Source organism: Actinobacillus pleuropneumoniae, from assembly GCF_003290385.1.
In the GTDB taxonomy this organism is placed as follows: domain Bacteria; phylum Pseudomonadota; class Gammaproteobacteria; order Enterobacterales; family Pasteurellaceae; genus Actinobacillus; species Actinobacillus lignieresii.
On the sequence record NZ_CP030753.1, the window covers coordinates 865,071 to 922,741 of the forward strand.

Annotated in this window: 47 protein-coding genes, 3 tRNA genes and 1 pseudogene (2 of these 51 cut by a window edge); 22 read left to right on the forward strand and 29 right to left on the reverse strand. The window is 41.1% G+C overall.

The window, feature by feature from the left end; genetic code table 11:
* The 6 genes from mepA to seqA form a co-directional block, all read right to left on the reverse strand.
* Positions 1–404: the beginning of a penicillin-insensitive murein endopeptidase gene (gene mepA, locus DRF63_RS03970; RefSeq protein WP_043991807.1), read on the reverse strand. It extends 427 nt beyond the left edge of the window; 404 of the gene's 831 nt are visible here — the first part of the coding sequence; the start codon lies at positions 402–404; the stop codon falls past the left edge of the window.
* A 94-nt stretch (positions 405–498) separates the two neighbouring features.
* A complete protein-coding gene (aroC, locus tag DRF63_RS03975; protein ID WP_005597166.1) occupies positions 499–1,581 on the reverse strand; it encodes a chorismate synthase in 1,083 nt (360 codons plus the stop codon).
* Between the two features lie 21 nt (positions 1,582–1,602).
* On the reverse strand, positions 1,603–4,911 hold the full coding sequence (gene mscK, locus DRF63_RS03980) for a mechanosensitive channel MscK (RefSeq protein ID WP_005597169.1): 3,309 nt from the start codon (positions 4,909–4,911) through the stop codon (positions 1,603–1,605).
* Positions 4,912–4,928: 17 nt separating this feature from the next.
* Complete coding sequence (mscK, locus tag DRF63_RS03985) at positions 4,929–8,273, reverse strand: mechanosensitive channel MscK (protein WP_005597172.1); 3,345 nt, start codon at positions 8,271–8,273, stop codon at positions 4,929–4,931.
* Positions 8,254–9,684 (reverse strand): o-succinylbenzoate--CoA ligase, encoded by a 1,431-nt coding sequence (gene menE / locus DRF63_RS03990; RefSeq protein ID WP_005597173.1) that lies wholly within the window; start codon positions 9,682–9,684, stop codon positions 8,254–8,256. Before menE ends, mscK (DRF63_RS03985) begins: the two co-directional genes overlap by 20 nt.
* Positions 9,685–9,701: 17 nt before the next feature.
* A complete protein-coding gene (gene seqA, locus DRF63_RS03995; RefSeq protein ID WP_005597175.1) occupies positions 9,702–10,262 on the reverse strand; it encodes a replication initiation negative regulator SeqA in 561 nt (186 codons plus the stop codon).
* A 123-nt stretch (positions 10,263–10,385) separates the two neighbouring features.
* Between seqA and DRF63_RS04000 the strand changes: the two genes are divergently transcribed.
* From DRF63_RS04000 to DRF63_RS04045, 10 genes are all read left to right on the forward strand, one after another.
* Positions 10,386–11,171 carry an alpha/beta fold hydrolase gene (locus DRF63_RS04000; RefSeq protein WP_005597176.1) on the forward strand — a complete coding sequence of 262 codons (786 nt, stop codon included), beginning with the start codon at positions 10,386–10,388 and terminating at the stop codon, positions 11,169–11,171.
* A gap of 7 nt (positions 11,172–11,178) precedes the next feature.
* Positions 11,179–11,904 (forward strand): carboxy-S-adenosyl-L-methionine synthase CmoA, encoded by a 726-nt coding sequence (cmoA, locus tag DRF63_RS04005; protein WP_005597177.1) that lies wholly within the window; start codon positions 11,179–11,181, stop codon positions 11,902–11,904.
* 202 nt (positions 11,905–12,106) lie between these two features.
* Positions 12,107–12,895 (forward strand): enoyl-ACP reductase FabI, encoded by a 789-nt coding sequence (locus DRF63_RS04010; RefSeq protein ID WP_005597178.1) that lies wholly within the window; start codon positions 12,107–12,109, stop codon positions 12,893–12,895.
* A gap of 194 nt (positions 12,896–13,089) precedes the next feature.
* Positions 13,090–13,368: a BrnT family toxin gene (locus DRF63_RS04015; RefSeq protein WP_005597179.1), complete on the forward strand. Its 279-nt coding sequence runs from the start codon at positions 13,090–13,092 to the stop codon at positions 13,366–13,368.
* Complete coding sequence (locus DRF63_RS04020; protein ID WP_005597182.1) at positions 13,343–13,621, forward strand: BrnA antitoxin family protein; 279 nt, start codon at positions 13,343–13,345, stop codon at positions 13,619–13,621. Before DRF63_RS04015 ends, DRF63_RS04020 begins: the two co-directional genes overlap by 26 nt.
* Positions 13,622–13,752: 131 nt before the next feature.
* Positions 13,753–15,729 (forward strand): exoribonuclease II, encoded by a 1,977-nt coding sequence (locus tag DRF63_RS04025; RefSeq protein WP_005597184.1) that lies wholly within the window; start codon positions 13,753–13,755, stop codon positions 15,727–15,729.
* Between the two features lie 74 nt (positions 15,730–15,803).
* The gene (locus DRF63_RS04030; RefSeq protein WP_005597186.1) at positions 15,804–16,175 is read left to right on the forward strand and encodes a CidA/LrgA family protein; all 372 of its coding nucleotides are present in this window, start codon (positions 15,804–15,806) and stop codon (positions 16,173–16,175) included.
* The gene (locus tag DRF63_RS04035; RefSeq protein ID WP_005613876.1) at positions 16,172–16,858 is read left to right on the forward strand and encodes an LrgB family protein; all 687 of its coding nucleotides are present in this window, start codon (positions 16,172–16,174) and stop codon (positions 16,856–16,858) included. The genes DRF63_RS04030 and DRF63_RS04035 overlap by 4 nt, the downstream gene beginning before the upstream one ends.
* A 24-nt stretch (positions 16,859–16,882) precedes the next feature.
* Complete coding sequence (gene apaH / locus DRF63_RS04040) at positions 16,883–17,695, forward strand: bis(5'-nucleosyl)-tetraphosphatase (symmetrical) ApaH (protein WP_011848461.1); 813 nt, start codon at positions 16,883–16,885, stop codon at positions 17,693–17,695.
* Positions 17,696–17,758: 63 nt separating this feature from the next.
* Positions 17,759–17,835 (forward strand) — tRNA-Val (locus tag DRF63_RS04045).
* 48 nt (positions 17,836–17,883) lie between these two features.
* Here the strand turns inward: DRF63_RS04045 and DRF63_RS04050 are convergent.
* On the reverse strand, positions 17,884–18,126 hold the full coding sequence (locus DRF63_RS04050; RefSeq protein WP_005597192.1) for an alternative ribosome-rescue factor A: 243 nt from the start codon (positions 18,124–18,126) through the stop codon (positions 17,884–17,886).
* Positions 18,127–18,293: 167 nt separating this feature from the next.
* Between DRF63_RS04050 and DRF63_RS04055 the strand changes: the two genes are divergently transcribed.
* From DRF63_RS04055 to queA, 4 genes are read left to right on the forward strand one after another with little or no spacing between them, the layout of a single operon-like run.
* A complete protein-coding gene (locus DRF63_RS04055) occupies positions 18,294–19,049 on the forward strand; it encodes a class I SAM-dependent methyltransferase (protein WP_005597193.1) in 756 nt (251 codons plus the stop codon).
* Positions 19,050–19,107: 58 nt separating this feature from the next.
* Positions 19,108–20,169, forward strand: coding sequence for an AI-2E family transporter (locus DRF63_RS04060; protein ID WP_005617286.1), 1,062 nt, complete (start codon positions 19,108–19,110; stop codon positions 20,167–20,169).
* A gap of 29 nt (positions 20,170–20,198) precedes the next feature.
* The gene (locus tag DRF63_RS04065) at positions 20,199–21,128 is read left to right on the forward strand and encodes a gluconeogenesis factor YvcK family protein (protein WP_005601007.1); all 930 of its coding nucleotides are present in this window, start codon (positions 20,199–20,201) and stop codon (positions 21,126–21,128) included.
* Between the two features lie 46 nt (positions 21,129–21,174).
* Positions 21,175–22,260 (forward strand): tRNA preQ1(34) S-adenosylmethionine ribosyltransferase-isomerase QueA, encoded by a 1,086-nt coding sequence (gene queA / locus DRF63_RS04070; protein ID WP_005597196.1) that lies wholly within the window; start codon positions 21,175–21,177, stop codon positions 22,258–22,260.
* A 34-nt stretch (positions 22,261–22,294) separates the two neighbouring features.
* On the opposite strand, the gene DRF63_RS04075 is transcribed toward queA, so the two are convergent.
* Complete coding sequence (locus DRF63_RS04075) at positions 22,295–24,589, reverse strand: DNA internalization-related competence protein ComEC/Rec2 (protein ID WP_043991808.1); 2,295 nt, start codon at positions 24,587–24,589, stop codon at positions 22,295–22,297.
* A gap of 99 nt (positions 24,590–24,688) precedes the next feature.
* A complete protein-coding gene (sstT, locus tag DRF63_RS04080) occupies positions 24,689–25,903 on the reverse strand; it encodes a serine/threonine transporter SstT (RefSeq protein ID WP_005597199.1) in 1,215 nt (404 codons plus the stop codon).
* A gap of 248 nt (positions 25,904–26,151) precedes the next feature.
* Between sstT and DRF63_RS04090 the strand changes: the two genes are divergently transcribed.
* The 4 genes from DRF63_RS04090 to DRF63_RS04105 all read left to right on the forward strand — a co-directional run bounded on the left by DRF63_RS04090 (position 26,152) and on the right by DRF63_RS04105 (position 29,116).
* Positions 26,152–26,514, forward strand: a complete 363-nt coding sequence (locus DRF63_RS04090; RefSeq protein ID WP_005597201.1) for a diacylglycerol kinase — start codon at positions 26,152–26,154, stop codon at positions 26,512–26,514.
* Positions 26,515–26,594: 80 nt separating this feature from the next.
* Positions 26,595–28,238, forward strand: a complete 1,644-nt coding sequence (gene ushA / locus DRF63_RS04095) for a bifunctional UDP-sugar hydrolase/5'-nucleotidase UshA (RefSeq protein WP_005597203.1) — start codon at positions 26,595–26,597, stop codon at positions 28,236–28,238.
* A gap of 78 nt (positions 28,239–28,316) precedes the next feature.
* On the forward strand, positions 28,317–28,616 hold the full coding sequence (locus tag DRF63_RS04100; protein ID WP_005597207.1) for a DUF4298 domain-containing protein: 300 nt from the start codon (positions 28,317–28,319) through the stop codon (positions 28,614–28,616).
* 128 nt (positions 28,617–28,744) lie between these two features.
* Positions 28,745–29,116, forward strand: coding sequence for a hypothetical protein (locus DRF63_RS04105; RefSeq protein WP_039709094.1), 372 nt, complete (start codon positions 28,745–28,747; stop codon positions 29,114–29,116).
* Between the two features lie 282 nt (positions 29,117–29,398).
* On the opposite strand, the gene DRF63_RS04110 is transcribed toward DRF63_RS04105, so the two are convergent.
* From DRF63_RS04110 to DRF63_RS04170, 13 genes are all read right to left on the reverse strand, one after another.
* Positions 29,399–29,472, reverse strand: a tRNA-Cys gene (locus tag DRF63_RS04110).
* Between the two features lie 17 nt (positions 29,473–29,489).
* Positions 29,490–29,565: transfer RNA gene (locus DRF63_RS04115), tRNA-Gly, on the reverse strand.
* 259 nt (positions 29,566–29,824) lie between these two features.
* On the reverse strand, positions 29,825–31,249 hold the full coding sequence (gene lpdA / locus DRF63_RS04120; RefSeq protein WP_005597208.1) for a dihydrolipoyl dehydrogenase: 1,425 nt from the start codon (positions 31,247–31,249) through the stop codon (positions 29,825–29,827).
* A 95-nt stretch (positions 31,250–31,344) separates the two neighbouring features.
* Positions 31,345–33,243, reverse strand: coding sequence for a pyruvate dehydrogenase complex dihydrolipoyllysine-residue acetyltransferase (gene aceF / locus DRF63_RS04125; protein ID WP_005597209.1), 1,899 nt, complete (start codon positions 33,241–33,243; stop codon positions 31,345–31,347).
* A gap of 59 nt (positions 33,244–33,302) precedes the next feature.
* Positions 33,303–35,957 carry a pyruvate dehydrogenase (acetyl-transferring), homodimeric type gene (gene aceE / locus DRF63_RS04130; RefSeq protein ID WP_005597210.1) on the reverse strand — a complete coding sequence of 885 codons (2,655 nt, stop codon included), beginning with the start codon at positions 35,955–35,957 and terminating at the stop codon, positions 33,303–33,305.
* A 354-nt stretch (positions 35,958–36,311) separates the two neighbouring features.
* Positions 36,312–37,319 (reverse strand): quinone-dependent dihydroorotate dehydrogenase, encoded by a 1,008-nt coding sequence (pyrD, locus tag DRF63_RS04135; protein WP_043991811.1) that lies wholly within the window; start codon positions 37,317–37,319, stop codon positions 36,312–36,314.
* A gap of 73 nt (positions 37,320–37,392) precedes the next feature.
* Positions 37,393–38,343, reverse strand: coding sequence for a ribose-phosphate pyrophosphokinase (locus tag DRF63_RS04140; protein WP_005597212.1), 951 nt, complete (start codon positions 38,341–38,343; stop codon positions 37,393–37,395).
* A gap of 11 nt (positions 38,344–38,354) precedes the next feature.
* Positions 38,355–39,212 carry a 4-(cytidine 5'-diphospho)-2-C-methyl-D-erythritol kinase gene (gene ispE / locus DRF63_RS04145; protein WP_005597213.1) on the reverse strand — a complete coding sequence of 286 codons (858 nt, stop codon included), beginning with the start codon at positions 39,210–39,212 and terminating at the stop codon, positions 38,355–38,357.
* Positions 39,213–39,221: 9 nt separating this feature from the next.
* On the reverse strand, positions 39,222–39,854 hold the full coding sequence (gene lolB / locus DRF63_RS04150; RefSeq protein ID WP_005597216.1) for a lipoprotein insertase outer membrane protein LolB: 633 nt from the start codon (positions 39,852–39,854) through the stop codon (positions 39,222–39,224).
* Positions 39,855–39,982: 128 nt separating this feature from the next.
* A complete protein-coding gene (gene msbA / locus DRF63_RS04155; RefSeq protein WP_005597217.1) occupies positions 39,983–41,731 on the reverse strand; it encodes a lipid A ABC transporter ATP-binding protein/permease MsbA in 1,749 nt (582 codons plus the stop codon).
* Between the two features lie 104 nt (positions 41,732–41,835).
* Positions 41,836–42,522 (reverse strand): CidB/LrgB family autolysis modulator, encoded by a 687-nt coding sequence (locus DRF63_RS04160; RefSeq protein ID WP_005597218.1) that lies wholly within the window; start codon positions 42,520–42,522, stop codon positions 41,836–41,838.
* A gap of 9 nt (positions 42,523–42,531) precedes the next feature.
* The gene (locus tag DRF63_RS04165) at positions 42,532–42,891 is read right to left on the reverse strand and encodes a CidA/LrgA family protein (protein WP_005601040.1); all 360 of its coding nucleotides are present in this window, start codon (positions 42,889–42,891) and stop codon (positions 42,532–42,534) included.
* A gap of 66 nt (positions 42,892–42,957) precedes the next feature.
* A complete protein-coding gene (locus DRF63_RS04170; protein ID WP_005597220.1) occupies positions 42,958–44,880 on the reverse strand; it encodes a DNA repair helicase YoaA in 1,923 nt (640 codons plus the stop codon).
* A 121-nt stretch (positions 44,881–45,001) separates the two neighbouring features.
* On the opposite strand from DRF63_RS04170, the gene DRF63_RS04175 reads away from it, so the two are divergent.
* On the forward strand, positions 45,002–45,214 hold the full coding sequence (locus DRF63_RS04175; RefSeq protein WP_005597221.1) for a hypothetical protein: 213 nt from the start codon (positions 45,002–45,004) through the stop codon (positions 45,212–45,214).
* A gap of 138 nt (positions 45,215–45,352) precedes the next feature.
* On the opposite strand, the gene uvrA is transcribed toward DRF63_RS04175, so the two are convergent.
* Positions 45,353–48,181 carry an excinuclease ABC subunit UvrA gene (gene uvrA / locus DRF63_RS04180; protein ID WP_005597222.1) on the reverse strand — a complete coding sequence of 943 codons (2,829 nt, stop codon included), beginning with the start codon at positions 48,179–48,181 and terminating at the stop codon, positions 45,353–45,355.
* A 150-nt stretch (positions 48,182–48,331) separates the two neighbouring features.
* On the opposite strand from uvrA, the gene DRF63_RS04185 reads away from it, so the two are divergent.
* Positions 48,332–48,856, forward strand: a complete 525-nt coding sequence (locus DRF63_RS04185; protein ID WP_005597224.1) for a single-stranded DNA-binding protein — start codon at positions 48,332–48,334, stop codon at positions 48,854–48,856.
* A gap of 165 nt (positions 48,857–49,021) precedes the next feature.
* Here DRF63_RS04185 and DRF63_RS04190 read toward each other — a convergent pair whose 3' ends face one another.
* The 4 genes from DRF63_RS04190 to DRF63_RS04210 all read right to left on the reverse strand — a co-directional run bounded on the left by DRF63_RS04190 (position 49,022) and on the right by DRF63_RS04210 (position 53,338).
* Positions 49,022–49,840 carry a GIY-YIG nuclease family protein gene (locus DRF63_RS04190; RefSeq protein ID WP_005597225.1) on the reverse strand — a complete coding sequence of 273 codons (819 nt, stop codon included), beginning with the start codon at positions 49,838–49,840 and terminating at the stop codon, positions 49,022–49,024.
* Positions 49,841–50,097: 257 nt separating this feature from the next.
* Positions 50,098–50,826: a hypothetical protein gene (locus DRF63_RS04200; RefSeq protein WP_005597226.1), complete on the reverse strand. Its 729-nt coding sequence runs from the start codon at positions 50,824–50,826 to the stop codon at positions 50,098–50,100.
* A gap of 10 nt (positions 50,827–50,836) precedes the next feature.
* Complete coding sequence (locus tag DRF63_RS04205) at positions 50,837–52,138, reverse strand: ATP-binding protein (RefSeq protein WP_005597227.1); 1,302 nt, start codon at positions 52,136–52,138, stop codon at positions 50,837–50,839.
* A 312-nt stretch (positions 52,139–52,450) separates the two neighbouring features.
* On the reverse strand, positions 52,451–53,338 hold the full coding sequence (locus DRF63_RS04210; RefSeq protein ID WP_005597228.1) for a LysR family transcriptional regulator: 888 nt from the start codon (positions 53,336–53,338) through the stop codon (positions 52,451–52,453).
* A 97-nt stretch (positions 53,339–53,435) separates the two neighbouring features.
* On the opposite strand from DRF63_RS04210, the gene DRF63_RS04215 reads away from it, so the two are divergent.
* A complete protein-coding gene (locus tag DRF63_RS04215) occupies positions 53,436–54,410 on the forward strand; it encodes an NAD(P)H-dependent flavin oxidoreductase (protein WP_043991812.1) in 975 nt (324 codons plus the stop codon).
* A 537-nt stretch (positions 54,411–54,947) separates the two neighbouring features.
* Positions 54,948–56,312: pseudogene (locus DRF63_RS04220) on the forward strand (MFS transporter).
* A gap of 42 nt (positions 56,313–56,354) precedes the next feature.
* Here the strand turns inward: DRF63_RS04220 and DRF63_RS04225 are convergent.
* Both DRF63_RS04225 and DRF63_RS04230 read right to left on the reverse strand, forming a co-directional pair.
* The gene (locus DRF63_RS04225) at positions 56,355–57,122 is read right to left on the reverse strand and encodes an MmcQ/YjbR family DNA-binding protein (RefSeq protein WP_005597234.1); all 768 of its coding nucleotides are present in this window, start codon (positions 57,120–57,122) and stop codon (positions 56,355–56,357) included.
* 83 nt (positions 57,123–57,205) lie between these two features.
* Positions 57,206–57,671, reverse strand: partial view of a peptide ABC transporter ATP-binding protein gene (locus DRF63_RS04230; protein WP_005597236.1) — the end only. The gene runs 572 nt beyond the window's last position; the window shows 466 of its 1,038 coding nt (coding positions 573–1,038); its start codon lies off the right edge, out of view; its stop codon occupies positions 57,206–57,208.

Here is a 57,671-nt window from a genome sequence, read left to right on the forward strand (position 1 = left end):
TTCGCCGTTTGCTCGTCCATCGGACCGAACCTAAACCAAATATCCGCATCCAAGCCGGTTTGATGACTCGCATGACCTGAAGAAAAACGCCCGCCCGCCGGCATCCCCATATCACCGATTAAGATTGGCGGTAAGCCTGCCGCTTTGGTATTTTTGGCTAATCGTTGTAAAAAGGATAGTAAGTCCGGATGCCCATAAAAACGATTGCGAGCGGAACGAATCACTTGATAGCCGTCTCCTTTTAACGCTAACGGCTGCGCACCGATAATACAACCGTTACTATAACCGCCGATAGGTTGTGCTTGTCCGGCAACCGGAGTACGAATTTGTTCCCAAACTGTCGCATGAGCAGAAGTGACCAACCCCAGAAAACTTGATAGCAAAAGCATTTTAAATCTTTTCATTATTACACCTAGAAAAGTCAATGAATAAAAAAACAAGCGGTCTTTTTTGCAGCATTTTTAGCAAAAAAGACCGCTTGTTCGGATTATACCCGACTTAACGGCATTGTGCTTTAAATCTAAGTAAATGGTCCAATAAAATAATTGCTGTCATCGCTTCTGCTATCGGTACTGCACGGATACCAACACAAGGATCGTGGCGTCCTTTGGTGATCAATTCGACTTGTTCGTTATTTAAATTCACCGAACGTCCCGGTACCATAATACTGGAAGTCGGTTTCAATGCGATATGCGCAATGATCGGCTGACCGGAACTGATCCCGCCTAAAATTCCGCCGGCGTGATTTGACACAAAACCTTGCGGCGTCATTTCATCACGATGTTGGCTGCCTCGTTGCTCAACCACGTCAAAACCGTCACCGATTTCGACCGCCTTTACCGCATTGATTGACATCAACGCATGCGCCAAATCCGCATCTAAACGGTCAAACACCGGCTCGCCAAGTCCGACCGGTACGTTCTCGGCAACTACCGTTAATTTCGCCCCGATAGAATCACCGTCTTTTTTCAATTCACGAATCAACTCGTCAAAGCCTTCTACCGCCACCGGATCCGGGCAAAAAAACGGATTGCTCGCCACTTGTTGCCAATCGATTTTGCTGATGTCCGCTACCGTTTCAGGATTAATTTTCACATTACCGATTTGTGATAAATAACCACGTACTTCAATACCGAATTGCTCGCGTAAATATTTTTTGGCAATCGCACCGGCAGCAACTCGCATTGCCGTTTCACGAGCGGAAGAACGCCCACCTCCACGATAATCACGAATACCGTATTTTTGCTGATAGGTATAATCCGCATGCCCCGGACGGAATTTATCCGCAATATCGCCGTAATCTTTCGAACGCTGATCAGCATTTTTAATGATTAATCCGATACTGGTGCCGGTTGTTTTACCTTCAAATACGCCGGAAAGAATTTGTACTTCGTCATCTTCTCTACGAGGCGTGGTATAACGTGAAGTTCCCGGTTTACGGCGGTCTAAATCAGGCTGAATATCCGCTTCCGAGAGCGCCATATTCGGCGGAACACCGTCCACGATACAACCTAACGCAATACCGTGCGATTCGCCGAATGTGGTTACTTTAAATAATTGTCCAATGCTGTTGCCTGCCATAATGCTTCCTTCTTATTTTGATTATTTTGCTAAATTTTCACTCAATGTGACCGCTTGCCGAACCTCTGCCGTATGCATATTGACATCCAACTGTTTGAAAGCGAATCGAATGTGATGTTGTTTTAATAATTCGGTAATCCGATAATGCAAGAAAGTTAAAGTTTCCGAACGATCGCCCAACTCCCCGACAAACACTTCGATTTCATGTTCCAACGCATTATCGTTAAAACGTAAAATATTGATCGCCGGTTTCGGCTCGGCAACCACCTTCGGCGCCTCGCTGATCGCTTGTAAAATCAATTCTCTCGCTTTTTGCAAATCATCTTCCAAGTGAACGTTTAAGAAAAATTGCAAACGAGTAATCGTATTATTTAACGTCCAGTTAATAAAACGATCCGTGACGAACGCCTGATTCGGTAACACCACTTCCATATTATCCGAATTGAGTAAAGTGGTTGAACGTAAGCGAATTTTGGTAATAAGGCCGGTATGTTGCCCAACCGTTACTTTGTCGCCAACTCGAATCGGACGCTCGAATAATAAAATCGAACCCGATACCACGCTACCGAAAATTTCGCGTACCCCGAAACCCAAACCGACCGATAATGCGGTAAAGATCCATTGAATCTTGGTCCAAGAAATCCCTAATGCCGAAAATGCCGATACGCCACCGATCGCAACAATCGTATAAATAAACATGGTGATAATGGTTTGCGGCGTTCCTTTTGAAAGCCTTACGCGAGAAAAGAGTACGACTTCTAAAATACCGGCGATATTTTTCACCAATACGTAAGTGATCACTACGTACAAGAACGCTCGCATCAGATTGAGTAAGGTAATCGACTCGACTTTCGTGCCGTCGTTACTTTCAAATAGAATCACTCCGTCCAAATAATAAGCGATACTAATCAGATCGGACCATACGATATAGAGCAAACCGAATAATACGACCCAGCCGAGTAAATCCGTCACACGAAGAATCTGCTGATTGACTACCGAGAGTTTAATCGATTCTTCTTCCTTAATATCGTCTTTATGCGTATGATCCGCCGCCTGTTCTCTGATTTTCTGGCGTTTTTCCTGTAAACGTCGGTAAGCTAAACGGCGCGCCGAAATCGTGACCGCACGATAAGCGAAATAACGCCCGAATACCCAAATTAACACCACAAAATAGCTGTTCAATAAATGAGTAATCAGATAAATCGCCGTATAGTAGTAACCTAACACGATGAGCACAATCAATAAAATCGGCGCAATAATAAGCACTAAACGCAGTAACTTAAACAGGCTGACATTTCGAATCGTACCGTCTTCCGTTTTTGCGTTTTGATATTCGGTAATTCCTCGATCCAACAAAGGACGAACGACAAAAAGGCACAGAGCAAGCGCAACAATCGACATCACTTGTCCGATAACATCGTTCGGATAACCGATCGCCTCAATTTGTGACGGAATAGAAGAAATTAACAATAAACCGATAATCCAAATCGATTGTTTAATAATACGTTGGAAAATGCGGTTACTTTGCTGCGGCATACCAAAATGACGATAGGCCAAACCGTTCGGGCGCAATAGCGATAAAACCGTTGCGAAAAACCACCAATATAAGGTTAAACGTAAGCCCCAACGCCACGCCGCAATCGGATCATTAAAAAATAAGAATGCAATCAGATTGTAAGCGGTAAAAAACATTAACGTACTTGGTAAAGCCAGTAGCAATGTCCAAAACATAGCTTCCGGCGTGTACCAATGGCTGTCGTTTTTTAAAGTATTGACATAACCGGCAATTTTAAACAAGCGGTCTTTTATCGCTTTCTTTTTCCAATTCAACAAAAATGAAATCAATAAGAAAAAAGCGGTAAATAATACCGTAGGTAACAGATTCTTACCGACATTGCTGAAACTCACGTATTTGGTCAGTTCCGCGATTTCCGAGAACGCTAATTTTGGGAAAGCTTTAATCCAATCCAAACCCATCGGGTTATTACTGTTTACCCAAAAACTTTGTTGCTGTAATTTACGCTGTAACGCCCCGCTAATTGCGCCGATTTGTTTCTGATTGTTTTCAATATTAATCGAAACATTCAATTGGCTATTGAGCGATTTAATAATGTCGTCCAATAATTTCTGGCGTTCTTTGAGCAATTTATTCAACGCTTGATTTTCTTCATCGGTCAAAGGCTCTTCAAGCGATTGCGTCAGCGTTCGGATATATTCTTCAAGCGTATAAATTTGATCTCGTTGCTGAGAATATTCAAAAATATGCACGCGCACATTCGCAATAGACGTCGCCAACTCATTATTCAGTTTTGCCGTCGGCAACGCTTGCATTTGTTGGTTAATCACTTTAGAAAGTACAAGCGTACCTTGCAATGCGCTGATCTGTTCTTCGATATTGCGTTGAGTTTGAGTTAAACCCTCCAAAATATTTTTAGTACGCAGGTCGTCTTGAGAAAGCGTATTAAGTAATTGCGTTTGCTTGACTAAAAACTGACTTAGCTCGCGATTATGCTCCAATTCGTCTTGAATCAAGAAATTTTGGATTTCGTTTTTTACTTGTTGGTTTTCTACCTGTTGCGCTTTCTGCTCCGAAGCTTTAAGACGCTTGGCATTTAATACTTCTTGCAAAATAGCTAACTGTTTTTGCAGGAGTTGCTGTTTTGCTGCCGCTTCACTGCGTTTTTCTTCATCCAGTTCGATTAATTTTTCCGCATTGGTCGTTAATAACGTATTGAATCTATTGTTAGCGTCAAGGTAATCCAACTCAGCATTCCATCTGTCTATCGCCGATTTGTTCGCTTGGTTACTCACTTTTAAACGGGTAATTTCTTGCGTTCTGGCAAGATTTTCATCGGTAATTTTCGGATTATTAATCAATAAATTACGGTTATTCGAGACGCGACCGTCCAACTCCCCCAACGTAACTTGCACCGTTTGGAGCTGTGATTGTATTTCCGCTTGTTTTCGGCTTAATTCATCAAGCGAGAGCGTATCAAATGCGCTATTTTTTAACGAATCCGTCGCATCCTTATAATCTTTAATGCGCGCTTCGATTTCCAACAGTTCTTGCGGTAATTTTTGCAACTGTTTTTCTAAAGCATCGATATCGCTTTTTTGCTTTTTAGTTCGCTCAATAAATTGCAGAGTCGTATTTAACGTTTGCGAATCGACATTAGCAACCGTTTCAGTTTCAAGCGTACCCGACTTAAACGCACTGATTTGATTTCTGACGCTTTCTTCGACAACCTGTTCTTGAGCGGTTTCCGCCCGAATTGAAGCGGAGCAAAAAACAAAAAATAATATTAACCACCACGCTTTGTTAAACATCATGGATAAAGCCCTGTTCCTTAATTTTTATCGTTAAATTTTTCCGTCGCCCATTTAACCTCTTCGTTAGTCGCTTGATTTTTAATAAAGACATCCAACTGGTTAAAGGAAATTTCAATATTATGCTCGGCGAATAATTGATTGATTCGTCGATTCAACTCATCCATCGTACGCATTCTATCTGAGATTTGTCCTACATGAACACGTAACTCATGATCTAAAGTACTCGCTCCGAACGTTAAGAAATATACGACCGGCGGCGGATCTTTCAATACGCTCGGGTTTTCTTCCGCCGCTTGTAGCAGCAAACGTTTCACCAATTCTAGATCCGAACCGTAAGCCACGCCGACGCTAATCACTAAACGTGTCATGGAAGAGGTCAATGCCCAGTTTACTATACGTTCGGTAATAAACGCCTTATTCGGTACGATGACCTCTTTACTATCGTTATCAATCAGTGTCGTGGCGCGAATACGAATTTTTGAAACCGTACCGTTAAACGTGCCGATAGTAATCATATCGCCGATACGTACCGGACGTTCAAATAAAATAATGATACCCGATACAAAGTTTGCAAAGATTTCCTGCATACCGAAACCTAAACCGACCGATAATGCGGTAAACAACCATTGCAATTTAGACCATGACATTCCTAAAGTAGCAAAAGCAAAGGTTGCTCCTAATACCACTAACAGATAAGTTAATAATGTCGTGACCGTATAAGGCGTACCTTGTGACAGTTTAAGATTGGAGAAAACTAAGGCTTCCAATAAACCGCTTAGGTTACGAATTAGCACATAAGTTACGAATAGAATCCCGAATGCGACCAATAAATTCAATAAAGTAATGGATTCCATTACCACGCCTTGTGCGGTTTCGGTCGCTTGCTGCCAGAGCGTTACGCCGTTTAAATAATAAGCGACGGTAATTAAATCGGACCATACCCAATACAGCAGCGCAAATAACGCCGCCCAAAGGATCATATCGGTCAATTTCAACATTTGGTTTTTAATTTCACTAACGGCAAGCGTATCTTCCCGTAAGTCGAACGGAATATCATCTTCCGATTGAACGATTTGTTGTTCCGTATTCGTTACTTTAGCTAACGCCTGTTCTCGTTTTTCTTGCAAACGGCGAAACGCCAAACGACGCGACGCAACATTGAAGGTACGATAGAACACATTACGTAAAATAATCCAAGTAATCACCGCAAAATAGGTTGAAACCAAATGCTCAATGATGACCAACGACGTATAGTAATAGCCTAAAACGATTAAAATAACCAAAGTAATCGGAGCTAAAAACAATACCGCCCGTGCAATATTCAGCAATACGTTACGCGGACTTTCCTCATCTTTCGCTACATTTTGGTAAATAGCAATCGCTTGTCTGAATCCGGGCGCAACAATAAAAATAATACTGATCAGTACGATGACGGTAAATACTTGCCCGATAACATCGTAGGCAATCCCTATTTCCGTTACGTGACTGAATACCGCCGTATTTAACATTAAGCCGATAACCCATACCGAGCGTTTCAAAATGTCTCGGAAAACCGCATTACTTTTTTGCGGCATATTAAAGTGACGGAATCCGATACCGTTCGGGCGCAACATCGCCACCATAAAGGCGAAATACAGCCAATAACCGGACATTTTTAACCCCCAAGGCCAAACCTCCGTCGGGTCTTGGAAACAAATATAGGTCACTAAAATAAATACCATCAAGAAAATGAAAGTACTCGGCAAACAAAGTATCACCGTCCAAAAAATCGCCGCCGGCGTATTCCATTGACTGTCCGTGGCTACGGTACGCATACTGTTGTTGATTTTAGTCAGACGTTGCTTAATTCGCTCTTTTTGGCGAGAAATCAGTAATACGCCTAATGCAAGTAACAGCTCCAGAACAGCCGCCGGCACAAGATTGTCTTTCCAATTGGAAAAATCAAACTTTTTGGCCAAGTCTTTTAATTGAAAACTCGCTAACGGTAGAAAATTTTCAAACCAGTCCAAATCAATCGGGCTATTACTTTTTACCCAGAAACTTTGTTGTTCCAGTTTTTTCTGCAGGGAATCACTGATTGTTTGTACTTGTTGCTGATTTAATTCGATATTGATAGACAAATTCAACTGATTATTCAATGACTTAATCAGTTCGGCTAAAATTTTGGCCCGCTCGGTCAGAATACTTTTTAACTGTTCTTTTTCTTTGTCCGTAAATGTAGTTTTTTCGTCTTTCTCTAATTTAGCGATATATATCGCCGGTTCGGATACGCTATCTTTAAATTCGGTAATATCAAATACTCGTACGCGTAAATCGGCAATTTGTTTCGATAACCCTTTGATCATTTGATCTTGCGGCAAAGATTGTTTCTGTTTATTAATAATACGAGATAGCACCAGCGTACCTTGTAAGGCACTAATCTGTTCTTCGATATTACGCTGCGTTTGCTGAAGATTATCCAGTACGCTTTTAATTCGTAAATTATCTTGCGAGAGTTGTGTTAATTGCGTTGTCTGTTTTAATAACTCTTCACTGATACGCGTATTAAAATTCAATTCTTTTACAATTAACGGATTTGTGTCCGAGTTTGCATTTTTCTGTTGAGATTCCGCCGCTTGTTCAACTTTATTTTTAGACTCTTCGACCAATTTGGTATTAATCGCATTCTGCAGATTGCTTAATTCGGATTGTAAATTTTGCTGCGCTAATTTTTTCTCATCCAATTGGCTGTTATAAAGCGCAGTAAGGTTGTCACTACCGCGTAATAGCGATTGGCTATAGCTATTTTGTAGATCCAACAGTACAAGTTCTGTTTCCAGCTTGATTTTTTCCGCGCCTGAAATATTGACGTTACCCAGCAATGTCGCAATTTCTTGTTTACGTGTCGCATTGCTCGTCAATGTGGTTTGCGCTTTATCCGGTGCGGAGTTTTGTGTCACTAACTTCGCATTGATTGTCGTTAGTTCTTGCTGAACGGATTCACCGGCAACTTGAACGTCCGCCAGTTCTTTTTGTAATTCAGCCATCGAACGCTTAGCCAACGTTTCCAATGTCGACAGGTTCGTATTTTTTAGTTTGTTTACATTCGCTTGACTCGCTTTTAACGAGGCTTGCGCTTGTTCGATTTCTTTATCTAACGCTTCATTATCCGCTTTCTGTTTGGTAATTTGAGTTAATAGAGCTTGCGTGTTCTCAAGATGCTGAATAAGCGCCTTATTACCTTCATTTTGTTCGCCTTTTTTAGCGGCATCAATTTGTGCTTTCAAATCTTTTTCGGTCGGCAGTTCTGCCGCCCAAAGATGATTACCGCTTAATACGAACATTAAGCCGAGTAAGAACGGGTTAAACAGACGCTTTATCATTATGATTTCCTAGTAATTGATGTAATACGGATTGTAAGTTTGCACGAGAGATTTTTATACCGCCTTGCGGCTGAGATTGCACAAGTTCAAGCGGATAATAGGCGATCGGTTGTTTAAATTTTTCCAGCTTATCGCTAAGCCAAGCGGTTAAATTTTCACGGTTTTTTGCAAAATCGGGCTGAATAAATTGTAAAACCGCAACCGGTCTTTGTCCGAATTCCGCATCTTCTACCGGTAAGACGAATACCTGACTGACCAAACCGGATTGATAGATCACTTTTTCGACGTCTTCCGGCTGAATATTTTCTCCGCCGGAAATAAACATATTATCCAAGCGACCTTTAACCACTAATTTACCGGCGGCATTCCATTCGCCTCGGTCTTTAGTTTGCAACCAACCTTCTTGGTTCACAAGCGGTCGAATTTCACCGTTTTTTTGCAATGCGCCTAAGGCTAAACCGCTACCTTTGACCCAAATTTCATTTTCAACCAGTTTAACTTCTCGCCCTTTAAGGGGATAGCCGACATTATCCAATTCGTTTTCAACCGCACAAATGGTTGATGCCATTTCCGTCATACCGTAACCGCAATAACTCACGATGCCTTGTTGTCGGGCTTCCGCCACCAACTCCGCCGGAATCGCACTTCCGCCAAGTAAAAAACGTTTCGTCCCCATCACGCGCTTTTGTGATTTTTGCTGCAAATAACGGCGTAACTGTGTCGGAACAAGTGAGGCGTGCGAAACTTTATCGACACAAGCAAAAAAATGCTCTTTCTGCTCATTTACCGCCAAAGTTGCACCTTTCGCCAACCAGCGCCAAACGATTCCCTGCCCCGAAACATGAAAAAGCGGCAAGCTTAATAGCCAAGAATCTTGCTGCGTAAATCGCATTAACTCACACACGCCTTCGGCATTATCCAAATGATTTTGCACACTATGCACAATCGCTTTAGGTAAACCCGATGATCCCGAAGTAAGCGTGAGCGTCGCCGGTGCCGAAAAAGCGATTTGAGGTAAAACCGAAGCGGTCGTTTTTAATGAAAAATTTGCAAAATGATGATCGGTAATAAGTATCTTGATACCGTATTCCGCCAAAACGGTTTGTCGCTGCGACTCCGTTAATGACGGATTAAGCATTAAAATGCGCGCGCCTACTGCGATAGCGGCTAAATAACATAATAATCCGACTAAACGGTGCGACCCCGAATAAGCGACTAATGCGTTTTGCCGTACGCCTTGTTGTTGCAGGAAAGTGACAAGTTGTGCAATGAGTAACTGTAACTGTTGCCAGTTTAGCCGAGCGGGAAGTTCAGGAAATAATAAACTATTCCCTTTTTCCCAGATAATAGCCGGTTGTTGTGCAAAATGTTGCGCCCAATAGGCGGTCGGAAAAAGGGAAAAATTTACCATAAGCAGATAGAAATTAATTAAGCAAAAATAGTGCGAACACGCTCAATGATATGTTGAGGAAGTTCCATTGATTCCATTACGCCGGTAAGAATCAAGCCCTTACGAGCGGTATTATTATTGGTGACCACCCAAAACGGCGAATCCGGAATTTGTTTCGCTTTCACGCTACTACCGTGACTTAATAAAGCTTCCTCACTTTTAGAAAAATAGGTGCGCTCCGTGCCGGTCACCACTTCCGTCGCCTGTTCAAAACCCTGAGCATTTGCATGGTGCAATGCAGAAAGCAACATTAAAAAACGTGCGACATTTTTGCTTTCGTTTATAAAGACATCGGATTTCAATACCTTTTCAACTTTTTGTACCGCTTTTTCAATCAGATCTTCTTTTTTAGCTTTTGCTTTCGGCTTTGCCAGTTCTTTCAGTTCATCAATCGTATTTTGCTGAACCAATACAAAAGGCTGTGGCGATGAAGGTAAACGTAACAAACGACGTAAAATATCCGACGCACTTTCACCAATTGCTTGGGTTCTGCTGGCAATGTAATGATATAATTCATCATCGACTTCGATCGTTTTCATCTTAACCTCTTGATATTTTTGTTTTGATTTACTTGATTAGAAAAAAATTCTAGGCATTATAATACAGATTCAAGATCTTTTTACAGGATCTTAACCAAACATTTGAATAAAAAATAACAACTTATGACAGAAAATACTTATCTTAATTATCAATTCCAACCGGCAACCGAAAAAGCCGACGCACAAACCATGGTTTTCCTACACGGATTATTCGGCGATATGAATAATTTGGGCATTATTGCCCGCCAATTTAGTGAGCAATTTAATATCTTACGCGTGGATCTACGCAACCACGGGCAATCTTTCCATTCGGATGAGATGAATTACCACTTAATGGCGCAGGATCTACAAGCTTTATTACAGCATCTACATTTAACGGATAATATTGTGATCGGTCATTCAATGGGCGGCAAAACCGCAATGACATTGGCAAATATCGCTCCCGATCTCATCGAAAAATTAGTCGTAATTGATATTGCGCCGACCGCCAACCCAACCCATCGACATAACGATAATTTTGCAGGCTTATTCGCCGTTAAAGCCGCTCGACCGGCAACACGCCAACAAGCGAAAACCGTGCTAGCGCAATATGTGAAAGACGAAGGCGAACAACAATTTATGTTAAAAGCGTTCGATCCGCAAAAACCGGATTATTTCCGTTTCAATTTAACAGCGATCAAAGCAAACTATGGAAATCTGATGGGCTGGAACGAGGTCTTTTTTGATAAACCGACTTTATTTATTAAAGGCGGTGCATCCGACTATATTCAAGCGAAAGACACGGAAACGATTCTGAAGCAATTTCCACAGGCGAAATCGTTTGTCGTCGCCAATGCGCAACACTGGGTACACGCGGAAAAACCGGAAACGGTCGCTCGCGCCATTCAAAAATTTTTAGACAAGGAATAATAACATTATGAATAAAGATACGATTTTTTCCGCACCGATTGAGAAACTCGGTGACTTTACCTTTGACGAATCGGTTGCCGAAGTGTTTCCCGATATGATCCAACGCTCCGTGCCGGGCTACTCGAATATCATTACCGCAATCGGTATGTTGGCACAACGTTTCGTTACCGAAGGATCGCAAGTTTATGATTTAGGTTGTTCTCGTGGTGCCGGCATTTTATCAATACGCCGCAACCTACAAACCAATCAAGTAAAAATTATCGGTGTAGATAATTCTCAACCGATGGTGGAACGCTGCCGCTCGCATATTAATGCTTATCACTCTGAAGTACCGGTAGAGATCCTTTGTGACGATATTCGCCATATCGAAATCAAAAACGCTTCAATGGTCGTGTTGAATTTTACCTTGCAATTTTTGCCTCGTGCGGATCGTCTTGAATTGCTGACTAAAATTTATCAGGGCTTAAACCCGAACGGTATTTTGGTGCTATCTGAAAAGTTCACTTTTGAAAACCAAGTCATGAATGAATTACTCATTGACTTACATCATACCTTTAAACGTGCTAACGGTTACAGCGAACTTGAAGTCAGCCAAAAACGTACCGCTCTCGAAAACGTGATGCTGACCGATAGCATTGAAACCCATAAAGATCGCTTAAAACAAGCCGGTTTTTCACAAATTGAACTTTGGTTCCAATGTTTTAATTTCGGCTCGATGATTGCAGTTAAATAAATAAGCGGTCAAATTTGCGAAAAACTTTGCAAAAACTGCTCGGATCAGACTGCTTACTCAACCTGAAACCTTAGGAAATTTGCGCAAGCGGTCATTTTTTCGGTATAATCGATAAAATCTCGTAGGGGCGTATCGAATACGTCCTTTATTTTATATGAAGTACGCGTGTTACACGCTTCAACAATATTCAAAGGAATCCAGCATGAGCTTTTTAACAGGTAAACGCATTTTAGTAACGGGTCTTGCAAGCAACCGTTCTATCGCATACGGCATTGCAAAAGCAATGAAAGCACAAGGCGCAGAACTCGCATTCACTTATTTAAACGATAAATTACAACCGCGTGTTGAAGAGTTTGCTAAAGAATTCGGTTCGGACATCGTATTACCATTAGATGTAGCGACAGACGAATCAATCCAAAACTGCTTTGCAGAATTAAGCAAAAAATGGGAAAAATTCGACGGTTTCGTACACGCCATCGCATTCGCACCGGGCGATCAATTAGACGGTGATTATGTAAACGCGGCAACACGCGAAGGCTACCGTATCGCACACGACATCAGCGCATACAGCTTCGTTGCAATGGCACAAGCGGCTCGTCCGTACTTAAACGAAAATGCGGCACTTTTAACCTTAAGCTACTTAGGTGCGGAACGTGCGATTCCTAACTACAACGTAATGTGTTTAGCAAAAGCGTCATTAGAAGCGGCGACGCGTGTAATGGCGGCGGATTTAGGTAAAGACGGTATTCGTGTAAATGCAATCTCTGCAGGTCCAATCCGTACACTTGCGGCATCAGGCATCAAAAACTTCAAAAAAATGCTTTCTGCATTCGAGAAAACCGCAGCATTACGTCGTACCGTTACCATTGACGATGTAGGTAACTCGGCGGCATTCTTATGTTCGGACTTAGCTTCAGGTGTAACCGGTGAAGTATTACACGTTGATGCAGGTTTCAGCATTACTGCAATGGGTGAATTAGGCGAAGAATAATTCGGCTTGAATATATAAGTATGTAAAACGGACGCAATTTAGCGTCCGTTTTTTATTTCTGCGATCTTGATCGAAGAATCAGAATTTTCGCCAGTCCTAATCTGCTGTATTTTGCTATGCTCTTTAATAAATTAATGTAGTTACAAAAAATCATTTGAACGTCTGATTTCGACGTGATAATGTAGAGGCAAAGCATGAAGCTAGAATACGATGAACAAAAAAGCCGACGAAACGAAAATGAAAGAGGTTTACCGTTTTCAGTTGCAAAAAATTTTGAATTTGATACCGCTTTCATTGAACAAGATATTCGCTTTGAATACTCGGAACCTCGTTTTAAAGCAATCGGATTTATCCAAAATCGACTTTTTGTGATCGTTTTTTGTTTAAGAAACGAAAATTACCGCATTATTAGCTTGCGCAAAGCCAATCCAAGAGAGGTTAAAAAATATGAAATATACCGAAAATTTTATTGATGACGAAAATCCGGAATGGACAGATGAAGATTTCAAAAACGCTCTCACTTTCGAACAAATGCCTCCTGCATTACAGGCATTAGTGATTGAAAGCCGTGAGCGAAAACGTGGTCGTCCAGTTACACAAAAAAAGAAAGTGAGTGTGACAATTCGCTACTCGCAATCCGTGATTGATGCTTTTAAGTCCACCGGCAAAGGTTGGCAAAGCCGAATGAATCAAGTGCTGGAAGATTATGTTTCGAAAGCATTATAAAATGATAAGCGGTTGGATTTAGTTGATTTTTTACAAAAAATTCAGCAAATCTAACCGCTTTCCGTTATAATCCCTATCAAATTTCATGGTGCAACGATACTGCACCTTTTTTATTTTTATAGAGAGAATTTATGTTTCAAAACAATCCGTTACTTGCCCAATTAAAACAACAAATTGAGGCAAATAAAGAATATGTAGAAGGTACGGTTAAAGCCTCAGATAAGGCATTCGGTTTTTTAGAATGTGACAAGAAAAGTTATTTCATTCCGCCAATGGAAATGAAAAAAGTGATGCACGGCGATAAAGTAAAAGCGGTAGTAAAGCGTGAAGGCGATAAAGAACAGGTAGAAATCGACAGTTTACTTGAACCGATGCTTGATCGCTTTATTGCACAAGTACGTTTTAACAAAGACAATAAATTACAACTGATTGTCGATCATCCAAGCATTAAAAATATCATTCCGGCAAATACGCATAAAAAAGTCACTGAAACATTGGAAAGTGGTGACTGGGTTGTGGCACAGCTTAAAACTCACCCATTACGTGACGATCGTTTCTTATTTGCTCAAATTACTCAATTTATCTGTAAAGCAGACGATAATTTCGCACCGTGGTGGGTGACTTTAGCACGTCACGAGCAACCTCGTGAGCCGGTAGCGAATGAGAAAAGCTATGAATTACACGATGAATTAGATCGTGAAGATCTGACTTCTCTCTACTTTACTACTATCGATAGCCCTAGCACGCAAGATATGGACGATGCGTTATACATTGAGCCAATCAAACAAGGCGAAGTACAAACCGGTTGGCGTTTAGTGGTGGCGATTGCCGATCCGACCGCCTATATTCCGGAAAACTCAAATCTTGAAAAAGCCGCTCGCCAACGTTGTTTTACCAACTATTTACCGGGCTTCAATATTCCGATGTTGCCTCGTGAGCTGTCGGATGATCTCTGTTCGCTTGTACCAAATGAAAAACGTCCGGCATTAGTCGGTTATATCGAAACGGATTTAGCCGGTAATATTACTGGCGACACTCGCTTCGTTTCAGCGTGGGTGGAAAGCAAAGCGAAATTAGCTTATGACAACGTATCGGATTATCTCGAACAAGTTGAAAATGCGTGGCAGCCGGAAAGTGCGGAAACCAAACAACAAATCGATTGGTTACACCAATTTACCCTTGCTCGCATTGAATGGCGTCGCAACAATGCACTGCTGTTTAAAGAATCCGGCGATTACTCGTTTGAATTGAATGAAGACGGTTCGGTGCGCGATATCCACGTGGAATACCGCCGTATCGCAAATCAAATGATCGAAGAATCGATGATCATTGCCAATATTTGCTGTGCGAAATTCTTAGCGGACAATGCCAAAACAGGCGTATTTAATACCCACGCCGGCTTTGATCCTAAAAATTTAGAATTAGCGCAAAAATTCTTACTGGATACGTTATCCACTGACGAGAACCGTGATGCACTTACCGCATTCTATGCGCCGGAAAAACTGGCAACGCTTGAAGGCTATTGTGAAATGCGTCGTTCGATTGACGAGTTTCCGGAGAAATTCTTAGAACTTCGCTTACGCCGTTATCTCACTTTTGCAGAGTTTAAATCGGAAGTTGCACCGCATCTCGGTTTAGGGATCAGCCATTATGCAACTTGGACATCACCAATTCGTAAGTACGGCGATATGGTAAACCATCGCTTAATCAAGCAAGTATTACTCGGCAAGCAGGCGAAAACGGTGGAAGAAGGCATCTTAGTTCGCTTACAAGAAGCTCGCCGTCAAAACCGTTTGGTGGAACGTGATATCGCCGATTGGCTCTATGCACGTTACCTGTTCCCGATGGTGGAACAAGCGGTCGAATTTGACTGTGAAATTGCCGATGTTTCTCGCGGCGGTGTACGAGCGAAAGTAATCGCAAACGGCGCACAAATTTTCGTGCCGTTCTCCACCCTTCACGATAAAAAAGAAGAAATGGAATTCCGTCCGGAAGAAATCGCACTGTATATTAAAGGCGAAAAAGCTTACCAAATCGGACAGGCAGTTAAAGTCAAACTCACCGAAGTACGTTTAGAAACACGTTCGATTGTGGGGAACATTATCTAATCGGCAAGCGGTCAAATTTCGAGAATTTTTTGCAAAATTTCCTACAAATTTGACCGCTTATCACATGAGGCTTTATGCAAAAGAACATTATCGGCTTTGCGCTTTCTTTAGCAATTTTATGGGCAATGCTTTATCTCGGCAAAGGGTTAAACACACTCATTCCTATCGGTATTCCGGACAGTATTTGGGGCTTACTTGTCTTATTTGTTACGCTGATTACAGGCTTAATCAAATTAGAATGGGTGTTACCAACCGGACGTTTCCTAAACCGATATATGCCGCTCGTTTTTCTACCGATTTGCGTAGGTATGATTGAATACGGCGAAATTTTAGTTCGCTATTTCTCCTCGCTAATTATTTCCAATATCCTCAGCACAATAATTACCATTGTTGTAGTCGGTTGGGCGGCACAGCGTTTATTCAAACATTCGGGAGAGGAACAATGATTTATCTTTATTCCGTGCTGACTGTCGTCGCCTTTTTTCTAAGTGTGAAGCTCAGCAAAAAATTAGCGATTTCATTACTCAATCCTTTTTTATTAACTTTATCGCTGTTATTAGCGATCTTAATCATTTTTCAAATTCCGTATAAAGACTATCAGCGGGGTACTTCTCCGCTCAGCCATTTCTTAGGCTTAGCGATTGTTGCGCTTGCGATCCCGCTTTACGAACAATTTCCACAAATCCGCCGCCGTTGGAAAGAGATCGGTTTTATTTTACTGCTCGGCACTGTTGTTTCGATATGCAGCGGAATGTTATTGGCACTATTATTCGGCGGTACAAAAGATATTGTTGCCGCACTGATGCCTAAATCGGTAACTATGCCGCTTGCGTTAGTGATTGCCGGCGAAATCGGCGGCGAGTTTGCTTTAAGTGCCGTCGGCGTAATGGTCGCGGGTTTATTCGGTTCAATATTAGGCGTACCGATTCTGAAATTGGCTCGTATTACTAACCCGCAAGCAATCGGTATGAGTTTAGGTATTGCATCTCACGCACTTGGTACGGCTCGTTGTATGGAACTCAATACCAAATCAGCGAGTTATAGTTCGTTAGCTTTAGTGATCTGCGGTTTGCTTTCTTCATTTATTGCACCGCTGATTTTTCAGTTAGCGGTAAAATGGTTTATGTGATTTTTTATAACTTGAGAGGATATGATGGCGACTTATATTGTTGGCGATTTACACGGCTGTTTTGATGAGTTACAACTGCTGCTCAAACAAGTTAATTACAATCCGGCACAAGACGAATTGTGGCTGACCGGCGATTTAGTTGCCCGAGGTGCAAAATCGTTGGAATGTTTGCGCTTTGTGAAAGATCCGAAAAATAATGCAAAAACTATTTTAGGTAATCACGATCTTCACTTGCTCGCCACTTTACTCGGTGTCAAAAAAGTGAAGCCTAATGATCAAGTGGATGCGATTTTCGCTGCTGAAGATCGCGCTGATTTGCAAAATTGGCTGAGAAATCAACCGCTTCTTATTCAACATCCGAAGTATGGCTTCTTATTGACTCACGCCGGTATCAGCCCCGAATGGAACTTAACGGAAACCATCGCTTGTGCCAGAGAAGCGGAAGCCGTTTTGCAAAGTGGTCATTATGCCGACTACATTGCCCAAATGTACGAAAACACACCGGATCACTGGTCTGCCGAATGGCAAGGTATCGAACGTTGGCGATATATTATCAACGTATTTACCCGTATGCGTTTTTGCTATGCCGACAAGCGGTTGGATTTTGCTTGTAAATTACCTGTTGAAGACGCACCAAACGAATTAAAACCTTGGTTTAAATTAGATAATCCGTTATTTCATCAACAAGACATTATTTTCGGTCATTGGGCAAGTTTAATGGGTAAAGCGGATAAACCGAATATCTACGCCTTAGATACCGGCTGTGCTTGGGGTAACCATCTCACCATGATCCGATGGGAAGATAAACAAATTTTCACCCAAGAACGCTTAAAATAAAATCAAACGGAATGCGGAGTCTTGCTATCCTCCGCATTTTCGATTAGAATTCTTCTCGTCTATGCGACTATAGCTCAGTTGGTTAGAGCACCACCTTGACATGGTGGGGGTCACTGGTTCGAGTCCAGCTAGTCGCACCATCAAATTCCAATCCCTTGTCGAAAGACAAGGGATTTTTTTATGCCAAATTAATTACTGAATGCTAATAAAAAAGCCCATTTAAAATTGCTCGTCTGAACATTTTTAAATGGGCTTTCGCTTCTCTCATAACCCGCTTTACGGTGTTTTGCGTTTCGTTGATAACTCCCTTTGCCTTTTCGATTGTTCTCAATCCGAGTACGAAACAATTTATCTGTTACAAGTGCTTTTATCGCACTTTCTCGGATCTCGCCTCTTTGGTGCTCATAAACCGTATTTTGTGCTTGTTTCATTTTAGTTCCTCTATTTTAACTGTACAAAATATGTGAATCATAGTATGCATAATGCCGAAATTTACGCTCTTTGTATATAAGAAAACTGAAATTTTCTGTATAATCATTCGCAATATCCGTGTGAAGCGGTCACATTTTAGGACAATTTTACAAATTCCGGAGTTTCTATGAAGAAAGATGAAATAGGACATAATTTCTTATCTCGTTTAGGAAAAACGCGATTACGTCCAGGCGGTAAGCTGGCAACCGATTGGTTAATTGCCAACGCTGATTTTAATCCTAATAAAAAAGTCTTGGAAGTGGCATGCAATATGTGTACCACTGCAATACAAATTGCTAAACAGTACGGTTGCCATATTACAGGGATTGATCTGGACGAAGAAGCCTTAGATAAAGCGCGCAGTAATATAAAAGAAAATAACTTGGAAGACTTCATTCAAGTTCAACGTGCAAATGCGACCAAATTACCTTTTGAAGACAACAGTTTTGATATTGTCATCAATGAAGCGATGCTGACTATGCTTCCTCTTGAAGCTAAAGAGAAAGCGATTCGTGAATATTTCAGAGTCTTAAAACCGGGCGGTTTTTTACTCACTCACGATGTGATGTTACAAAATGACGATGCGGAACAAGTTTTAGTCGCTTTACGTGAAGCGATTAACGTTAGTGTAACGCCGCTTACTAAAGAAGGGTGGAAAAACACTTTCCATCAATGCGGTTTCCGTAATGTCGATGTATTTTCAGGAGAGATGACGCTGCTTTCGCCGAAAGGTCTGATCTACGACGAAGGCGTTTTAGGTGCAATGAAAATCGTCGGTAATGCGCTAAAACCCGAAAACCGTGAAACATTCAAAAAAATGTTCCAAACCTTTAATAATCCTGAACATAAACTAGGCTTTGTTGCAGTTTGTAGCCAAAAATAAGTAAAAAATCCTTCTTTGGCATAGAAGGATTTTTCAGCAATATAATGAAGGAAAAACAATGTTCGAGATGTTCCAATCTTGGTATAAGCAAAAATTTAATGATCCTCAAGCAGTTGCGCTGTTAGGAATCCTTTTGATTGGATTTGGCATTATCTATTTCTTTAGTGATTTGATTATGCCTTTGCTCATTGCTATCGTTTTCGCTTATTTATTAGAATGGCCGATCAAATTACTGACTCAAAAACTTAAATTCCCTCGCTTACTCAGTCTGATTTTAGTTCTGGGTAGTTTTATTTCCTTATCGACTTTTCTTTTTGTCGTAATGTTACCGACTTTATGGAATCAGGCGGTAACGTTTATTCGTGATTTACCCTCGATGCTGAACTTATTAAATGCGTGGTTGGAAGCCTTACCGGAACATTATCCCGAATTAATTGATTATGCCATGCTCGATTCGTTGATGAATATGCTAAAGGAGAAAATTTTAGGGTTCGGCGAGTCTTTATTAGCCTTATCGGTCAATTCCATTATCAGCTTGGTCGGATTAGGCATTTATGCTTTTCTTGTGCCTTTAATGGTTTTCTTTCTACTTAAAGACAAACCTTTATTCGTACGCGGTTTTATCAAATTTCTACCGAAAAACCGCCGCTTGGCTGCAAATGTTTGGTTTGAAATGCAGCAACAAATTGCCAATTATATTCGAGGAAAAGTCCTTGAAATTTTAATTGTCGGTATCGTTACCTATGCAATATTTTTATTTTTCGATTTACGTTATCCGTTATTACTTTCCGTCGCGGTAGGTTTATCCGTACTTATACCTTATATCGGAGCGGTATTGGTAACGATACCGGTCGCACTGGTTGCGTTATTTCAATTCGGCTTGTCCACCGACTTTTATTATTTATTGTTAGCTTTCGTGATTAGCCAATTGTTAGACGGGAACTTAGTCGTACCGTTTTTATTTTCGGAAGCGGTGAATCTACATCCTTTAACAATTATTGTCGCCGTGCTGATTTTCGGTGGTTTGTGGGGATTTTGGGGCGTATTTTTTGCCATTCCGTTGGCAACATTGGTCAAAGCCGTTATAAACGCTTTACCGTCTAATGAGGAAGAAGTTTGACATACTAGATATAAGTAATAAGGATTCCAATGTCTGAACAGAATCAATTATCTCGTCGCCATCCTAATCTTACCGAGGTGAAACATATTGTTGCACTGGGTGGCGGACACGGATTAGGAAGAATTTTATCTTCTCTCACTTTTTTAGGCGAACGTTTAACCGGGATTGTTACTACGACCGATAACGGCGGCTCGACAGGGCGCATTCGTTCCCAACACGGAGGTATTGCTTGGGGAGATCTACGAAATTGTTTAAATCAAATTATTATTAAACCGACCGTTGCATCCGCTCTGTTCGAGTATCGTTTTGGCGGTAAAGGAGAGCTTGCTGGTCATAATTTAGGCAATTTAATTCTAAAAGCGTTAGAAAATATGAATATTAGACCGCTTGAAGGAATCAATCTCGTCAGGGAGTTACTTCATGTGCGTGCCGGTCTGATTCCAATGTCGGAATTGCCCGTACATTTAGCCGCTCAGCTTATCTCCGGCGAAACTATTGTCGGAGAAGTGTCGGTGGATGCTTTAACGGAAGTTCCCCGTAATTTACTGCTTACTCCTCAAGTACCCGCTACGCCGGAAGCGATCGAGTCTATCAATCAAGCAGAATTAATTATCTTAGGCCCGGGCAGTTTTCTAACCAGTATTATGCCGCCGTTGTTAATTAATGAGGTGGCAAAAGCCATTCAATCCAGTCCGGCGAACATTATTTTTATTGATAATATCGTACAAGAATCCGGTCCGGCAGGCTCACTTTCTTTATCGGATCGTGTAAAATGGATCGAAAAACAAATCGGGCAAGAACGTTTAAACGGGGTCATCACTACACCGAATAATAACGATAGATTGCCTAACCATATTACCTTATTGCAAAAAATGCTTTCTGACGACGAAGTCGCCTATCGACATGACCGTAATAAGCTCAGTAAAGCAATTAATGATATAGTAGCATTGTTACATTAACCTACTGCCCCGTTTTGGGGCAGTTGATTTTTAGAGGATATATTCCGTGTTAGTTTCCGATTTTCATTTTGATTTGCCTGATGAACTGATTGCCCGCTACCCTACCGAGGAACGAACGGCAAGCCGCCTGTTACATTTAAACGGTGAAACTGGTCACTTTGAAGATAAACAATTTTCCGATTTACTTGACCAGATTAATGAAGGCGATTTATTAATTTTTAATAATACTCGCGTGATCCCCGCCCGTTTATACGGCAGAAAAGCCAGCGGCGGTAAATTAGAAGTATTGGTGGAACGAGTGTTAGACGAACACCGTTGTTTAGCACACGTTCGTGCTTCAAAAGCACCGAAAGAAGGTGCGGAACTGGTACTTGGCGAAGATAAATTAGGCGAAGGTAACGGTTTTAAAGCGATCATGACAGCTCGTCATGACGCCTTGTTTGAATTACATTTTAATGAAGAACAGCCCGTATTTGATCTGCTCCAACAAGCCGGTCATATGCCGTTACCACCTTATATTGACCGTCCGGACGAAGATGCCGATCAAGAACGCTATCAAACCGTTTACAGTAAAGTTTTGGGCGCGGTTGCGGCTCCGACCGCCGGTTTACACTTTGATAATCCGACATTGGAAAAGCTGAAAGCTAAAGGCGTTAATATCGCGTTCGTTACATTGCATGTCGGTGCAGGTACGTTCCAACCGGTACGCGTAGATAATATTCTGGAGCATAAAATGCACGCGGAATATGCGGAAGTAAGCCAAGCAGTCGTCGATCAAATTTTAGCGACTAAAGCCACAGGTAAACGTGTGATTGCCGTCGGCACGACCTCGGTTCGTTCGATTGAAAGTGCGGCGCAAGCGGCAGAAAAAGAAGGAAAATTAATCGCACCGTTTTTCTCCGACACCAGCATTTTCCTCTACCCGGGCAAAACCTTTCGTATCGTTGATGCTTTAGTGACAAATTTCCATTTACCCGAATCAACGCTGATTATGTTAGTTTCCGCATTTGCCGGTTACCGTAATACCATGAAAGCCTATCAACATGCGGTAGAAGCGAAATACCGTTTCTTTAGTTATGGTGATGCGATGTTTATCAACAAAAATCCTAATGCGTTAAATGATCTCCCATAATCTCAATCGCCACGTTTTACAAACGTGGCTTTTTTTATCTATTTTTTCCGTATAAACGCCGATACCAAGGTGAAAAATCGTTTCGAGCCGTCTTTAATTGCCATTTATCCGAATCAAAATTAACAATGATCATTCCCTGCTTTGCCGTAGTCACTAACGGAATCTTATGCTGTTCAAATCTTTCAACCACTTTTGGATGAGGCATTCTCCACGGGTTCCACCGCCCGACGGAAACTACCGCTAACTGAGGTTTGCTTTTTGCCAATAGCGTATGACTACTACTGGTTTTACTGCCGTGATGAGCCACCTGCAAAAAATCAATACCATTTAATAGTTCTGCGATTTTTCGTTCTTGCTCAATGCCGGTATCGCCGGTTAATAATATTTGAAAGCGGTCGAATTTTGCCAAAATGATGCAAGAATCGGCATTTTTCGCTCTTTCTACACGCTCTTTAGGATAAACGGCTTCAAATTCTAATCTGCCGAATCGCCATCTTTTTCCTTGAATACAAGCCTCAGGTTGAACGTTTGCATAAGGTTTAAGGCTACTTGAAATAAGTCTTGCATTCGGATAAGCGTTAAGTAAATCCGCCGCTCCGCCGGAATGATCATTATCGTCATGGCTTAAAAATATGGCTTCGACTTCAATTTGATGGCGGCGTAAATAAGGTAGTATTTCAATCGAAGCCATAGATCCGCCGTTATCATGCTTTCCCCATCCAATCCCAGTATCGTAAAAAATCGCCTTTTTTTGACCGCTTGTATCATAATAAATAAACGCCTGAGCCAACCCTTGCCCGACATCAAAAGTGATCCACTGTAACGGTACTTTATCTAATTGAAATAAATAGAAAACGCATTGACAACACAATAATAAAGCATATCTTTTATACCAGTATAATGCGGTTCGCGCATGTAATATGCCATATAAAATAAACAATATCGCTAAGTCAATAATCAGCCATTGCGCCTGTTGTCGATGACTCAACCAAATCCACTGTTGAGAAATCGTTTCTAAATAATCTAAACTATAGCCGATTAATCTATTCGCTAATTGCCAAGTATTAAAGCCGTTATCGGTTAATAAGCCGATTAAAACCAAGGGTACTAATACGAAACTATATAAAGGTACGATCACTAAATTTGCCGGTAGTGCCGTAAGCGATATGCCCTCAAAAAAGAAAAATTGTACCGGGGTAAAAATAAGCAAAATACCGCATTGTAAATGGATGAGTCCGAGACAAAATCGAACGATTTTTCCCCATTTACGATAGGCAAACTTTCTTAAAAAAGCGGATAACGGGAAATATTGATACCAAATCAGTAAACTCATCACGGCTAAAATAGAAAGCCAAAAACTGTCTGATAACACGGTAATCGGATCAAATAATAACAATACCGTGACAACCCGCCACCAATATTGCCACGGCGTATAGTGATAGCGCAGGAATCGACATAATAATACGAAGCAAATCGCCGTCAATGCACGTATGGTCGGTATGGAGAATCCGGCAAAATAACTATAACCTATCGCAAAAATGATTCCGATAATATGAGCAAAAAAGTAGTAAAATCCAACCGCTTGCCAGCTCTTACAACGTAATAAACACCATTGCAACGCCTTAGCGCACCAAAATCCGCATAAAAACGCCAAACCGATATGTAAGCCGGAAATCGCAATTAAATGTGCGGTTGAAGTCTTTTGGAAAATTTGCCAATGATGCTCATTAATCCACGCTCGTTCACCGAATGCCAAAGCAAGTAATAGTCCTTGAGCGGCTAATGTTTCGGTCTGTCGTTGAACCTTAGTTAAGAACGCTTGACGTAATGTACTTTGCTCCCGCTCAATTCGCTTTGCTTCTCGTACAGTCGTACTTCCCTGTAAATGTTGGGCGAAATACCAACGTTGCCGATCAAAATTACCTATATTCGCACGTGCAGAAATCGGACGAAACTGCAGTTCCGCCTGATAAGTTGCGCCTAAAACCAAAGGAACGTCACTTTGCCAATGCAGATAAATCTGTTCATTATTCTCCCTTTTAGCAATTGCCGTTTGATAAGTCGATTGTTTAACCAAACGAGTTATTTCAATTTTTTCGTAGTATTTACCGGCGGTCTGATTGTCGGCCTTTTTTGCAAACTGCCATACGGAGTAATAACTTCCACCCATTACTAACGCAAATACCAGCAGCATTAAACAACGCGTATATAAACCGTATAGCACAACAATTAGAAAAAGAAGAATAACAAAAGCAAACCATTGATACGGCAGCCAAAGAAGAGGTAAAAAAGTGAGACAAATAAGAATAGAAAAGCGGTCAAGATTCATAGCCAATACCCAAATAATAGGTAAAGTATGCTAAAAATCCGACCGCTTGTATCAAACGGAAATCAGTTCTTCGATCCTGATCGCAAAAACCGCTTTTAACTATGCTTTTTGATCTTCCGCTTGGCTTACCGCCGCAGTAAATAATACGTCCGTTGATGAGTTCAATGCGGTTTCCGCAGAGTCTTGGATTACCCCGATAATAAAGCCTACACCGATAACTTGCGCCGCAATATCGTTCGGAATATTAAATAAACTACACGCTAACGGAATAAGTAATAACGAACCGCCCGCAACACCCGATGCACCGCAAGCACAAACAGAAGCAACGATACTTAATAATAATGCGGTAGCGAAATCAGGTTGAATACCTTGCGTATAAGCCGCCGCTAAAGTTAATACCGTTACGGTAATCGCCGCACCCGCCATATTGATAGTCGCACCAAGCGGAATGGCAACCGATGCGATTTCATCACGTACGCCTAAACGTTTAGCAAGGTTCATATTTACCGGAATATTTGCCGCAGAACTGCGAGTAAAGAATGCCGTTACACCGCTTTCACGTAAACAAGTTAATGTTAAAGGATACGGATTGCGACGGATTTTCCAAAATACGATTAACGGATTTAATACAAATGCAACAATTACCATCGCGCCAAGTAATACGCCTAATAAACGTGCATATCCTACAAACGCATCCGCGCCGTTTGTCGCAATCGTTTCGGCAACTAAACCGAATACACCGATCGGAGCAAAAGCGATTACCACTTTAACCACAAATGAAACCGCTTCGGCAAAATCATTTAAGAATGTTTTCGTACTTGGTGCCGCATGACGTAAAGCGATACCTAAACCGATCGCCCAAGCTAAAATACCGATAAAGTTTGCGTTTGCTAATGCTTGTAACGGGTTATCAACAAGGTTGAACACCACGGTTTTGATAATTTCACCGATACCTTGCGGAGGGTTCAAATTATCCGGATTTGAAACAAGTTCTAACGTAGTCGGGAACATAAAACTTAAAACCACTGCGGTTAATGCCGCAACAAATGTCCCTAATACGTACATTACTAAAATCGGTTTTAATTTACTGTCCGAACCGACTTCTTTATTTGCAATCGCCGATAAAACTAAAACGAATACAAGAATCGGTGCAATTGCACGTAAAGATTTCACAAAAAATTGACCTAATACGCCGACATTCTTTGCCCAATCCGGATTGACTAAGGCAAGGCAAGCACCTAATACCAAACCGATAGCAATGCGTAAAACTAAATTGCCCCCGAGAAGTTTTGAAGATAAAGATGGATTACTCATAATGTTTCACTTTGTAAGACTAAAAAAGGATATACGGCAAACCGTATATCCGCCAAAATATGAAGTTTTCAGATTAGCGGAAAATCACCTTTTTGGGAATAGTTCCCTATATATTTTTATTATTTTTTTATCAATTAGTATTCATATTAAATCGTTAATCACAAAAAATCAGATAAAAACTTTTCTCAATCAATCCCTTTCAGGTAGAATACTCGTCGATTTTAACCATAATACTATTAGAGATTTAAATGAAACCGGAAAATAAAGCTAATTTTCAACGAGTTGTTCGTGCCGCAGGTTATTCGCTTAAAGGGTTGAAAGCCGCCTATATTCATGAAGCGGCATTTCGCCAAGAGGTATGGCTTTCAATTATTTTAATTCCGCTTGCTTTGTTTTTAGGTAACGATGTTATTGAAAAAATTTTACTTGTCGGCTCGGTCTTTTTAGTCCTTGTTGCGGAACTGCTTAACAGTGCGGTGGAATCGGTGGTTGATCGCATCGGCTCGGAATTCCACGAACTATCCGGTCGGGCAAAAGATATCGGTTCGGCGGCGGTTTTTATGGCAATGGTGTTGCTTGCAATAACTTGGCTACTTATTCTTATTTTTTAAGGAGATATAGGTGATAGATAATCAGTGTAAAACGGATTATTTACCACCTATTTTTATATCAATCAAAACTAGAGGTTATTATGAAATTTAATACAACGCTTCTCTGCACATCATTATTTTTTACAACTTCCGCAATCGCATATCAAGCGGATAAGACGTATTCTTTCACTCTGTTACATACTAATGATATTCACGGTCATTTTTGGCAGAATGAAAAAGGCGAATACGGATTAGCGGCACAAAAAACCTTAATCGACGGTATTAAGAAAGAAGTGGAAGCCAAAGGCGGTTCTACGATTATTTTAAATGCCGGCGATCTTAATACCGGCGTACCGGAATCGGATATGCAAAACGCTCGTCCCGATTACGAAGGGCTGAACGCTATCGGCTATGAAGCCATGGTATTAGGTAATCATGAATTTGATTTCCCGCTTCAAGTGCTAAGTATGCAAGAAGAATGGGCGAAATTCCCGTTAATTTCAGCTAACGTAATTAATAAAAAAACGCAAAAAGAATTGGTAAAACCTTATGTTATGCTTGATAAACAAGGATTAAAAGTCGCCGTTGTCGGACTAACGACCGAGGATACCGGTAAATTAGGCAATCCCGACGTAACGGAAAACGTTGTCTTTAAAGATCCGATTAAAACCGCTAAAGAAACATTAACTCAAATTAATCAAACCGAAAAGCCGGATATTCGTATCGCACTAACTCATATGGGCTGGTATTTAGACGGTAAACACGGTACGAATGCACCCGGTGACGTAACAATGGCGAGAACGCTGGATAAAGGTGCGTTTGATGTCATTATCGGCGGGCATACGCACGATACCGTGTGTTTTGACGATAAAGGCCAATTTAAAGCGAAATTCACACCGGGTGAAAGCTGCAAACCGGATTTCCAAAACGGAACTTGGATTATGCAAGCCGGTGAATGGGGTAAATATGTCGGCCGCGCTGATTTCGAATTTAAAAATGGTAAAACGACACTGGTTAAATACGAGCTTATTCCGATTAATTTGAAAAAAACCATCAAAAAAGAAGACGGTAAAAAAGAATATCAGCTTTACCAGCCGGAGATTAAAGCGGATCAAGCTCTCTTTGATCACTTGAAAAAATATCAAGACGAAGGCGATAAATTATTAGGTGTCGAAGTCGGTGAAGTAAAAGGTTTATTAGATGGAAAACGTGAACACGTACGCTTCTTCCAAACAAACTTAGGACGCTTAATCGCTCAATCGCAAAAAGAGCGTGTCAAAGCGGATATCGGCATTATGAACTCGGGCGGTGTACGCGCTTCGATTGAAGAAGGTAAAGTGACTTATAAAACGTTATTAACCGTTCAGCCTTTCGGTAATATGATTTCTACCGTAGATCTTAAAGGTCAAGAGTTACTGGATTTCTTAACCGCTATTGCATTAAAAGAAGTCGATACCGGTGCTTATCCGCAATTTGCCGGTATTTCTATGAAAGTGGATCGTGCGGCAAAAGCAATCTCCGAGATTAAAATCGCAGGTAAAGCCTTTGACCCGAATAAAACGTACAAAGTATCAATTCCTGACTACCTCACTGCCGGTGGCGACGGTTATCCCGTAATGAAAAAGCATCCTAGCTACGTCAATACCGGTTTTATTGATGCCGAAATGTTGAAAAAATATTTTGAAGAAAATAAAGTCATCGACGCAAGCAAATTTGATCCTAAAGAAGACGTTATTTTTAAATAAAACCACAAGTCAAAAAAAGCTAAGCAATATGCTTAGCTTTTTTATTAGCTCATCACAATAAGAAGGAAATGCTTAGTTATGCAAGAACATATTCAACAAATGCAAGATAATTACGGGAAGCTAGTCGAACTCCTACCTGAATTGGAAAAGAGTCTTAGCCAATGGCAAGAATCCTATCAACTGATTCAGCAACTCAACCAGTTTTATCACAGTTCGTTATGGTTGGAACTTTACGATAACGCAGATAACATTCAAATCGAAACGAATGGCAATTACAGCGTACTCTCACAGGATGCAATTTGGAACGCCGTTACAGAGCAATATAGCCTCGCCAAGCAGTTATATGAAATACTTTCTAAGATAGTCATAATTGAATAAAACCAGGTAATAGAATTGGGATAAGAAAGACAAAAAATAGTGTGTTGAATAATTAGTCTATTTAACATACTGCCATATATAGGCTCACATACATATTATTCTAATCTACTCAAAAGGAGAAATTCATTATGTCTGGGTTTGTTGATTTAGTATTAGCTCGTTCTGGTAACAAAATTACTGTAAGTAGAACTGCCATTTTATTTATTGAAGAAAGCTTAAGTGAACATAATTTTACCCATCTACATTGTGTAGGAGGCATTACTCATGTTGTTGTAGGAGCTTACCATGAGATTGCAGAAAAATTCCCAAAATTCTTCCCGACATCACGTAGTGATAGTGATAGTGATAGTAAAATAAGAGTTTCTATAAATGATTGGAATCTTTCTTATATTGAAAAAGCAGGCGAAACTACTTTAGTTTACTTTACAGAAAGAGGTATTACTGTTCCTGTTACACACTCTTACGAAGAAATAACTAAATATTTCCATTCATTAGAATAGCTGTTTTTCCGAATCCCACGTTTACTAGTGGGATTTTTATTATATACACTCCATGTAAGGAATCTTAAGACTAATAATGAGTTCCACCCAAATTATTTAGAATAATCTATACATCGTAGAAACCATTAAAACGCTAGTGGGTTAATAAAAAATCTAATTTTTTCCTATCATACTGCTAAAAGAAAAATTGCGTAAATCAAATTAAATAATAAGAAAAAAGATAAAAAGCTTACTTAAATATGTTCTTATAATTTATTGATAATTATTGAAATGAGTAAGTAATGGAGGCGTGTACCGGAGTCGAACCGATCTACATGGATTTGCAATCCAGTGCATAACCGCTTTGCTAACACGCCGTATTGAATAGATTTAATGGAGCGGGAAACGAGGCTCGAACTCGCGACCCCGACCTTGGCAAGGTCGTGCTCTACCAACTGAGCTATTCCCGCTTTAAGGCTTTGTTCGTAAGGAACGAGGTGCATTTTACGGATTTTCAGACCTATGTCAAATGCTAATTTGATTATTTTATTTCAAATGCTGAAAAAAAGATCACAATGCTGAAAAATTAATAAATATAGCGCTAATTAGTTGATTTTATAAGCATAAATCAAGTTATTAATCCGATCTTTTAGCATATAAAAAAGCGGTTGAAATCTGCTATTTTTTTGCAAATTTCAACCGCTTGTATAAATAAGTTAAACTAACCTATTAACGTTTTTTCGCTTTTGCGTTTGGTAAGTCCGTGATAGAACCTTCAAACACTTCCGCAGCTAAACCTACCGATTCGTGTAATGTAGGGTGAGCATGGATAGTTAAAGCGATATCTTCCGCATCGCAACCCATTTCGATTGCAAGACCGATTTCACCTAATAATTCACCGCCGTTGCTACCTACGATTGCACCGCCAAGTAAACGGTGAGTATCTTTATCGAAGATAAGTTTAGTCATACCTTCCGAACATTCGGAAGCGATCGCACGACCTGATGCAGCCCAAGGGAATTTAGCCACTTCGTAGTTTAAGCCTTCTTGCTTACACTCTTTCTCCGTTTTACCTACCCAAGCAACTTCCGGCTCTGTATAAGCGATTGAAGGAATCACTTTAGGATCGAAGTAGTGTTTTTGACCGGCAATCACTTCTGCCGCTACATGACCTTCGTGAACACCTTTGTGTGCTAACATCGGCTGACCGACGATATCACCGATAGCGAAGATATGCGGTACGTTGGTACGCATTTGTTTATCCACTGCGATGAAACCGCGATCATCAACATTCACGCCCGCTTTACCCGCATCGATTAATTTACCGTTCGGTACACGACCGATAGCGACTAATACCGCATCGTAACGTTTAGTATCGTTACATGCTTTACCTTCCATTGAAACATAGATACCGTCATCTTTCGCTTCAACCGCAGTTACTTTAGTTTCAAGCATTAACTTGAATTTTTTCTCGATTTGTTTGGTGTAGATAGCTACAACATCTTTATCTGCTGCAGGAATCACTTGGTCAAACATCTCAACCACTTCAACTTCCGAACCTAAAGCGTTATATACGGTACCCATTTCTAAACCGATGATACCACCGCCCATAATGAGTAATTTTTTCGGTACTTCTTTTAATTTAAGTGCATCCGTAGAATCCCACACACGCGGATCTTCGTGTGGAATGAACGGAAGCTGAATCGGACGAGAACCGGCTGCAATAATTGCATAATCAAATTTAATCGTTGTCGGATTACCGTCACGGTCACGAGCTACTAAAGTATTCGGATCGGTAAACGCCGCTAAACCTTCCACTACTGTTACTTTACGTGCTTTAGCCATACCCGCTAAACCGCCGGTTAATTTAGAAACAACCGCTTCTTTACCCGCACGCACTTTATCTAAATCAATGTTGGGCTCACCGAAAGTAATACCGTTTTTCTCTGCGTGTTTTGCTTCTTCGATAACTTTTGCAACGTGTAATAATGCTTTAGACGGAATACAACCTACGTTTAAGCATACACCGCCCAAAGTTGAATAACGTTCGACAATTACTGTTTCTAAGCCTAAGTCGGCACAACGGAATGCCGCTGAATAACCGGCAGGACCCGCACCAAGTACCACGACTTGCGTTTTGATTTCTTTGCTCATATTTATTCCTTTGTTGTAGGGGCACAAGTACTGCGCCCCCTACGATACAAGCGGTCGATTTTACAACATTTTTTGTAAATTCAACCGCTTACCTATTACATAACTAAGCGACGGATGTCCGCTAATACACCATTGATGTAGGTTAAGAATCTTGCACCGTCAGCACCGTCGATTACACGGTGGTCGAATGATAACGCTAACGGAAGCATTAAGCGCGGTTCGAATTCTTTACCGTTCCATACCGGTGCCATTTCAGACTTAGATACGCCTAAAATTGCAACTTCCGGTGCATTCACGATTGGAGTGAAGTGTGTTGTACCTAAACCGCCGATACTTGAAATCGTGAAACATCCGCCTTGCATATCCGATGCGGTTAATTTACCGTCACGCGCTTTCTTCGATACTTCCATTAACTCGCGAGAAAGCTCGACAATACCTTTTTTGTTCACATTTTTAAATACAGGAACAACTAAGCCGTTCGGAGTATCTACCGCCACGCCGATATTGATGTATTTTTTCAAGGTTAAACGTTGTGCATCTTCAGAGATTGAACTGTTGAAACGTGGGAACGCTTCTAACGCTTTCGCAACCGCTTTCATAATGAATACAACCGGTGTGATCTTCACATCTAATTTTTGTTTTTCCGCAAGTTTATTTTGTTCTTTACGGAATGCTTCTAAATCTGTGATATCCGTACGGTCGAAGTGTGTAACGTGAGGAATCATTACCCAGTTACGGTGTAAGTTCGCACCTGAAATCTTATTGATACGGCTTAATTCTACTTCTTCAACTTCACCGAATTTGCTGAAGTCCACTTTCGGCCATGGTAATAAACCTAAACCTGCGCCATTCGCCGCACCTGTTGTAGCCGCTGCCGTTCCGCCTTGTTTTTCAAATACTTGAACTGCCGTTTTAACGTATGCTTGGATATCTTCTTTAACGATACGACCTTTACGACCAGAGCCTTTCACTTTATCTAAGTTCACGCCGAATTCACGCGCTAAGCGACGAATTACCGGTGTTGCGTGTGCATAAGCACCTGCCGCTGCCACCACGTCTTGACTTAGACCTGAAACGTTACCGCTTTGAGCTGGTTGCGCTGCCGGTTGTGCCGCTGGTGCTGGCGCAGCTGCTTGTGCTGCAGGAGCAGGAGCTGCTGCCGGTGCCGCACCTGCTACTTCAAATTTCATAATTAATGAACCGGTTGAAACTTTATCGCCCGATTTTACTAAAATTTCTTTTACCACACCTGCAAACGGAGCTGGAACTTCCATTGAAGCTTTGTCGCCTTCAACGGTAATTAAAGATTGCTCTTCTGATACCGTATCGCCAACGTTTACCATGATTTCGGTTACGTTTACTTCGTCACCGCCGATATCCGGTACATTTACTTCTTTGATTGCTGAAGCTGTTGCAACCGGTGCGGCAGCTTGTGCCGGAGCTTCCTCTGCAGCTGGCGCTGCTGAAACCGTTTCAAATTTCATAATTAATTTGCCGGTTGAAACTTTATCGCCTACATTGATTAAAATTTCTTTTACAACGCCTGCGATAGGTGCCGGAACTTCCATTGAAGCTTTATCACCTTCTACATTAATGATTGATTGATCAACTTCAACCGAATCACCGACTTTAACCATAATTTCGGTTACGTTTACTTCGTCCGAACCGATATCCGGTACGTTCACTTCAACAACCGCTGATGCTGTTGCCACAGGCGCTACGGCTTGTACAGGCGCTTCCGCTACCGGAGCCGGCGCAGATTCCGCCGCTTCTAATACTAGCATTGGTGAACCGGTTGTAACTTTATCGCCGACTTTTACTAAAACTTCTTTAACAACACCTGCTTCCGGCGCCGGAACTTCCATTGAAGCTTTGTCGCCTTCTACATTAATAATCGATTGATCAACAGTAATTGTATCGCCTGCTTTTACCATGACTTCGGTTACGCTAACTTCATCCGAACCGATGTCTGGCACATTAATTTGTTTTGACATTTTGGTAATCCTTCATTTGATAAATTATTCTCCCCCATAAGGGGGAGAATGCTATTTTCTTATGCGTATAACGGGTTAATACGATCTACGTTTAAGCCGAATTTAGCGATTGCATCAGCAACAACTTTCGTTTCTACCGTGCCTTCTTTCGCTAATTGTGATAATGCTGCAACAACAACATAACGCGCATCTACTTCGAAATGCTCACGTAAGTTCGCACGGCTGTCCGAACGACCGAAACCGTCCGTACCTAACACGTGATAGTGTTTGCTTGGTACGAATGCACGAATTTGATCCGCATATTGTTTTACATAGTCGGTTGAAGCGACTGTCGGTAAGTCCGCTAATACTTGCGCTACATAAGGAATGCGTTGTTCTGCTGTCGGGTGTAATAAGTTCCAACGTACTGCATCGTTACCTTCACGAGCTAGCTCGTTAAATGACGGAGCTGAGAATACATCTGAAGTTACGCCGTAGTCATTCGCAAGGATCTGTGCTGCTTCACGAACGTGACGCATAATAGAACCTGAACCTAATAACTGAACGTGACCTTTACCTTTACCTTTAACCGTTTCAAATTTATATAAACCTTTACGGATACCCTCTTCTGCACCTTCAGGCATTGCAGGCTGCTCCATTACTTCGTTTAATGTTGTCATATAGTAGAAAACATTTTCTTGTTTTTCACCATACATACGGTTAATACCGTCTTGCATAATTACCGCTACTTCAAACGCAAATGATGGATCATAAGTTACACAGTTAGGAATAATACCCGCTTGGATATGGCTGTGACCGTCTTCGTGTTGTAAGCCTTCACCGTTTAAAGTTGTACGACCTGAAGTACCGCCAACCATGAAACCGCGCGCTAATTGGTCACCTGCCAACCACATCATATCGCCCACACGTTGGAAACCGAACATTGAGTAATAGATGAAGAACGGGATCATCGGTTGGTTACTTACGGAGTAAGAAGTCGCCGCAGCCACCCAAGATGCCGCACCACCTAATTCGTTGATACCTTCTTGTAATACTTGACCGTCTTTCGCTTCACGGTAGTAAGCCACTAAATCACGGTCTGAAGGGGTATAGTTTTGACCGTGCGGGTTGTAAATACCCACTTGACGGAATAAACCTTCCATACCGAATGTACGCGCTTCGTCCACGATCATCGGAACGATGGTTTTACCGATATTTTTATCTTTTAATAAGATATTTAATGCACGTGTAAACGCCATTGTGGTTGAAATACCACGTGGTTGTTCTGCAAGTAATGCTTTAAATTCATCTAATGCAGGGACTTTATACTCTACGTCGAATTTGGCACGACGAGCCGGCACATAACCGTTTAATGCTTTACGGTGACCGTGAATGTAGTTGTATTCTTCAGAACCTTCGGCAAACTTGATGTACTCTAAGCTTTCTACTTGTTCATCCGTCAATGGTAATTCGAAGTAGTCACGGAAGCCTTTTAAGCTTTCTAATGACATTTTTTTCGATTGGTGAGCGGTATTTTTACTTTCCGCTTCAGGAATTTTATAACCTTTAACTTGGTGCGCTAAAATCACAACTGGTTTGTCTGATTTTTGTGCTTTCGCATATGCGGCATAAAGTTTTTCACTGTCGTGCGCACCACGGCGAAGATCCCAAATCTCATCATCGGTCATATCCGCAACTAATGCGGCTGTTTCAGGGTAACGACCGAAGAAGTGTTCACGGATATAAGCACCGTCTTTCGATTTGAAGGTTAAGTAGTCGCCATCAACCACTTCCATCATTAATTGCGCTAATTTACCAGAGGTATCTTTTGCGAATAATTTATCCCAGTTACCGCCCCATAATACTTTAATTACTTCCCAGCCCGCACCGGTAAATAAACCTTCTAATTCTTGAATGATTTTACCGTTACCGTTTACCGGACCGTCTAAACGTTGTAAGTTACAGCTTACTGTGAAAATTAAGTTATCTAATTTTTCACGCGCTGCGAAAGTTAATGCACCTTTAGACTCGATTTCATCCATCTCGCCGTCGCCTAAGAACGCATATACTTTTTGATCAGCGGTATCTTTTAAACCGCGGTTTTCAAGATATTTTAAGAAACGCGCTTGGTAAATCGCATTAACGGGACCTAAACCCATTGATACGGTTGAGAATTGCCAAAATTCGGGCATTAATTTCGGGTGAGGATATGAAGATAAACCGTCGGTAAACGCTTCTTGACGGAAGTTATCTAATTGCTCTTCCGTTAAACGACCTTCAACATAAGCACGAGCATACATACCCGGCGCGGCGTGACCTTGGAAAAATACTAAGTCGCCGCCGTTTTTTTCAGTCGCCGCTTTGAAGAAGTGGTTATAGCACACTTCATACATCGTTGCCGCTGATTGGAAAGTAGAAATATGACCACCTAAGTCGAGATCTTTCTTCTGGCTACGTAAAACCATTGCAATAGCATTCCAACGTACTGCAGAACGGATACGACGTTCAATTTTATGATCGCCGGGATATGCAGGTTGTGCGCTTACAGGGATAGTATTCACATATGCAGTTGTAACGCCTGATTGAACAGGTACGCCTTCCGTACGAGCTTGATCTAATAATTGGTCAATAATATATTGAGCGCGCTCAACACCTTCTACACGGATTAAAGAATCTAATGACTCTAACCATTCTTTGGTTTCGAATGGATCTACGTCTCTTTCGATCTCTGACATAGGTTTTCCTTATTTTGATTTAATGATGAATGATAAGCTAAGTATCTTAAACTTATCGATTGATGAAATTATAGACGTCCTATTGGCAAGCATGACATAAAACATACGGAAAGTTTACCAAAATGTAAAACTTACAACCTAGCCAACCGAATATCTTACTACTATCTCATTGATTTTAAACACCTTTTACTTACTTATCAAAAATGTTTAAAATTTGTAGATAAATTTGTAACACAAGATAACAAAATTGCTCTGTTTTGTCCATTTTTTTGACTTTAGTCAATAACAAAGGAATAGTCTATTAAACAAGCAATTTCATTTCACAAAAACGATTAAATATTTAACCGCTTACTATTAACGCACTTGAATATGCTTTGCGAGATTTTGAATTAACGCCGGTCCCTGATAAATCATTGCCGAGTAAACTTGTAACAAACTCGCGCCCGCATCAATCTTTTCCTGACCGGACGCCACGGAGTGAATGCCGCCGCTACCGATAATCGGTAAGGCACCGTTTAACTCTTTCGCTAACGTACTAATCAAACGTGTACTTAACGTATTCAACGGTTTACCGCTTAAACCTCCTTGTTGCTCGGCGTTTTTTAATCCGACTACCGGATCTCGGGAAAGAGTCGTATTTCCTGCAATCACGCCGTCAATTTTATGACGAACCAAACCATCCGCTACCGAAGCGATTTCTTCATCGGTTAAATCCGGTGCGATTTTTAAGACAAGCGGTTTATATCGGTTAAATTTTTGCGACAGACTTTCCTGCTCGCTTTTCAACGAGCGTAACAAATCATCTAACGCTTCGCCATACTGCAAAGTGCGTAAATTTTTAGTATTCGGTGAAGAAATATTAACCGTAATATAATCCGCATGTTCATATACCTTACGTAAACAAATTTGATAATCGTCTAATGCACGTTCTATCGGTGTGACCGCATTTTTACCGATATTAATGCCGATAATGCCGTCATATTTTGCTTTCTTAACATTTTCGACCAATACGTCCACACCTAAATTATTAAAACCGTTACGGTTAATAATGCCTTCCGCTTCTAAAATACGGAACTGGCGCGGCTTAGGATTACCGTCTTGCACAACCGGCGTTACCGTACCGACTTCAATAAATCCGAATCCCAACTTTCCGAAACCGTCTATCGCTTCACCGTTTTTATCCGCGCCGGCAGCCAAACCGATCGGATTTTTAAATTGTAACCCCATAACTTCTACGGGATTTAACGGCATAGGCAAAACATTAATCGGCAGTTTTCCGGCTAATTTAAGTGCTTGAATAGAAAAGTTATGTGCGGTTTCGGCATCCATTGAAAAAAGACATTTACGAATCAGAGAATACATGGTGAACTCTTGGATATAGTTAGAAAGAAACGGATAAATTAAGGGCGGGTATCAAACCCGCCCTTACTGGATATTATGCATCGAACATTGCGGAGATGGATTCTTCGTTACTGATACGACGAATCGCTTCCGCTAACATGCTTGATAACGTGAGTACGCGAACTTTATTTAACGCTTTAATCTCATCGGATAACGGAATGGTATCGGTTACCACCACTTCGTCCAATGCCGAGTTCGCTAAATTGCTTGCCGCCGTACCGGAGAATACCGCATGCGTTGCATAAGCGAATACGCGACGCGCACCGCGTTCTTTTAACGCTTCCGCCGCTTTAACCAATGTACCGCCGGTATCAATCATATCGTCCACTAAGATACAATCGCGGTCAGTTACATCACCGATAATATGCATCACTTGCGATACGTTCGCTTTCGGACGACGTTTATCGATAATCGCCATATCCGTATCGTTTAATAATTTAGCTACCGCACGAGCGCGCACCACACCGCCGATATCCGGAGAAACGACGATAGGATTCACTAAATCCGATTTTTTCAAAATATCGTCAATTAATACCGGTGAACCGAATACGTTATCTACCGGTACGTCAAAGAAACCTTGAATTTGTTCCGCGTGTAAATCACAAGTTAAAACACGATCCACACCCACGCTAGAAAGGAAATCCGCTACCACTTTAGCCGTAATCGGCACACGTGCAGAACGTACGCGACGGTCTTGGCGCGCATAACCGAAATAAGGAATAACTGCGGTAATACGACCGGCTGACGCACGACGTAGCGCATCGACCATTACAATTAATTCCATCAAGTTATCATTTGTCGGCGCGCAAGTCGATTGCACGATAAAAATATCGCCGCCACGTACATTTTCATTAATTTGAACTTGGATCTCACCGTCACTAAAACGACCGACGGTTGCATCTCCGAGAGATGTATAAAGACGTTCTGCAATACGTTTTGCAAGTTCAGGCGTTGCATTACCTGCAAACAATTTAATATCTGGCATTGGAATGAATCCTATTGTGGGAAAGTGGTTAAATTGAGCATTTGATGTAAAGGAGAGCGATTTTGTCCTTTTGCAATAAAACCGAAAATATTGTGCGGTTTATGTGCAAAAACGGCTTTTGCTTCCGCTTCACTCTCAAATTCGGCGAAAATACAGGCTCCTGTGCCTGTCAGCCGAAACGTTGCATATTGTAACAATTCTGCAATAAGATCTTCAACCTCGAAATAATGATCTCGCACAACTTTTTCGCAATCGTTTGTCCATTCTTCCGATAAAAGTCGGCTTAATGTTCTTTTCGGCGTATTTCTCGGCAAATTCGGATCTTGAAAAACCGCAGCGGTCGAAATGGAAACGTTCGGTTTTAATACCACATACCACGACTCTCGCGGTTGGCAAGCCACTAATTTTTCGCCGACACCTTCGGCAAAAGCGGCAAAACCTCGTACAAAAATAGGTACGTCCGCCCCCAAACTTAGTCCTAATTCGGCAAGCTGTTCCAAACTTAAACCGGTTTGCCAGAAATGATTTAATCCGACCAATACGGTCGCCGCATTCGATGAACCGCCGCCGACACCGCCGCCCATCGGCAAACGTTTCGTCACACCGATTTTCGCCCCTTTGCTACAAGCGGTATGATTTTGCAATAATTTTGCCGCACGATAAATCAGGTTTTGTTCCTTCGCGACCCCTTCTATTGCGTTTAATAACTCGATTTCACCGCTTTCATTCACTTCAAGGGAAATATCATCGCCGAAATCTAAGAACTGAAACAGCGTCTGTAATTCGTGATAACCGTCCGCACGTTTATTAGTGATATAAAGAAACAGATTTAACTTGGCCGGACTGGGTAAAATTATTTTTTCCGTCATGTTTTCCGCCTAAAACGCCCATTGATCAACACGAATTTTTAACGTTTGAGAACCGTTTTCCAGAACAATCAATTTCGGTAAGTTCGGCTGACGATCTTCATGATATTGTACGTAACTCGCTTTCCACACTTCGCCATTGATGTGATAGCTAAATTGTGAAAGTTGGCGTTTGTCGTTTACGATATAATTACCGTCTTGTTCCGGCTGCCCTTTCAACCAATAAGCGAATTGATCTATCGGGAAGGCAACGCCGATAATTTCTTTCATCAAACTGTCCATATCACGATCGGAACGAGAATTTCCTTCGCTGTCCGAAATGGTTAAGCCCCGAGCATTACGCTGTAATTTTAATGATTTACTGGATAAATTGGACGAAAGTTCCAAACCGAAATTGGTCGGTGTACGATATTGCCAATCGAAGTGAGAAGAAAAACGTTCTTCCGGAGAAATATAACCGATTTGTCCTTTAGCCGAATAACTTTGGATTTTTGCCAACTGTTGCAGATGTTGTTGCCATTGCGCGTCATTATGCGGAATTTGTACGCCGGGTTGTTGCACTTCGGTCGGTTCGTTTAATACCGATTGGCAGCCGGCAAGGAAAAGTAAGGTTGAAAGAGAGAGAATTTTAGTGAATTTTTTCATAGATTTCCTGCTTTACAAGCGGTCTGAATGTCTAAAAACTTTGCAAAGTTTAACGGAAATCCGACCGCTTGTCTTCAAAGAAAAAGGCACCTTATCGGTGCCTGCAATAAAATAGCCGTCAAATAAAATTATTGCCCGAATTGCAAACTATGCAATTGTTTATAGGCACCGTTTTTAACCAATAACTCGTTATGCGATCCTCTTTCAATGATTTCTCCGTGATCTACAACGAGAATCTCATCCGCTTTTTCAATCGTCGATAAACGATGGGCGATCACCAGTACCGTCTTATCTTTTTGCAACTCCGCTAATGCCGATTGAATCGCTCGCTCGGATTCGGTATCTAAGGCGGATGTCGCTTCGTCCAAAACTAACACCGGCGAATTACGCAATAATGCGCGAGCAATGGCTAAACGCTGACGCTGACCGCCGGATAAACTCGCACCGTTTTCACCGATAACCGTATCAAAACCGTGTTCCAGTTTCTCAATAAACTCTAATGCATGAGCCGCTCTCGCAGCTTCTACAATTTGTTCTCGGCTATATTTTTCCGTAGCGGCATAGGCAATATTATTGGCAATCGAGTCATTAAATAAATGCACTTGCTGTGAAACGACCGAACATTGCCGGCGAAGATTCGCTAGGGTGTAATCCTGGATATTAACCCCGTCCAGTAAAATCTCGCCCTCGTTAATATCATAAAAGCGGGTAAGCAAATTCGCGATTGTGGATTTACCCGAACCGGAACGACCGACTAACGCAACGGTTTTACCTTGCGGAATATTAAAGGAAATATTACTTAAAGCTCGTTCATCTTTTCCGTCATAGCTAAATGAGACATGATTAAACACAACATCGCCTTTAGCTCGCTCGACTTCACGTTTTCCACTGTCTTTTTCGGTTTCAAGATCTAAAAATTCAAATAACGTTTGGCAGGCCGCCATACCGCGCTGAAATTGCGAGTTCACGTTTGTAAGCGATTTTAACGGACGGAGCATCGCCATCATTGACGAAAACACCACAGTAAACGAACCGGCGGTTAAATTTTCACTCATTACTTCCGGAAAGGTAGCCACATAAAGTACCACCGATAATGCGAACGAAGCGATTAATTGTACCGCACCGTCCGAAATACCGTCCGCCGAAACGATTTTCATCCCTTTACGACGCATATCGTTACTGACGCGATCAAAACGATCTTTCTCGACTTTTTGTCCGCCGAAAGAAAGCACGACTTTATGCCCTTTAAGCATTTGTTCGGTAGTGACGGTCAATTCGCCCATCGAACTTTGAATATTACGACTTAACGTACGAAAACGCTTTGAAACGATGCCGATTAAGACACCGATAATCGGTGCCATCACAAATAAAACAAATGATAGCTGCCAACTGGTATAAATCATTACCACAAATAAGGAAATCAAATATGCGCCTTCTCGCACAATCGTAACCAAGGCGTGAGATGAAGAAGTCGCCACCATTTCCGTATCATAAGTTACACGGGAGAGCAAACGACCGGTCGGATTTTTATCGAAATAACTGACCGGCATATACATTAAGTGCTGAAAAATATTACGGCGCAATGTCATTACCACATTGCCCGACACCCATGCGAGGCTATAACTGGCAATATAGTTGGTGATCCCTCTAATTAAAATAAAGACGACGACCAATACCGCCATCAATTTTAAAAAGCTGTTATCCGCCTTACCGAAACCGTCATCCAGCAACGGCTTCAGTAAATAAATCAAACTTGAATCGACTAAGGCATTTAATACAAGCGCGACAGCTCCGGCAATCAATCCCAATTTATACGGTCGAATAGTCGGAAACAAACGCTTAAACGTTTTAAATGTAGAGAGATCTTTTTCTTGCATAGTTAGGTCTTCATTAAAAAAATTGCGCAGATTGTACCTTGAATTAGCCAATATACCAACTTAAACACGCCGTCTAACCGTATAAAACCGATATTAATCGTTGATTAATAAAACAAGTGCATAACAAGTTTAAAAACAAACGGAGCCAATACCGAAGATAATACGCCGCATAAAACTAACGCTATCGAGCTGTAACTGCCGGTTTTAATGCTATATTCCATACAACGCCCCGTACCTAACGCATGGGAAACCGCTCCCATACTCAAACCGATCGCTCTGACATTGCGCACACCGATACGATGCAATACGGCAAATCCGAAAACGGAACCGAGTAAGCCGGCAACTAATACGCCTACGGCGGTAATTGCCGAACTACCGCCGATTTGAGTGGCGATAGCGATAGCAATCGGCGTCGAAACCGATTTCGGCACGATCGCCGCTAAAATATCCGGACTTGCGCCTAATAACACGGCAAAGAAAACACCCGTCAGCATAGTAAAACAAGTACCGAATACAACAACTAACGTGATTTGTCGCCATTTTTTACGAATTTGCGGTAGTTGTTCGTAAAAAGGCAGGGCGAGTGCAACAACCGACACGCCAAGCAGATTGTTGATCGGGAAATTACCCTGATAATAGTCCGTGTAAGGTACTTTACCAATCACAATCACAGTAATGACAAGCGTTAAAGCAATCACAAACGGATTTAACACCGAAGATTTTAATTTTTGGCTGATCCGCTGCCCAATTAAAAACGCTAAGACGGTTAAACATGAATAAAGGTAAATCATAAGCGCCTACTATTTTTGATGAAAAACCCATTGGGCGAATAATCCGATAGCGATCAAGGAAAGGGACGTACTGAATATATTTGCCAATACAAATGAAGCCAGATGAGATTCAAGAATATCAATGTGTTCGATAATTTCGGCACAGACTGGAATAAAGAAAATCGTCATATAACGGGTAAGCGGTCTTGCGCTAGGGGTAACCCACTCTACTTTAACGACCCCGATAACTAAGCAGGTAAAAAGTAACAACATTCCCCAAATACTTTCGGAAATGCCAATCGGAATCAGAATGCCGAGTAACTTTCCGCCGTATAACATCGCGAAAAGCAACGCCAAGGAAATCAGCATTCTGAGCATACGAACAATCATATAAGTATCCTCCGTAATAAGCGGTTAAATTTACAAAAAATTTTGCAAAATCAACCGCTTGTTTTCTCACTTATTTTTTAAAAATTGAATCACTTTATCTAAATCACGGGTGCGTGTTGATGGCGGTAAACTTTTTAAGAACGTCTTACCGTAATTGCGCATTACCAAACGTGAATCACAAATGATCACCACACCTCGATCGGTTACGTCACGAATCAATCGCCCTACGCCCTGTTTGAGCGTAATCACCGCTTCCGGAATTTGAATATCGTTAAACGGCTCGCCGCCTTGTAAACGACAATCTTCCATACGCGCTCTTAACAACGGCTCGTCAGGCGAAGTAAACGGCAATTTATCAATAATCACCAGCGATAACGCATCGCCGCGCACATCAATGCCTTCCCAGAAACTTTGAGTTGCAACCAGTACGCTGTTTTCTTCCGCAATAAATTTTTCCAATAAGCGGGCTTTGCTGGTTTCCCCTTGCAATAACACGCTTAAATTGCTGTGTTCACGCAGAAAATCCGCTAACCCACGCATCATAAAATAGGAAGTACAGAGCAAAAAGCAACGACCGTTATTGGCTTCAATAACGGGCATCAACATTTTGCCTAGTTCGTTTAAAGTGTGCAATTTATTGGTATCCGGCAAATAACGAGGCACACAAAGTAGCGATTGATTTGCGTAATCAAAAGGGCTTTGCAGCACCAATTGTTCCGCATTCTCAATGCCTAAACGCTGACAAAAGTGATCAAATTTGCCGCCGACCTCTAACGTTGCTGAAGTAAATACCCAACCAATCTGCTGATTTTTAAGTTGTTCGCCGAATTTATCCGCCACGGTTAAAGGTGTGATATGTAAACCGAAAGAACGGTCGTTGGCTTCATACCAATAGCAATAACCAACCACACTAGTATCGCTCAATTTTTTTAACTGAACTTTGACTTCCGCCAATCTTTCGAAAATTTTATCGAGCGTTTCCGAACGACCGAGCGATTTTTTAATCACTTCGCTTAAAAAATCAATGTTTTCCGAAACTTTTGTTAAGCCGCCCACCACTTTTTGGTCGTTAAACAACTCTCGCAAGTTTCCTCGAATTGAGCCTTCTGTTCCCATTAACAAACGAAAATCTTGCACTGTTTTTTGCAAGTGATCCGCCGCTTTACCTAATTGGGCAAGATCTTTTAGCTCGGTACGGTACACAATATTAGTATCTTTGCAGATATCGAATAACTGGCGAGAACTTAACGATTGACCGAAATATTGGCTGGCAATATCCGGTAATTGATGCGCTTCGTCAAAAATGATCAGTTCCGCTTCCGGAATTAGCTCACCGAAACCGGTTTCTTTGACTGCCATATCGGCACAAAACAGATGATGATTGACCACCACCACATCCGCTTCCATCGCTCGGCGGCGGGCTTGTACCACATAACAATCTTTAAAATGCGGACAGTCCGAACCTAAGCAACTTTCGGCAGTGCTGACCAATTGCGGTAAAATCGGGCTGTCTTCGGCGATTGTAATACATTCGCTTAAATCACCGGTTTTAGTTGAAGTATGCCATTTGCTGACTTTCGATAAATCCGCTAACACCGATTTATCCCCCAATACGCCCATAGCTACGACTTGATCCAAACGTTCTAAGCAGAGGTAATTTGCTCGTCCTTTTAATAAAGCAACTTTACCTTTATATTTCAAGGCTTTCTGAATAGTCGGTAGATCTCGATTAAATAATTGATCTTGCAAATTCTTTGAACCGGTCGAAACAATGGTTTTTTTACCGGACAGCAATGCCGGTACTAAATAAGCAAAGGTTTTACCCGTACCTGTTCCGGCTTCTACTACTGCAGGTGTTGCAAACTTTACCGCTCTTCCGACCGCTTGTGCCATTTCAAGTTGCGCCGCACGAGGGCGGAATCCTTGAATATTGCTACTTAATAAGCCGTCTTCACTGAAAGCGTGGAGAATTTTATCGTCATATTTCATATTTGTTATTTATTTGTAAATTATTTTCAATGTGTTATATTTTAGTTATTCCAAACTATTTAAAAGTAAATCTTTTGTGTAAAGTGAACTTTTAGATTTCCTGCTCCTTTTAGGATAATAAATGAGTATTATTGAATTTCTTAGCTATGGCTCAATCCTGATTCTCGCTCTTTCCTTTGTCATTAAAGATATGCCTAACCTTCGTATCTCTAATATTTGTTGGGGATTAGGTTTTATTTTTTACAGTCTTAACTCAGCAATGTATATTGTTGCCGCTTTGAATTTATTGATTGTCGTTTTAAACGGCTATTTTCTGATTAAAGAACGCCCGTAACATTGATTATCCGCCACGTTTATTTAACTCGAGCAATATCGTTCTACTCGTCTATTATTAAAAACTAGCGGTCTGATTTTCTAAGAAATTTGCAAATTTCCTGCAAAATCAGACCGCTTGTTAAACACCGTTTGGCATTTACCCTTTAGCTAAGATCTCTTTTAAAAATCTTGCCGTGTGCGAGCGTTTGTCTTTCGCTACCTCTTCCGGTGTGCCGGTCGCAATAATTTGTCCGCCGCCCGAACCGCCTTCAGGGCCTAAGTCCACAATCCAGTCGGCGGTTTTAATCACATCTAAATTATGCTCGATCACCACAATCGTATTACCTTGGTCACGCAATTTGTGTAACACCGAAAGTAGCTGTTTAATATCGGCAAAATGTAAACCGGTGGTCGGTTCGTCTAAGATATACAGCGTTTTGCCGGTATCACGTTTGGAAAGCTCGGTCGCTAATTTAACACGCTGCGCTTCACCGCCGGAAAGCGTGGTCGAGGACTGTCCTAAGCGAATATACGATAAACCGACATCCATTAAGGTTTGCAATTTACGCGCAATCGCCGGTACCGGCGCAAAGAATTCTCTCGCCTCTTCCACTGTCATATCTAATACTTGATGAATCGTTTTGCCTTTGTAACGGATTTCCAAGGTTTCTCGGTTATAACGTTTACCTTTGCAATGATCGCACGGCACATATACATCCGGTAGGAAGTGCATTTCCACTTTAATCACGCCATCGCCTTGACAGGCTTCACAACGTCCGCCACGCACATTAAAACTAAAGCGTCCGACATTATAGCCTCTCGCTCTCGCTTCTTGCGTACCGGCAAATAATTCACGAATCGGCGTAAATAAACCGGTATAGGTTGCCGGGTTTGAACGTGGTGTACGCCCAATCGGGCTTTGGTCGATATCAATCACTTTATCGAAATGCGATAAGCCGTCAATTGACTCATAAGGTGCGACATCGGTACGTTCCGCACGATTTAACGCATTTTGTGCTAATGGGAACAAGGTATCGTTGATTAGAGTCGATTTACCCGAACCCGAGACACCGGTAATACAAGTGAATAAACCAACCGGAATATCCAACTGTACTTGTTTTAAGTTATTACCGCTTGCCCCTTTTAAGGTTAGCAATTTAGCCGCGTCATAAGACACTCGTTTTGCCGGAATTTCAATCTTCTGCTTGCCGGAGAGGAATTGTCCGGTAATCGAATCTTCCACCTGCATAATTTCTTCCGCTGTACCTTGTGCAATAACTTGGCCACCGTGCACACCGGCTCCCGGGCCGATATCGACAATATGATCTGCGGCACGGATCGCATCTTCATCATGCTCCACCACAATTACGGTATTACCCAAATTACGCAGATGAATTAAGGTATTTAATAAACGTTCGTTATCACGTTGGTGCAATCCGATAGACGGCTCATCCAGCACATACATCACCCCAACCAAGCCTGCACCGATTTGGCTGGCTAAACGGATACGTTGCGCCTCACCGCCGGATAAGGTTTCCGCCGAACGAGAAAGCGAGAGGTAATTCAAGCCGACATTGACCAAGAACTGCAAACGTTCACGAATTTCTTTTAAAATTTTCTCCGCAATCTTCGCTTTTTGACCGGCAAGATCTAACTGTTCAAAAAATTCTAACGCTTCGCCAATCGATTTTTCCGACACCATCGGCAAATTGGTTTTATCTAAAAAGACATAACGTGCCTCACGACGTAAGCGAGATCCTTCACACTCTAAACACGGGCGGCTATTGATATATTTCGCTAATTCTTCACGCACCGAATTCGACTCGGTTTCTTTATAACGGCGAGCCATATTATTTAACACACCTTCAAAGGTATGTTTACGTTTTACTTTATCGCCGCGATCATTGACATAAACAAATTCGATTTCGTCTTTTGAACCGTTCAGAATAATGTCACGTTGTTTTTTAGTCAGATCTTTAAACGGCGTATCCAGTGAAAAATCATAATGATCCGCCACCGATTTCAACAAACCGAAATAGTAAAAGCTACGGCGATCCCAACCTTTAATCGCACCGCTTGCTAACGAGACATCCGGATTTTGTACTACTTTATTCGGGTCAAAATACTGCTCTACCCCTAAGCCGTCACACGTCGGACAAGCACCGGCCGGGTTATTAAATGAGAACAAACGAGGTTCTAATTCGTGCAACGAATAGCCGCAATGCGGGCAAGCAAAACTGGATGAAAAGACAATTTCATCCGCATTCGGATCGTCCATATCGGCAATAATCGCTGTCGAACCGGATAAATCCAATGCCGTTTCAAAAGATTCCGCTAGGCGAGTTGCAATATCACTTCTCACTTTAAAGCGATCGACCACCACTTCAATTGTGTGCTTTTTCTGTAATTCCAATGCCGGCGGATCAGATAAATCACAGATTTCGCCGTCAATTCTGGCTCGGATATAGCCGGAAGCGGTCAAATTTTCCAATAATTTTACGTGTTCGCCTTTACGATCTTTAACCACCGGCGCAAGTAGCATCAAACGCTTGCCCTCCGGTTCTTCCATTACTCTATCCACCATTTGTGAAATAGTTTGTGCTGCCAACGGTAAATCGTGATCCGGACAACGAGGCTCACCCACTCGGGCAAACAATAGACGTAAATAGTCGTGGATTTCGGTTACCGTTCCCACCGTGGAACGAGGATTATGCGAAGTGGATTTTTGCTCGATAGAAATTGCCGGTGAAAGTCCTTCAATATGGTCAACATCCGGTTTTTCCATCAATGAAAGGAATTGGCGTGCATAGGCTGAAAGGGATTCCACATAACGGCGTTGCCCTTCCGCATACAGCGTATCGAAAGCTAAAGAAGACTTACCCGATCCGGATAAGCCGGTAATTACAATAAATTTATCTCGAGGAAGAATTAAATTGATATTTTTAAGGTTGTGGGTTCGCGCACCACGAACATCAATGTACTGCATAATCGGTTGCTCTCACTAAAAAATGTTTTTTATTATCGCATATTTTAAAGTAACTGTACAAAATATCAGTTTTAATGCGTGCATTTTTTTGAATTTCAGGTAGAATACCGCACAAAATTTACAGCACTTAATTAATTCACAGAGGATTTTATGGCAGGTATTAATAAAGTTATCATCGTGGGCAATTTAGGTAACGATCCTGAAATGCGCACCATGCCAAACGGCGAAGCGGTTGCAAATATTAGCGTAGCAACCAGTGAAAGTTGGACGGATAAAAATACGGGCGAACGCCGTGAAGTAACCGAATGGCACCGTATCGTATTCTACCGTCGCCAAGCGGAAGTTGCCGGTCAATACTTACGTAAAGGCTCACAAGTTTATGTTGAAGGCCGTTTAAAAACACGTAAATGGCAAGACCAAAACGGTCAAGACCGTTATACCACCGAAATCCAAGGTGACGTTTTACAAATGTTAGGCGGACGTAACCAAGGCGGCGATTCCGGCGGTAACCAAGGCGGTTGGGGAAATTCAGCACCTGCACCACAACAAAGTTATAACCAAGGTAACAGCGGTTACGGTTACGATCAAACAGCAAGTCGCTCTGCTCCACAAGCAGCGAAACCTGCTCAAGCAGAACCACCAATGGATAACTTCGACGACGATATCCCGTTCTAAGCACAAGCGGTTAATTTTTATCGAATATTTACAAATAAAAAACGGAAGCTTACTTCCGTTTTTTTATTTAGGTTAAAGAATTTAGCGTGCAAGGCTTGCAAAATTTTTATAGAAATTGACCGCTTGTCATATAAATAGCACTTATATATCACTTTTAGTGATTTCTTAATCCCAATGAAACACCACTTTCAAACCTGTTGCATCGGCAAAATTTTGAATGGCTTTACGTAGTCCTTTTGCTGATAAATTTATATACAGATAAATCCCCTCTTCAAGTTGAGTTGTATATTTCATCCCATTTGGTCTAAGACTTGGTTCACTCCCAATGCAATAGGAAGCTGTTGGCTTTCCATTTAAACAAAAATCTTCCACTAAAGAACGATATTTAGGCTGTTTCAATAAAAATAAAAAGAAATTTTTCTGATTGTCTCGGTAACTTTTGCCTGATATTTTATGTTTATCCAGTTCAATATAAATCTGAGCAGTTTGGTTTTCTTCTTCCTCACTTGCATAACTTTCAAATATATTAATATGCGCAACTTCATCTAAGATTTCTTGAGTGATATTCCAAACATTATCTGCCTTGATCTTACTGGTTTTTTCAATAAAAGAGGTATTACCCGAAGTGGCATTATCTAACGTTAAATCGGTTTTCTGAAAAGCCTCAATTAATTTCTTCTCAAGATAATCAGTTTGTGATTTATCTAAATGCCCATCTTCACGCCCAAAGAAAATAATCTTACTCCACCACTCTTTATTATCATTATGAGTGATTAGGCGATCATAAATTTTTCCGCTAGCTTGCCCAACATAACGCTGATTCTCACCTAATAAGATATAAATCCCTGCTCTATTCGCTTCTTCTAAATGTTTTAACGCTTTTAAATCTTCACGATCCGCAATCGCTAAAAACACAGGCTCTTTTGTATAAACCGTGATATTGTCTTTCGCTCTATCGCTAATAATAACGGTATGGGTAACCATAAATTTTCCTTTTATCTTATAAAGTTTATATCACTTATTTTAGCCTAACTATTCCAAGAAAAAACTCACATAGGCGAAAAATTTGTATTTAGCGGCTTAGCAAGCGGTCAATTAAAACCTGAAATTAACAAAATTTTTGCCTTTGGTGAAATGGCTGAAACCAACTGTTATATGGAAAGTAATCAATAGATTGGGAAGGTTTTGGTGAGGTTGTAGGAAAGTGATGCCGTCTGGAAAGTTTCAGACGGCAGGTTTAATCATATTGATTTATGAAGTTTTATCAAAAATCTCATTAAGACTGTAGTTTGCTCAAGAATAAAATCCACATCCATTTCTTTATAATGATCTTGGTGTTTCACATTATTATTTTGATAGTCTGTGTAAAAATCCATTATTTTATCTACGTAGAATGTTCTAATTTCTTTTGAAACATCTTTTTCTTTCAAGAAACGTCCTAATTCGACTTTTTGATTCTCTAATGATTTAGAATTATTTAAGATTTCCTTAACTAAGGATTCTAATGAAAATCTTAAATCATCTAATAAGTTTCTAGTAAAAATGTTGTTGGATTTCTTATTTAGCGCACTCTCATAATGTTTCTTAGTGTTAGGATAACCATCTAGCCACCCTTTTGTTTCTACTACGATCTCAGGAATTTGGTCAGTTCCATTAGAATAGTTTGAGTATCTACTACATAATTTAGTTAATATATCCATAACTTTTTCATTTTGAGAAAATTTTGGCAAAGAACACAAGTCTTTAATAATTCTATATTGTTGTTCAGAAGTAAAACATATTAAGTTCCTTTCCAATGCCGTTCTCTTATTTGGAACGCCTTTTGGAAATGGATTCTGTGAATATGGTATCTTAACCTCATATTCCACAGCATATTGAGATAAGTATCTGCAGATTTCACTTCCACTTAAACCTTCATGTGTATCAGCTAAAGCAGCTGATGCACATGTAATAAATGCATTATCAATCATAATATATTCCTTAAATTTTTTTTGTTATAAATTCTGTATTATACAACGGCACATTCACCATCCAATCCTGCTCCCGATAATCCGCCATTGAAAATCTAACCGCTTGTTCTGGTTGGAACTGCTCCACATACACTTTTAAACTTTTCGCTTTTAAATTTTCTTCGGCTTTGACTTCAATCGGGATTACCGCTTGTTTACGTTGTACAACAAAATCTACTTCTGCTGTGCCTTTTTCGGTTGCCCAGTAAAACACGGGGTTTTCTTGAGTGGCAATAAGCTGTTGTAGCACATATTGCTCGGTTAAAGCGCCTTTAAATTCGGTAAAAATACGGCTGCCTTCAAGCAGAACGCTGACATCTAAATGGCTTTGAGCGGCAAGCAATCCTACGTCTAATACATAAAGTTTAAATGCTCCGTCTTGATAGGCAGAAAGCGGCAAATACGGCTTTTTCACACGTGGCACGGAATGTACCAAACCGCTATCTCTCAACCATTGCAAGGCAATTTCGTAATCTTTACTTCTCGCCCCTTTTTGCAGGTGCGAGTAGATGAACTTTTTGTTTTCTTTGGTAAGTTGTTCAGGAATTGAAGCCCAAATTGACCGCACTTTTTGTACTGTCTGACCATCTTTGATATGTTTAGAAAAATCCTGTTCGTACGCCATCAATAAATTGCGTTGCACTTGGCGGACTTCATCAAAGTTTTGCGTTTCGACAAAAACTTTCACAGCTTCAGGCATTCCACCCACAAAATAATATTGGCGTAGCAAATCAATATAACTTGTTTTCATCGCAGAAATAAGCGACCAATCTTTGAGTTCCAGTAACTGCACTAAATCTTGCTTGCCAAGTGCGGTCAAAAACTCGTGAAAATCCATCGGATAAAGCGGTAAAAAATCCACCTTGCCCACAGGAAAAGAAACCTGATGATGCAATGACACACCAAGTAATGATCCTGCCGCCACAATATAAAGTTGCGGTGCATTTTCATAAAAATATTTGAACGAAGAGAGTGCCTGTGGTACTTCTTGTACTTCATCAAAAATAATCAGTGTATTTTCAGCTTGAATATCTACACCACTTTCAATTTTTAAACCAAGAATCAAGCGGTTAATATCATAATCTCCCGAAAATAGTATTTTCATTCGTGGATTATTATCGAAGTTAATATACGCCACCTTTTCAAAAGACTGCTCACCAAAACGCTTCATCGCCCACGTTTTACCGACCTGTCTTGCCCCTTGAATAATCAAAGGCTTGCGAGTAGGCTTCTGTTTCCATTTTTCTAAGGATTGAATAATTTTTCTTTGCATGATTTGCTCATTTTCTATTCTTTGGAAACTATTTTAAGGACAATTTAACATTTTTTCAAAGGAAAACTTGCAACTAAAACACATTTTTTCCAATGAAAAAATGTTAATAACACACACTTTTTCAAAGGAGAAATTGAAAATGTTAAAAACCTAATGCACCAGATAAATCAGAAATTTACGTTTGCCATTTTCTTTTGAAAGATCAAGTACATATTAAGAAGAAAGGAGAAGATCTTTCTCCCTCTTCCTATGGATTCTGGAACGATCCTTCTGCGATTTCTCTCCCATAAATGGGAGAGTGCGAAGACATGGTTAATCTTTACAGCATTTCTCTCTTTCTGCTAAAAACCTCTCACAAAACCCTAAAAAGGTTTTCATGATTGCTGAGGGGTGGCGGTGGGCCGGATAGATGGCGTGAATGGGATAGGTTGATGTCGGATAGTCGGACATCAGTTCGACTAAGCCGAATTTCTCGGTGAGTTCTTGTGCCATATAGTCCGGTAATTGGCAGATGGCATGCGCACTTTTGGCTTGGTGGGCAATGGCGTACACATCATTAGAGGTAAAAATCGGTTCAATTTTGACCGCTTGTTCGCCCAGTTGTAATGTTGCACTTTTCTGCCCTGCTCTTGCCCAGCAGGCAAATGGTAGTGCGGTCAAATCTTGCGGTGTTTTCGGCGTGCCGTGTCTAGCAAGAAAATCCGGGTGAGCCACCAATACAGCGTTTAAATCCATCATTTTGCGAGCAATAACATTTTCCGTATGCAAATCGCCCATTCGAAACGCGATATCAATGCCATCTTCTACCAAATCCAATACGCGATCGGTCGCCTGACAATGTACTTTCACCTGCGGATATTCCGCCTGAAATTCAGCAATTGCCGCCCAAATCGGCTCACAGGCGGAAACGGTGTAAATACGCAGATAGCCACTCAATTCCTGCTGTTCACCAATAAAATCTTGTGTCGCTTGCGTTAAATTGTCTAAGCTCAAATAAACCTTTTCATACAATTGCAAACCAAGTGCGGTCGGTTTCACCCCTGTTTTGTAGCGGTCAAAAAGTTGGGTGGAAAGCGATTTTTCAAATTCCGCAATACGGCGACTAACTGTCGCAACTGGCATTGCAAGCTGTTCCGCCGCTTTAGAAAAACTCTCTGCTTGATAAACTGCAACGAAGAGACGAAGATTATTTAAGTCCATACTTTCTTCTCATTTTTGGAAAACTTGTTTAGATACTTCTCAATCAATTTTGCAAGATTATAATAGCTACCATTCATTTGCAAAAAAAGGACAAAAAATGACCGCCTGTAACCGTATTACTGACATCTTAGGTATCAAATTTCCACTCGTGCAAGGCCCGATGGCGTGGATGACTGACGCAAAATTTGTTGCTGCTGTAAGCAATGCCGGAGGTTTGGGGATTTTAGGCCCGAATGCCGGCTTGCAGAAAGCGCCGAAAACGACGGAAGATTTGCTCCGTACTTTCCGTGAAGAAATCCGTAAAACCAAAGCATTAACCGATAAGCCGTTCGGTGCACCGGTAATTTTATCCTACGATTTCAGTACGATTGATTTGTTAGTGGATTTATTAATTGAAGAACACGTGCCGGTGGCATTAATCAACGGTATTGATGGCTATGACTACAAGCCGATGATGAAAAAATTTAAAGCGGCAGGCACAAAAACCATTTTCCGTCCGCATACGCCAACAGTAGAAAATGCTCATTATGCGGAAGAAATTGGGGCGGATATTTTCGTTGCAACCGGTTTTGATAAAGGCGGCACTGTACCGAACCAAGTAATCGGAACATTCTCTATCGTGCCTCAAATGGTTGATGCGGTCAGTATTCCAGTAATGGCAGCAGGCGGTATTGCTGATGTACGAGGCGTACGAGCAAGTTTTGCTCTCGGTGCGGAAGGCGTATTTGTCGGCTCGGTATTGTTAGCAACTGAGGAAAACCGTATGCATGAAAGCGTTAAGCAACTCGTTGTCGATAGCACGGCTCAAGATTTATTGTTATTTCGCACCCAACCGGCGTATTACCGCTCGCTACCCACTCAGTTAGCACATAAATTGGTGGAAATGGATGAAAACGGTGCAACGCGAGATGAGCTTGCCAAAGCACAAACCGGTGGCTATGGAATGCGTCAAGGTATGTTACTTGGCGATTTTGAGAAAGGCTATATTTCGGTAGGTAACGGTATTACTTATATTAAATCAATCCGTTCTGTCAAAAACGTGGTGGAAGATTTGATGCAGGATTTTGTATAACAACACTTTGTAATCAATAAAAAGCCCTGAGTTTTTTTGTTGATAGCCTTATATTAAAATAGTCTGGAATAAATATAATTTAAGTTTTTCCTTGACAAAAAATCACCAGCATTGTAGCATAACACCCTATTAAATTTATCAGTTATGCTACATTTCAATTTAGTGAATCCTCGCTATCTTACATTATCCTTTTCTAATAGGATAATTTTCAAAATCCCCTATCTTGTAGGGTGTCAATAAATCAATTTCTTTTTACATTGTACTTTTTCGTTATTCTAAACTTCATAAATAGAGAAAAGTGCGGTCTTACTTTAGCTAAAAATGGAGCATAAGATAAGCTTCATTCAAGAACTTCGTACATCAAGCACACTAAAAGCCCGATTTTTGTGCCGACAGTGTTTTGGTTTTATAAACTCAGTAATTGAGAGGACAATTCAGATGCTTTTCTCCACATCAATAAACTGGTAGGCTTTGAATCTATCTCTACGCAAAAATCTGATGATTATAATGTGAAAGATTAAAAATTTAGGAGCTATTTTGCAAACAACCAAATTCTATTCTCTCTTTTCCGGCATCTTTTTCCTCTTTTTCGGCTATGGGTTATTCTTAAACTCAGCGGGTGTAAAACTAGCTGAAATGGGCGTTAGCGATGTAGTGTTCGGTTTACTTAACGCAGCATTTTTTGTAGGCGCAACACTTAGTGCCATTCTTGCCCATCGTATTGTATCCAGTGTGGGGCACATCCGTTCGTTTAGCGTATTTGGTGCGATCTTCGCCATCGCCGCACTTAGCCATATGATGATTGATAACCTGTGGGTGTGAGGCATACTGCGGATTATTTTAGGTTTCTGCCATTATAGTTTACTGTTATTAGTAGAAAGTTGGTTAAGCGAGAAAACCAATGTGGATACCCGAGGCAAAGCATTGGCAACCTATAATATTATTTTCTATCTCGCCTTTATTTTAGGGGTGAGCTTACTTAGTCTGGAATTAACCAGTAACAATATTTTTACGCTCGCCACAATTTTAGTAGTGATGTCGATGATTCCGATTGCCTTAACGAAAATGACCCAACTGGAGATTCCCGCTCGAGAACGCATCAGCGTACCGCGCTTATTAGCCATTTCGCCCCTTGCGTTAGCGACAAATTTTATTAGCGGTATGTTGGTAAACGGCTTTTTTACTATGGTTTCGGTGTTTCTCTTAAAGCTAGATTTTTCATTAGGCGAAATATCGCTATATCTGATGGCATCGATGATTGGCGGCTTTATCAGTCAGTTGCCGATAGCTGGTTTATCGGATCGCATTGGCAGACGTAATACAATTTTAATTTGTGCAGTAATTGCTAGCTTAACTGCCGGTTCGGGAATATTTGCAATTTTTCAAACAAATTCGACCGCTTGGTTACAATATATCATCGCATTCATTTTTGGCTGTAGTCTGTTCAGTCTTTATGCACTAAGCATTGCCCGTGCCAATGATGAATTACCGAGCAATATGAATACGGTAGAAGTCAGTCGTGGTTTGCTCTTTTGCTATGGCATGGGTGCGTTAATTGCCCCGCCGTTCCTCGGCTTCGCAATGGGCTTATCATCCCAATATGGTTTTTATGCCTTCTTTGGCATCTTCTCGGTGATTCTTCTGCTCTGCGCACTTAAAACCAAACCGATTCCAAAAGCAGAACGTGTAGATATGCAATTAACCACACCTATTGCAACAGCAAGTACGGTAGAAGATATTATGCAAGAGGATAATTTAGAATTAGTACCTTTTGATGAGAATATCGTACAGCAATATCAGGCAACTTTTAATGATATAGACGAAATTGAAAAAGTTAAGGAAGACTCTCAGGAAGATATTGAACCAAATACAATAGAAAAAACGGATAAAACCATCACATAAACTCGTGAGAAACCTAGCAGAAATGCTAGGTTTTTTTACATATTAACTCATTAGTTTGATTTCTTCGCTCAATGCAAACGGCATTTTACGAGGGCCTCGTACGGCAGTAACGCCAAATGCTCGGAGTTTCTCTCGGGGAAGTTCTTTTTTATCAAATTCTTTTAGGCATTTGATTTTCATTACTCGATCAACACGAATCTCGGTTTGTTTTAATTGGTAAGGAATATTTACTTCCAATGCTTCACATTGATAACGAATCGCAGCGGTCGGTTCTGTAACGTAAAGGTAAACCAGATCGCCTACCGCAATATTATTGCTTTGTTTCCAAAGAATTTCTTTACCTGTTTGTAGCTCGCTTTCGACATCATAATATTTAGGGTTTGCGGGAACAATCCATTCGGTACGGCTGGTTAGACCTAATTTTTGCTTACGTAAGCGTGTGGCGGTAAGATCGAAACTTTGGTTAAGTAAGAATACAACGGTTTCTTTATCGACACTACCGTCTAACAAAATACTTAGCCAATGGGTTTTATTCATATGATAGGCGGGTAAAAAGCCTTTTTGCGCTAGAAACAGGCTGATCATTTCCGGGGAACATTTCACATTCATCAGCGTAACTTTTCCGCTTCCCGAAAGCCCTAGCGTAGCATAAGGTACCGACATTATCACCGCATACCACTTGCGATTATCCGCTTGTCTTAAAATGGCGTAATCGGGATAAGACTTCCATAGATACTCGGGTTCCGTTCCGTATTGTTGTAAAACATAGAGTAAAACATCTTCTTTAAAATCAATTTGTCTCTTTGCCATTTTCCCATCCTATTGAAACGTCAAGCGGTCTGTTTTTCTCAAAAATTTGCAAAAAATCGAAAAAATATAACCGCCCGATCAAATTATTCCGCTTTATCCGCCACCACAACCGGTTCAAAATCCGCTCGTTTTAGGAAGTTTTTCTCCCTAAAATTAATCGGATAATGGCACGCAAATTCGTGCTGTTTGAATTTACGCAATGGCGGCTTTTGTACGCATTTTTTCTGTGCAAACGGGCAGCGCGGACCTAATCGGCAGCCTATCGGCATATCTTGCAACATCGGTACCGAGCCTTTTAACGTATTTAAACGGCTTTTAAACGCCAACGGCTGGGAAAAGTCCGGAATACTGTTCAGTAATACCGAGGTATAAGGATGAAACGGTTCTTCCATAATGGTTTCTTTGCCGGCAATTTCGACCGTTTGTCCGCAATAAAGCACATTAAACGAATCGACCCACTTATGAATACTACGAATATCATTGGCAACCAATAAAATTGAAGTGCCGAGGTTTTTATTCATACTGGATAACAAACGATAAATCTGTAGC

Bases quoted from the DNA above. Each gene is read 5' to 3' on its own strand.
- aroC (WP_005597166.1), bottom strand. From the start codon at position 1,581: ATGGCAGGCAACAGCATTGGACAATTATTTAAAGTAACCACATTCGGC.
- mscK (WP_005597169.1), bottom strand. From the start codon at position 4,911: ATGATGTTTAACAAAGCGTGGTGGTTAATATTATTTTTTGTTTTTTGC.
- mscK (WP_005597172.1), bottom strand. From the start codon at position 8,273: ATGATAAAGCGTCTGTTTAACCCGTTCTTACTCGGCTTAATGTTCGTA.
- menE (WP_005597173.1), bottom strand. From the start codon at position 9,684: ATGGTAAATTTTTCCCTTTTTCCGACCGCCTATTGGGCGCAACATTTT.
- seqA (WP_005597175.1), bottom strand. From the start codon at position 10,262: ATGAAAACGATCGAAGTCGATGATGAATTATATCATTACATTGCCAGC.
- DRF63_RS04000 (WP_005597176.1), top strand. From the start codon at position 10,386: ATGACAGAAAATACTTATCTTAATTATCAATTCCAACCGGCAACCGAA.
- cmoA (WP_005597177.1), top strand. From the start codon at position 11,179: ATGAATAAAGATACGATTTTTTCCGCACCGATTGAGAAACTCGGTGAC.
- DRF63_RS04010 (WP_005597178.1), top strand. From the start codon at position 12,107: ATGAGCTTTTTAACAGGTAAACGCATTTTAGTAACGGGTCTTGCAAGC.
- DRF63_RS04015 (WP_005597179.1), top strand. From the start codon at position 13,090: ATGAAGCTAGAATACGATGAACAAAAAAGCCGACGAAACGAAAATGAA.
- DRF63_RS04020 (WP_005597182.1), top strand. From the start codon at position 13,343: ATGAAATATACCGAAAATTTTATTGATGACGAAAATCCGGAATGGACA.
- DRF63_RS04025 (WP_005597184.1), top strand. From the start codon at position 13,753: ATGTTTCAAAACAATCCGTTACTTGCCCAATTAAAACAACAAATTGAG.
- DRF63_RS04030 (WP_005597186.1), top strand. From the start codon at position 15,804: ATGCAAAAGAACATTATCGGCTTTGCGCTTTCTTTAGCAATTTTATGG.
- DRF63_RS04035 (WP_005613876.1), top strand. From the start codon at position 16,172: ATGATTTATCTTTATTCCGTGCTGACTGTCGTCGCCTTTTTTCTAAGT.
- apaH (WP_011848461.1), top strand. From the start codon at position 16,883: ATGGCGACTTATATTGTTGGCGATTTACACGGCTGTTTTGATGAGTTA.
- DRF63_RS04050 (WP_005597192.1), bottom strand. From the start codon at position 18,126: ATGAAACAAGCACAAAATACGGTTTATGAGCACCAAAGAGGCGAGATC.
- DRF63_RS04055 (WP_005597193.1), top strand. From the start codon at position 18,294: ATGAAGAAAGATGAAATAGGACATAATTTCTTATCTCGTTTAGGAAAA.
- DRF63_RS04060 (WP_005617286.1), top strand. From the start codon at position 19,108: ATGTTCGAGATGTTCCAATCTTGGTATAAGCAAAAATTTAATGATCCT.
- DRF63_RS04065 (WP_005601007.1), top strand. From the start codon at position 20,199: ATGTCTGAACAGAATCAATTATCTCGTCGCCATCCTAATCTTACCGAG.
- DRF63_RS04075 (WP_043991808.1), bottom strand. From the start codon at position 24,589: ATGAATCTTGACCGCTTTTCTATTCTTATTTGTCTCACTTTTTTACCT.
- sstT (WP_005597199.1), bottom strand. From the start codon at position 25,903: ATGAGTAATCCATCTTTATCTTCAAAACTTCTCGGGGGCAATTTAGTT.
- DRF63_RS04090 (WP_005597201.1), top strand. From the start codon at position 26,152: ATGAAACCGGAAAATAAAGCTAATTTTCAACGAGTTGTTCGTGCCGCA.
- ushA (WP_005597203.1), top strand. From the start codon at position 26,595: ATGAAATTTAATACAACGCTTCTCTGCACATCATTATTTTTTACAACT.
- DRF63_RS04100 (WP_005597207.1), top strand. From the start codon at position 28,317: ATGCAAGAACATATTCAACAAATGCAAGATAATTACGGGAAGCTAGTC.
- DRF63_RS04105 (WP_039709094.1), top strand. From the start codon at position 28,745: ATGTCTGGGTTTGTTGATTTAGTATTAGCTCGTTCTGGTAACAAAATT.
- lpdA (WP_005597208.1), bottom strand. From the start codon at position 31,249: ATGAGCAAAGAAATCAAAACGCAAGTCGTGGTACTTGGTGCGGGTCCT.
- aceF (WP_005597209.1), bottom strand. From the start codon at position 33,243: ATGTCAAAACAAATTAATGTGCCAGACATCGGTTCGGATGAAGTTAGC.
- aceE (WP_005597210.1), bottom strand. From the start codon at position 35,957: ATGTCAGAGATCGAAAGAGACGTAGATCCATTCGAAACCAAAGAATGG.
- pyrD (WP_043991811.1), bottom strand. From the start codon at position 37,319: ATGTATTCTCTGATTCGTAAATGTCTTTTTTCAATGGATGCCGAAACC.
- DRF63_RS04140 (WP_005597212.1), bottom strand. From the start codon at position 38,343: ATGCCAGATATTAAATTGTTTGCAGGTAATGCAACGCCTGAACTTGCA.
- ispE (WP_005597213.1), bottom strand. From the start codon at position 39,212: ATGACGGAAAAAATAATTTTACCCAGTCCGGCCAAGTTAAATCTGTTT.
- lolB (WP_005597216.1), bottom strand. From the start codon at position 39,854: ATGAAAAAATTCACTAAAATTCTCTCTCTTTCAACCTTACTTTTCCTT.
- msbA (WP_005597217.1), bottom strand. From the start codon at position 41,731: ATGCAAGAAAAAGATCTCTCTACATTTAAAACGTTTAAGCGTTTGTTT.
- DRF63_RS04160 (WP_005597218.1), bottom strand. From the start codon at position 42,522: ATGATTTACCTTTATTCATGTTTAACCGTCTTAGCGTTTTTAATTGGG.
- DRF63_RS04165 (WP_005601040.1), bottom strand. From the start codon at position 42,891: ATGATTGTTCGTATGCTCAGAATGCTGATTTCCTTGGCGTTGCTTTTC.
- DRF63_RS04170 (WP_005597220.1), bottom strand. From the start codon at position 44,880: ATGAAATATGACGATAAAATTCTCCACGCTTTCAGTGAAGACGGCTTA.
- DRF63_RS04175 (WP_005597221.1), top strand. From the start codon at position 45,002: ATGAGTATTATTGAATTTCTTAGCTATGGCTCAATCCTGATTCTCGCT.
- uvrA (WP_005597222.1), bottom strand. From the start codon at position 48,181: ATGCAGTACATTGATGTTCGTGGTGCGCGAACCCACAACCTTAAAAAT.
- DRF63_RS04185 (WP_005597224.1), top strand. From the start codon at position 48,332: ATGGCAGGTATTAATAAAGTTATCATCGTGGGCAATTTAGGTAACGAT.
- DRF63_RS04190 (WP_005597225.1), bottom strand. From the start codon at position 49,840: ATGGTTACCCATACCGTTATTATTAGCGATAGAGCGAAAGACAATATC.
- DRF63_RS04200 (WP_005597226.1), bottom strand. From the start codon at position 50,826: ATGATTGATAATGCATTTATTACATGTGCATCAGCTGCTTTAGCTGAT.
- DRF63_RS04205 (WP_005597227.1), bottom strand. From the start codon at position 52,138: ATGCAAAGAAAAATTATTCAATCCTTAGAAAAATGGAAACAGAAGCCT.
- DRF63_RS04210 (WP_005597228.1), bottom strand. From the start codon at position 53,338: ATGGACTTAAATAATCTTCGTCTCTTCGTTGCAGTTTATCAAGCAGAG.
- DRF63_RS04215 (WP_043991812.1), top strand. From the start codon at position 53,436: ATGACCGCCTGTAACCGTATTACTGACATCTTAGGTATCAAATTTCCA.
- DRF63_RS04225 (WP_005597234.1), bottom strand. From the start codon at position 57,122: ATGGCAAAGAGACAAATTGATTTTAAAGAAGATGTTTTACTCTATGTT.